The organism is Vibrio sp. Vb1026, assembly GCF_033338745.1.
GTDB lineage: Bacteria > Pseudomonadota > Gammaproteobacteria > Enterobacterales > Vibrionaceae > Vibrio > Vibrio alginolyticus.
Genome location: NZ_JAWOTH010000013.1, coordinates 1 through 57,671, shown reverse-complemented (window position 1 = coordinate 57,671; position 57,671 = coordinate 1). Strand labels below are relative to the sequence as shown.

The 57,671-nt window shown below is 44.1% G+C and carries 52 protein-coding genes and 4 pseudogenes (1 of these 56 running past the window's edge); 36 read left to right on the top strand and 20 right to left on the bottom strand.

The features are described from left to right. From R7E47_RS17685 to R7E47_RS17655, 7 genes are all read right to left on the bottom strand, one after another. Positions 1 to 407, bottom strand: the 5' end (the start) of a protein-coding gene (locus R7E47_RS17685; RefSeq protein ID WP_213891671.1) for a glycosyltransferase family 4 protein. The gene continues 664 nt to the left of window position 1, outside the view; the window shows 407 of its 1,071 coding nt (coding positions 1-407); its start codon is at positions 405 to 407; its stop codon lies off the left edge, out of view. Continuing rightward, positions 382 to 1,908, bottom strand: a complete 1,527-nt coding sequence (locus R7E47_RS17680; protein ID WP_085569876.1) for a sigma-54-dependent transcriptional regulator — start codon at positions 1,906 to 1,908, stop codon at positions 382 to 384. Before R7E47_RS17680 ends, R7E47_RS17685 begins: the two co-directional genes overlap by 26 nt. Before the next feature lie 308 nt (positions 1,909 to 2,216). Then, positions 2,217 to 2,597 carry an Hpt domain-containing protein gene (locus R7E47_RS17675; RefSeq protein ID WP_005377636.1) on the bottom strand — a complete coding sequence of 127 codons (381 nt, stop codon included), beginning with the start codon at positions 2,595 to 2,597 and terminating at the stop codon, positions 2,217 to 2,219. Between the two features lie 11 nt (positions 2,598 to 2,608). Further along, positions 2,609 to 3,295: an AAA family ATPase gene (locus R7E47_RS17670; RefSeq protein WP_238966531.1), complete on the bottom strand. Its 687-nt coding sequence runs from the start codon at positions 3,293 to 3,295 to the stop codon at positions 2,609 to 2,611. Then, positions 3,295 to 5,397 (bottom strand): SLBB domain-containing protein, encoded by a 2,103-nt coding sequence (locus tag R7E47_RS17665; protein ID WP_054574139.1) that lies wholly within the window; start codon positions 5,395 to 5,397, stop codon positions 3,295 to 3,297. Before R7E47_RS17665 ends, R7E47_RS17670 begins: the two co-directional genes overlap by 1 nt. After that, positions 5,394 to 6,260, bottom strand: a complete 867-nt coding sequence (locus tag R7E47_RS17660; protein WP_318084803.1) for an OmpA family protein — start codon at positions 6,258 to 6,260, stop codon at positions 5,394 to 5,396. The genes R7E47_RS17665 and R7E47_RS17660 overlap by 4 nt, the downstream gene beginning before the upstream one ends. Before the next feature lie 26 nt (positions 6,261 to 6,286). Then, on the bottom strand, positions 6,287 to 6,607 hold the full coding sequence (locus R7E47_RS17655; protein WP_017634929.1) for an STAS domain-containing protein: 321 nt from the start codon (positions 6,605 to 6,607) through the stop codon (positions 6,287 to 6,289). Positions 6,608 to 7,029: 422 nt separating this feature from the next. On the opposite strand from R7E47_RS17655, the gene R7E47_RS17650 reads away from it, so the two are divergent. Continuing rightward, positions 7,030 to 7,875: a DNA ligase gene (locus R7E47_RS17650; RefSeq protein WP_086046755.1), complete on the top strand. Its 846-nt coding sequence runs from the start codon at positions 7,030 to 7,032 to the stop codon at positions 7,873 to 7,875. 15 nt (positions 7,876 to 7,890) lie between these two features. Here R7E47_RS17650 and R7E47_RS17645 read toward each other — a convergent pair whose 3' ends face one another. Both R7E47_RS17645 and R7E47_RS17640 read right to left on the bottom strand, forming a co-directional pair. Then, entirely contained in the window at positions 7,891 to 8,889 is a 999-nt protein-coding gene (locus tag R7E47_RS17645) for a DUF3080 domain-containing protein (RefSeq protein WP_042522941.1), read from the bottom strand. A 134-nt stretch (positions 8,890 to 9,023) separates the two neighbouring features. After that, positions 9,024 to 10,394 carry an MATE family efflux transporter gene (locus R7E47_RS17640; protein WP_005377626.1) on the bottom strand — a complete coding sequence of 457 codons (1,371 nt, stop codon included), beginning with the start codon at positions 10,392 to 10,394 and terminating at the stop codon, positions 9,024 to 9,026. Positions 10,395 to 10,786: 392 nt separating this feature from the next. Here R7E47_RS17640 and R7E47_RS17635 point away from each other — a divergent pair, with 392 nt between their 5' ends. Beyond that, complete coding sequence (locus R7E47_RS17635; protein WP_225491401.1) at positions 10,787 to 11,398, top strand: riboflavin synthase subunit alpha; 612 nt, start codon at positions 10,787 to 10,789, stop codon at positions 11,396 to 11,398. A 75-nt stretch (positions 11,399 to 11,473) separates the two neighbouring features. On the opposite strand, the gene R7E47_RS17630 is transcribed toward R7E47_RS17635, so the two are convergent. Further along, positions 11,474 to 11,668 carry a CPXCG motif-containing cysteine-rich protein gene (locus tag R7E47_RS17630; RefSeq protein WP_017634925.1) on the bottom strand — a complete coding sequence of 65 codons (195 nt, stop codon included), beginning with the start codon at positions 11,666 to 11,668 and terminating at the stop codon, positions 11,474 to 11,476. A gap of 253 nt (positions 11,669 to 11,921) precedes the next feature. Then, on the bottom strand, positions 11,922 to 12,788 hold the full coding sequence (locus R7E47_RS17625) for a fructosamine kinase family protein (RefSeq protein ID WP_318084800.1): 867 nt from the start codon (positions 12,786 to 12,788) through the stop codon (positions 11,922 to 11,924). A gap of 224 nt (positions 12,789 to 13,012) precedes the next feature. Between R7E47_RS17625 and R7E47_RS17620 the strand changes: the two genes are divergently transcribed. The 3 genes from R7E47_RS17620 to R7E47_RS17610 all read left to right on the top strand — a co-directional run bounded on the left by R7E47_RS17620 (position 13,013) and on the right by R7E47_RS17610 (position 15,484). Beyond that, positions 13,013 to 13,987: a response regulator gene (locus R7E47_RS17620; RefSeq protein ID WP_318084798.1), complete on the top strand. Its 975-nt coding sequence runs from the start codon at positions 13,013 to 13,015 to the stop codon at positions 13,985 to 13,987. After that, entirely contained in the window at positions 13,987 to 14,949 is a 963-nt protein-coding gene (locus R7E47_RS17615; protein WP_017634922.1) for a GGDEF domain-containing protein, read from the top strand. Before R7E47_RS17620 ends, R7E47_RS17615 begins: the two co-directional genes overlap by 1 nt. A 190-nt stretch (positions 14,950 to 15,139) precedes the next feature. Then, positions 15,140 to 15,484, top strand: a complete 345-nt coding sequence (locus R7E47_RS17610; RefSeq protein WP_005377620.1) for a DUF3802 family protein — start codon at positions 15,140 to 15,142, stop codon at positions 15,482 to 15,484. Between the two features lie 44 nt (positions 15,485 to 15,528). Here R7E47_RS17610 and R7E47_RS17605 read toward each other — a convergent pair whose 3' ends face one another. Beyond that, positions 15,529 to 16,023 (bottom strand): NlpC/P60 family protein, encoded by a 495-nt coding sequence (locus tag R7E47_RS17605; protein ID WP_025998640.1) that lies wholly within the window; start codon positions 16,021 to 16,023, stop codon positions 15,529 to 15,531. Between the two features lie 134 nt (positions 16,024 to 16,157). Here R7E47_RS17605 and R7E47_RS17600 point away from each other — a divergent pair, with 134 nt between their 5' ends. The 5 genes from R7E47_RS17600 (at position 16,158) to R7E47_RS17580 (ending at position 20,052) form a co-directional block, all read left to right on the top strand. Beyond that, positions 16,158 to 18,176, top strand: coding sequence for a methyl-accepting chemotaxis protein (locus R7E47_RS17600; RefSeq protein WP_318084796.1), 2,019 nt, complete (start codon positions 16,158 to 16,160; stop codon positions 18,174 to 18,176). Between the two features lie 207 nt (positions 18,177 to 18,383). Next, the gene (locus R7E47_RS17595; RefSeq protein WP_054574143.1) at positions 18,384 to 18,803 is read left to right on the top strand and encodes an NUDIX domain-containing protein; all 420 of its coding nucleotides are present in this window, start codon (positions 18,384 to 18,386) and stop codon (positions 18,801 to 18,803) included. Continuing rightward, positions 18,793 to 19,206, top strand: a complete 414-nt coding sequence (locus tag R7E47_RS17590) for an NUDIX hydrolase (RefSeq protein ID WP_053307087.1) — start codon at positions 18,793 to 18,795, stop codon at positions 19,204 to 19,206. Before R7E47_RS17595 ends, R7E47_RS17590 begins: the two co-directional genes overlap by 11 nt. A 198-nt stretch (positions 19,207 to 19,404) precedes the next feature. Further along, positions 19,405 to 19,785 (top strand): hypothetical protein, encoded by a 381-nt coding sequence (locus R7E47_RS17585; RefSeq protein ID WP_053307088.1) that lies wholly within the window; start codon positions 19,405 to 19,407, stop codon positions 19,783 to 19,785. Positions 19,786 to 19,833: 48 nt separating this feature from the next. Continuing rightward, a complete protein-coding gene (locus tag R7E47_RS17580) occupies positions 19,834 to 20,052 on the top strand; it encodes a hypothetical protein (RefSeq protein ID WP_005389537.1) in 219 nt (72 codons plus the stop codon). A 103-nt stretch (positions 20,053 to 20,155) separates the two neighbouring features. On the opposite strand, the gene R7E47_RS17575 is transcribed toward R7E47_RS17580, so the two are convergent. After that, positions 20,156 to 20,971 (bottom strand): sterol desaturase family protein, encoded by an 816-nt coding sequence (locus tag R7E47_RS17575; protein ID WP_031777247.1) that lies wholly within the window; start codon positions 20,969 to 20,971, stop codon positions 20,156 to 20,158. A gap of 140 nt (positions 20,972 to 21,111) precedes the next feature. Between R7E47_RS17575 and R7E47_RS17570 the strand changes: the two genes are divergently transcribed. Continuing rightward, on the top strand, positions 21,112 to 21,861 hold the full coding sequence (locus R7E47_RS17570) for a tRNA-uridine aminocarboxypropyltransferase (protein WP_021033873.1): 750 nt from the start codon (positions 21,112 to 21,114) through the stop codon (positions 21,859 to 21,861). A gap of 174 nt (positions 21,862 to 22,035) precedes the next feature. Beyond that, the gene (nagK, locus tag R7E47_RS17565; protein WP_005377586.1) at positions 22,036 to 22,944 is read left to right on the top strand and encodes an N-acetylglucosamine kinase; all 909 of its coding nucleotides are present in this window, start codon (positions 22,036 to 22,038) and stop codon (positions 22,942 to 22,944) included. Between the two features lie 236 nt (positions 22,945 to 23,180). Here the strand turns inward: nagK and R7E47_RS17560 are convergent, their stop codons facing one another. From R7E47_RS17560 to R7E47_RS17535, 6 genes are all read right to left on the bottom strand, one after another. Further along, a complete protein-coding gene (locus R7E47_RS17560) occupies positions 23,181 to 23,447 on the bottom strand; it encodes a DUF2960 domain-containing protein (RefSeq protein ID WP_005377584.1) in 267 nt (88 codons plus the stop codon). Positions 23,448 to 23,523: 76 nt separating this feature from the next. After that, on the bottom strand, positions 23,524 to 25,302 hold the full coding sequence (locus R7E47_RS17555; protein ID WP_318084795.1) for a bifunctional molybdopterin-guanine dinucleotide biosynthesis adaptor protein MobB/molybdopterin molybdotransferase MoeA: 1,779 nt from the start codon (positions 25,300 to 25,302) through the stop codon (positions 23,524 to 23,526). Continuing rightward, the gene (gene mobA, locus R7E47_RS17550) at positions 25,299 to 25,886 is read right to left on the bottom strand and encodes a molybdenum cofactor guanylyltransferase MobA (protein ID WP_005389527.1); all 588 of its coding nucleotides are present in this window, start codon (positions 25,884 to 25,886) and stop codon (positions 25,299 to 25,301) included. The genes R7E47_RS17555 and mobA overlap by 4 nt, the downstream gene beginning before the upstream one ends. Then, on the bottom strand, positions 25,864 to 26,583 hold the full coding sequence (locus R7E47_RS17545; protein ID WP_017820675.1) for an energy-coupling factor ABC transporter ATP-binding protein: 720 nt from the start codon (positions 26,581 to 26,583) through the stop codon (positions 25,864 to 25,866). The genes mobA and R7E47_RS17545 overlap by 23 nt, the downstream gene beginning before the upstream one ends. 50 nt (positions 26,584 to 26,633) lie before the next feature. Then, complete coding sequence (locus R7E47_RS17540; RefSeq protein ID WP_005389524.1) at positions 26,634 to 27,332, bottom strand: ABC transporter permease; 699 nt, start codon at positions 27,330 to 27,332, stop codon at positions 26,634 to 26,636. 6 nt (positions 27,333 to 27,338) lie between these two features. Next, positions 27,339 to 28,157, bottom strand: coding sequence for a substrate-binding domain-containing protein (locus tag R7E47_RS17535; protein WP_005389522.1), 819 nt, complete (start codon positions 28,155 to 28,157; stop codon positions 27,339 to 27,341). 334 nt (positions 28,158 to 28,491) lie between these two features. Between R7E47_RS17535 and R7E47_RS17530 the strand changes: the two genes are divergently transcribed. The 3 genes from R7E47_RS17530 to R7E47_RS17520 all read left to right on the top strand — a co-directional run bounded on the left by R7E47_RS17530 (position 28,492) and on the right by R7E47_RS17520 (position 33,781). Continuing rightward, on the top strand, positions 28,492 to 29,943 hold the full coding sequence (locus R7E47_RS17530; protein ID WP_193837375.1) for a sigma-54-dependent transcriptional regulator: 1,452 nt from the start codon (positions 28,492 to 28,494) through the stop codon (positions 29,941 to 29,943). Continuing rightward, the gene (locus R7E47_RS17525; RefSeq protein WP_193837374.1) at positions 29,933 to 31,972 is read left to right on the top strand and encodes a cache domain-containing protein; all 2,040 of its coding nucleotides are present in this window, start codon (positions 29,933 to 29,935) and stop codon (positions 31,970 to 31,972) included. The genes R7E47_RS17530 and R7E47_RS17525 overlap by 11 nt, the downstream gene beginning before the upstream one ends. A gap of 216 nt (positions 31,973 to 32,188) precedes the next feature. Beyond that, on the top strand, positions 32,189 to 33,781 hold the full coding sequence (locus R7E47_RS17520; RefSeq protein WP_025766654.1) for an ABC-F family ATPase: 1,593 nt from the start codon (positions 32,189 to 32,191) through the stop codon (positions 33,779 to 33,781). Positions 33,782 to 34,021: 240 nt separating this feature from the next. Here R7E47_RS17520 and R7E47_RS17515 read toward each other — a convergent pair whose 3' ends face one another. Further along, positions 34,022 to 34,846, bottom strand: coding sequence for a formate dehydrogenase accessory sulfurtransferase FdhD (locus R7E47_RS17515; RefSeq protein WP_017820681.1), 825 nt, complete (start codon positions 34,844 to 34,846; stop codon positions 34,022 to 34,024). A 323-nt stretch (positions 34,847 to 35,169) separates the two neighbouring features. Between R7E47_RS17515 and R7E47_RS17510 the strand changes: the two genes are divergently transcribed. From R7E47_RS17510 to R7E47_RS17415, 21 genes and pseudogenes are all read left to right on the top strand, one after another. Then, positions 35,170 to 35,634 carry a DUF3305 domain-containing protein gene (locus R7E47_RS17510; protein WP_262645518.1) on the top strand — a complete coding sequence of 155 codons (465 nt, stop codon included), beginning with the start codon at positions 35,170 to 35,172 and terminating at the stop codon, positions 35,632 to 35,634. Further along, positions 35,624 to 36,253, top strand: a complete 630-nt coding sequence (locus R7E47_RS17505) for a DUF3306 domain-containing protein (protein WP_053307092.1) — start codon at positions 35,624 to 35,626, stop codon at positions 36,251 to 36,253. Before R7E47_RS17510 ends, R7E47_RS17505 begins: the two co-directional genes overlap by 11 nt. A 308-nt stretch (positions 36,254 to 36,561) precedes the next feature. Next, on the top strand, positions 36,562 to 38,223 hold the full coding sequence (locus tag R7E47_RS17500; RefSeq protein ID WP_318084791.1) for a 4Fe-4S dicluster domain-containing protein: 1,662 nt from the start codon (positions 36,562 to 36,564) through the stop codon (positions 38,221 to 38,223). 9 nt (positions 38,224 to 38,232) lie between these two features. After that, a complete protein-coding gene (locus R7E47_RS17495; protein WP_031816374.1) occupies positions 38,233 to 38,859 on the top strand; it encodes a molecular chaperone in 627 nt (208 codons plus the stop codon). Positions 38,860 to 38,932: 73 nt separating this feature from the next. After that, positions 38,933 to 39,133 carry a twin-arginine translocation signal domain-containing protein gene (locus R7E47_RS17490; RefSeq protein WP_005396171.1) on the top strand — a complete coding sequence of 67 codons (201 nt, stop codon included), beginning with the start codon at positions 38,933 to 38,935 and terminating at the stop codon, positions 39,131 to 39,133. Positions 39,134 to 39,143: 10 nt separating this feature from the next. After that, positions 39,144 to 41,999 (top strand): formate dehydrogenase subunit alpha, encoded by a 2,856-nt coding sequence (locus R7E47_RS17485; RefSeq protein ID WP_318084788.1) that lies wholly within the window; start codon positions 39,144 to 39,146, stop codon positions 41,997 to 41,999. An 11-nt stretch (positions 42,000 to 42,010) separates the two neighbouring features. Continuing rightward, on the top strand, positions 42,011 to 42,619 hold the full coding sequence (gene fdh3B, locus R7E47_RS17480) for a formate dehydrogenase FDH3 subunit beta (protein WP_005427693.1): 609 nt from the start codon (positions 42,011 to 42,013) through the stop codon (positions 42,617 to 42,619). Positions 42,620 to 42,632: 13 nt separating this feature from the next. Then, a complete protein-coding gene (locus R7E47_RS17475) occupies positions 42,633 to 43,685 on the top strand; it encodes a formate dehydrogenase subunit gamma (RefSeq protein WP_050917979.1) in 1,053 nt (350 codons plus the stop codon). Further along, the gene (locus R7E47_RS17470) at positions 43,669 to 44,085 is read left to right on the top strand and encodes a hypothetical protein (RefSeq protein WP_318084752.1); all 417 of its coding nucleotides are present in this window, start codon (positions 43,669 to 43,671) and stop codon (positions 44,083 to 44,085) included. Before R7E47_RS17475 ends, R7E47_RS17470 begins: the two co-directional genes overlap by 17 nt. Before the next feature lie 423 nt (positions 44,086 to 44,508). After that, positions 44,509 to 48,906: an RHS repeat-associated core domain-containing protein gene (locus R7E47_RS17465; RefSeq protein WP_318084750.1), complete on the top strand. Its 4,398-nt coding sequence runs from the start codon at positions 44,509 to 44,511 to the stop codon at positions 48,904 to 48,906. Further along, a complete protein-coding gene (locus R7E47_RS17460; protein ID WP_053350543.1) occupies positions 48,899 to 49,801 on the top strand; it encodes an immunity 49 family protein in 903 nt (300 codons plus the stop codon). The genes R7E47_RS17465 and R7E47_RS17460 overlap by 8 nt, the downstream gene beginning before the upstream one ends. A gap of 66 nt (positions 49,802 to 49,867) precedes the next feature. Then, positions 49,868 to 50,902 (top strand): annotated as a pseudogene (locus tag R7E47_RS17455) (type IV secretion protein Rhs); the annotation flags it as partial. A 1-nt stretch (position 50,903) separates the two neighbouring features. Further along, a complete protein-coding gene (locus R7E47_RS17450) occupies positions 50,904 to 51,791 on the top strand; it encodes an immunity 49 family protein (protein WP_318084747.1) in 888 nt (295 codons plus the stop codon). Between the two features lie 177 nt (positions 51,792 to 51,968). After that, positions 51,969 to 52,334: an immunity 49 family protein gene (locus tag R7E47_RS17445; protein WP_318084848.1), complete on the top strand. Its 366-nt coding sequence runs from the start codon at positions 51,969 to 51,971 to the stop codon at positions 52,332 to 52,334. 28 nt (positions 52,335 to 52,362) lie between these two features. Beyond that, positions 52,363 to 52,823, top strand: a pseudogene (locus R7E47_RS25515) (type IV secretion protein Rhs); the annotation flags it as partial. Between the two features lies 1 nt (position 52,824). Further along, complete coding sequence (locus R7E47_RS17440) at positions 52,825 to 53,715, top strand: immunity 49 family protein (RefSeq protein WP_033905285.1); 891 nt, start codon at positions 52,825 to 52,827, stop codon at positions 53,713 to 53,715. A 175-nt stretch (positions 53,716 to 53,890) separates the two neighbouring features. Further along, positions 53,891 to 54,349, top strand: a pseudogene (locus R7E47_RS17435) (type IV secretion protein Rhs); the annotation flags it as partial. A 67-nt stretch (positions 54,350 to 54,416) separates the two neighbouring features. Further along, positions 54,417 to 55,298, top strand: a complete 882-nt coding sequence (locus R7E47_RS17430; protein WP_033905287.1) for an immunity 49 family protein — start codon at positions 54,417 to 54,419, stop codon at positions 55,296 to 55,298. A gap of 168 nt (positions 55,299 to 55,466) precedes the next feature. After that, complete coding sequence (locus R7E47_RS17425) at positions 55,467 to 56,369, top strand: immunity 49 family protein (protein ID WP_033905290.1); 903 nt, start codon at positions 55,467 to 55,469, stop codon at positions 56,367 to 56,369. A gap of 63 nt (positions 56,370 to 56,432) precedes the next feature. Continuing rightward, positions 56,433 to 56,646: pseudogene (locus tag R7E47_RS17420) on the top strand (hypothetical protein); the annotation flags it as partial. Between the two features lie 196 nt (positions 56,647 to 56,842). Further along, on the top strand, positions 56,843 to 57,061 hold the full coding sequence (locus R7E47_RS17415; RefSeq protein WP_033905291.1) for a hypothetical protein: 219 nt from the start codon (positions 56,843 to 56,845) through the stop codon (positions 57,059 to 57,061). Positions 57,062 to 57,671: the final 610 nt, after the last annotated feature.

Here is a 57,671-nt window from a genome sequence, read left to right as displayed (position 1 = left end):
GACGATTCACCAGCATGATAAGTTGAAATCAAACGAGGAAACGTACGGGTGAGCAGTTTGGCGCAGCGCGACAAAATCGACGCTTTATAACCATGGGAGTGAACCACTGAGGGTTGGTGATTGGCGACGGCGCTTGTTAGGTGTTTAATTTTTAAAGCTTTATTGGGCTCGCCAGACAAATAGTTTAAGTAACTCACAGGGATCGCGGCTTCTTTTGCCTTCTGTACAATCTGAGCAGCTGGTGAATACTCAGTGGTTAGCACAACTCGAGCTTTGTGTCCAAAGGCTATTAATCCCCGAGCTAGCTCGATAACGTGACTTTCAATGCCACCGAATAGACGGCTATCAAGCAAGATCCAAATTTCACCAATGGCAGGTTTATCAAGATTGTTCGAGATTAATTTCATCCGCTTCCCACGCTTGTTTTTTTCGGTAAACCGTAGATGGGCTTAACTCCAGCATGACAGCGGCGTTGAGGACGTTGCCATCACAGTACGCAATTGCGTTTTGAATTGCTTCACGCTCTACTTGCCACATAGGGCGAATGGTTCCATCAGAGTTAAAGTACGGTGAGGTAGCAGCAGAGGACGGTGTACCAGGCAGCTCCGCTGCGGTAATCGACGGTTCGACCGCAGAAGGTGAAGGTTCCTCAGTATAAACAGGTGGTGGTGTGATTGGTGCAATGTTTGCTGACTCTTGAGCAACATGCGCAGGTGTCGTTGTTTTCGTAACTTTTGACTTTTTAGTGAGTTGAGCGGGTAGGTGGCTCACCGTGACTTTTTCGTCGTTATTAAGCACCACAATGTTACGTATGATGTTTTGTAGTTGCCTTACATTACCCGGCCATTCGTAATGCTTGATGATATGTTGAGCTTCACTGTCGATTGTTGAGAATTTCTTTTTGTCCTGTTTGGCGTAAGTGGTCAAGAAGTGCTTGGCAAGCGTGACGATGTCACTTCCTCGTTCACGTAATGGGGGCATATCGATAGGTATAACGTGCACACGGTAGTATAAGTCTTCACGAAAACGACCTTCTTCTACTTCTGTTAATGGATCTCGGTTAGTGGCACAAATGATTCTCACATCCACTTTCATTTCTCGAGTGCCACCAAGAGGGGTGTAAGTGCCCGTTTGTAGAAAGCGGAGCAACTTCTTTTGCATCTCAAGTTCCATTTCACACAGCTCATCAAGAAAAAGCGTGCCACCATGTGCCAGCGTCGCCGCACCTTTTCGATCTGTTGTTGCTCCAGTAAAGGCCCCTTTAACGTGACCAAAAATCTCACTTTCCATCAAATCTCGTGGAATAGCCCCACAGTTAATTGCAATAAAAGGCTTGTCTTTACGGTCACTCTGGCGGTGGACAGCTTCAGCACAAACTTCTTTACCTGTGCCGCTTTCTCCCACAATAAACACACTGGCAGAAGTTGGCGCAACAGCATCAATGGTCTTGTATACCGCCTGCATCGGGAGGCTTGAACCGATGAATCCGTGATAGTTGTGGCGATCAAACTTGGACTGAATATTTTCCACCAAATCTTCCAATTTGGCGCGTTTAAGGTGCAATGCAACTGACGTTTTTAGGCGATCAGCGTTTATGGGCTTTTCTAAGAAATCTTCCGCACCTTTTTGAATTAGATTAACGGCTAAGTCGACGCTGCCGTGTGCCGTAGCAATAATAACGGACGTAGGAATGTCATTCTGGTTGATCCAATCCAGCACGTCTTCGCCAGACATGTCGGGCAGTTTCAAATCGAGAATGATGAGCTGAGGTTTGCTTCTTTCAATAAATTGAATCGCTTCGCGACCTGTCTCGACATGAAAAATGTCATAAGGTTCGTCTTTCACATACTGCTTATAAAGTATGGCTAGTGAAGTAGAGTCCTCTACCAGTAATACCCTTGGTCTCATAGTCCCATCCCAACGTAGTTTGTTTCATTTTTTATGATTTTTGTCAGCACTACTATTTGGCATTATGAGTGGTTTATAGCTCTCTAGTGCTGAAAATTCTCAATTTGAGAAAAGCGTTATTTAAGTATTAGCACAAGGTAGGAAATTTGCGAAAAATCCATACTTTTTAATTGATTAAGTTATGCCCAAATAATTTCAAGGTGTGTGGCTTGGCGAGGATGACTGAATTTGGAGCCTAAATTTCTGAGATGATGTCGGCATCGCGCTTTATCAAACGCGATGCTTCGCTAGGGAGTAAGACACTGATACTACTCAAACCCTTGAGCTTTTCGCTTTTCTAACGCATCAAACGATTCATTGGCGAGTTGAGGAAGTGTTTCACAAAGCTCCAATGCTTTTGGTATTTTTCCTTCGACACAGTACTTCTCAATCATTCTTGCTTGTCTTGAAAGCGTTCGATTGCCTAGAGCGAGAGCAGAACTGCCCAGTGTGTGAACCTCGAACTCCAATGTTTGAAGGTCTTTTGTGCTTAATGCTTGCTCTATTTTCTCCATGCGATCGCGTGACTCTTCGACATAGTGATCAATCAAGGTAGGGATGATTTCGGCGCACGTATCTTTGATCATTTGCTGAAGAATATGCTCATCCACTAATTCTTGCTCGATAGTCAATGTGTTATTTATCGTCATAATAGCGCTCCCTATAACATAAACAGTTCGCTTTTTTTAATTTGCTGAGACAGTTTTTCTTTCCACTTTTTTGGTAAGAAACGCAGCTTGGAAACTTGGCGGATTAACTCATCTTTCAGGCTTGGTGTGTGCTTCATGTTCAATACAGAACCAATCAAGTTCGCATCGCTAGCATCAAGTAGCTTTTTGGCTTGCTCGAGCTGGGTTGCAGTCGTAGAGCCATAATGCGCTACTAACAAAGTAGCATCACATACGCCAGCAATCACTTGAGGCGCAATATTGCTTCGGTTGACACTAAGAAGTGGTGATGTATCTATCACGACGCGCTCGTACTGCGTTAACCATTGTGCAATGTTTCGTTTCAGCGTTGTTGGGTCTCGGTACGCTAACTGAGTGCTGGCGAGAGACGGAGCAGGGAGGCCGACTAAAGTTTGATGTGTATTCTCTCGTGTGATCAAATGGCCAACCTTCTCGTCATCATCAAATTCGTGAACAGTGTGATAAGCGGGTTTGAATAAGTTAAGGTCTACATACAAAGTATTGTGGCCTGCTAAAACCAGACGCTCTGCTAGAGATGAAGCCACGGAAGTGACACCATCTTCAGATTTACAACCCACAACACAAATCGTTTTGTGGCCTTTCTGTTCGCTCTGAAGATAAATTTGCTCAACCTCAGCGTGAGTTGCAGGAATAGTCATTACAACGCTCCTATTAACACGATGGTTGTTGTGATTTGTAAAATATCTCTTAATCCGGCCCTCGCTTTTTCAACAAAGCTTTCGTCTTTATGGGGAATGTAAATCGTGTCGCCTGCGCGAATGACTGGCAGCTCATAAATGTTGGCTGTTTTACTAAAGTTAACCAAATCAAATGTTCGGGCTTGGCCTTGGCAGCAAGACATATTGACCACACTGATCTTTTCAAGGTAGGCATTATCAGTTGGTCCTCCTGCTTCCGCTAACAGATCAAGCACAGTCATGTTGTCATTGAATACGTATCGCCCTGGGTCTCTTACTTCACCTAATACGCGTACCGTGGACTCTTTTGAACGATCTAACCAGTTTTTGTTTTTTTCTGGAATGTAAATGGTATCACCAGGACGAACGTGGGGCAGAATTGACTCATCGCCTGTTTCAAAGTACATCGATAAATTCAATTTACTCACTTTGGCATAACCTAGGCCTCGGTGTGTGACACGGATGTTGTGAATATCTGCATCCATTGTCGGTCCATCGGCGGCAGACAAAATATCCAGAAAATGCATATCTTCAGTGAAACGATAGCGCCCAGGTGCATTGATTTGCCCGAAAACGTATATCGATGCGTCAGAGCTTTGGCTTACCCATTGCGATTTATTATCGGATGGGTCGTCAGGCAATGCATGTACCCTTACGACTGTACCAGCGGAAACTTGAGGTAGGCTTGATGTTGGTGAGCCATCCAGAATGTATTGGTCTAAGTCAAATTGTGTCATTTGACCGTTATTGGCGACTTCAATTTTGGTGGTATCAGCTCGTCGAGTTGGGCCTCCAACGTGTGCAAGCAGATCAATCAAATCCATTTCGTCTGACCACTCGATGCGTCCAGGGCGAACAACTTCTCCCATCACTGCGACCGCTCGACTAGGTGCTACTTTTAACCAAGACTTCTCATTGAAATCGGTTTTCTCCGGTACGAAAATCGCGTCTCCTGATCCAACATTTGGTGGTCTGGCTGAAGATAGTCCTTCTGTATGCGCGGTAAGATCGAATTTGATGACTTTGCCATCGGCTTTTATAACGCGAATTTGGCGAGATTCTGCGTAGCGAGTGGGCCCGCCAGCGTTGGCGAGGATATCCATGAAGCTAGCGCCTTGCTTGCCTTCGTATGCCCCAGGATGGGCGACTTCACCCATCACGTAAACCACATTTGCACCTGCTTTGATTTCTTCTTCCTGTTTTGGGACAAAGATGGTGGCACCTGGCAGGATCTCCGGCAGTAGGCTTTGGTCTCCAGTATCAAGGTACTTTTTCAGGTTAAACATGGTTGGGTTATTGTTTGTTATCACGCGAATTTGCTCAACACTGGCATATCGTGTCACGCCGCCAGCTCGCATTACGACATCAACTAGCGTGGTGTTTGGCTTGTATGAGAACGAGCCAGGTGCGTTGACTTCACCAAAGACTTTGATTGCACGAGCGGAATCTGCGCTGTCACCTGAATTCGCGAGTTTTGCTGCATCAAACTCTTGCTCAATATTCCCTACGAGTGGGGAAGCGGGGACAAATAAGACATCCAGTGATTCTAGTTTTGGCAGTTGGCTATTGTCACCCGTATCAAGGAAGCGTTTGTAGTCAAATTCAATGTTTTTATTTCCACGTTTCACGATCATTTTATCAAGCTGAGCCCCAGCGCGCAGGCCGCCAGCTTCGTACACAAACATTTGAATGTTGGACCCAGAAGGTAAGGTATATTCACCGGGTTTGACCACGTAGCCTTGAACGGACACTAACAACTGTTGCTGTTTAATAAAAACTCGAGCGTTGTTAACGTCACGATACACGGTCTTTAGCCTGTCGATAATCACGTCTTGGAGTTGTTGTTCATTGTAGCCGGCCACTAACACAGGGCCGACTTCTGGTAAATTAATTCGTCCACGACGATCAACCTGAAACCCTTGGTTTAACGACGCCTCTCCAGGTAAGTTAATCTGTATTAAATCACCGACCTTAACAGTATTGCTCTCATCCGCTATGGAAGAAGGTACCCACGCGACCAGACACAACAACATTAAGAGGATAAATGGTTTCATCGTGTTCATAGCACGCCTCCTGCCGTTGGGTTGCGGTTTATTGAGGTATCGCTATCTGAATTAGGGCTAATAACCTCGATGCTTACTCGACGATTAGTTAAACGCACGGCGGATGTTTCACCTTCATAGAGTGGCAGGTTGTCTCCGACAGATTTGGTAGTGACTCTCTCTGAAGTGATACCAAATACGGTTAGGTAACGCTTTACTTGTTCCGCACGCGCTTGAGCAAGTTTCTGGTTGTAATCGGGTGTTCCAGTTGCATCCGCATGCCCCGTTACTACAAGAGATAGGTTGGGGTGGTCACGTAAAATGTAGGCTGCTTCTGCCAAATGTCCCATGTACTTCGGGTTGATTTCTGCTGAATCGACAGCAAACTGGTTGTCGATATTAAGTAGTGCATAGATATCCGAGACTATGTTTAGGTCGCTACGTAGTGCTTCAATATCATCGGGCGGTGTGCAAGTTGTTTGGCTCAGTACGTAGTCGAGTTGTTGTTCGAGCTGGTTTAAGCGTCGACGCTGAATCACAAGGTCGTTGGCAGCGTCGAGTAAAAGCCCACCTTCTAACTCGCGCGCAATTCTATTTTGTTTTTCAAGGGCCTGAACAACTGCCGCAGGAAAACACCAGCGCGCGCCCTCTTGGATTAGTGCGTCTAGATGTAACTTGGTCAATTGCCAATCAAACCTTAACCCATGTTCTGGACCTAAAGGCTCGTCAGGCATTACTGGGGAAAACTGATAATTCTCGATCGAGATATCTTGATAGCTTTCCGCCAAGCCACCTTTCCCGTGTTCTGGGTAGTCAAACGACGAACAACCAAACATGCCGACAACAAGACCGCTTACTGCATATCGTCGTAAAAGATTTACCATGCCAACCTCCGTTTAAACCGGTATTTTTAGTGTCCTTTTGAGTTAACGGGAATGGCATGGTTGATACGAAGCAAGCTCATGATTTCTAAAGGTTGGCCTGATACGTTTTCAATACTCATGCTTCTTTCACGTTCAACTAGACGCTTATATAAGTAAACAATGGCACCAATCCCTGAAGAATCAAGAAATTGGACGTGCTGTAGGTTAATTTCGACTTCTTTGTGATGATTGTTGTGAATTACTTCATCAATGTGATGTTGTGCTTGTCGACAGCCGCTTGCGTCTAAGTCACCAAAAAACTCAATGGCTAACTTGTCTTGATTGATTTCTAGTTTGCGTAATTCCATGACTCTGTCTCCGTTTGTTTTTCTAATTGGATATAGAGCAGGTAACGTGCCAATTTTAAACTATTTAAAAATCAAAAGTTTAAGCGCTGTTGATGATATTGTTCAATTTGAGAAAGGACTGATTCTCAAATTGAGAATCAAAAATGCACAGAGAAATGGTTTGCTTATAAGAGGTGTTGAACCTAAAGAAGTCATTAGAGCGGGGGATCTCGTCATGATTAGATTCCAACTCGATTGACGAACCATCCGCCTTAAGTGAATAACGTGTAACGACTAAATGCAAAACCTGTCTAAAGTTTATGATTATCTTTGCAAATTATTACTAATGTTGATTGTTATGAGTCGAAGAATAACTAGTAATAAATAGGTCATCGAGAGGACTTACGTTTCAATAAAGGCGATTTTTTGTACAAGGTCTTCTTATGCCATTAAAAATGACATTAATTGCGCTGGCTGTTATGGCAGCGTCTTCACAGCTTCAAGCGGATACTTCTCTCGCACCACCAGTTTCTCTTGCACAAAGCTATCAGGATGGTATTGATGTGTCTGAATATTGGTATAGCGAAAAACTTGATGGTGTTCGCGCTTATTGGACTGGGCAACATCTCGTGACGAGAAATGGTAATCGAATCTACGCCCCAGACTGGTTTACAGGACCTTTGCCTGATTATCCGTTGGACGGTGAACTTTGGGCTGGGAGAGGTAACTTCCATCTTGTTCAGCAAACGGTATTAGATAAAACTCCTGTTGAGTCTGCTTGGCGACACATCGACTTTATGATCTTTGATATGCCATATTCCGCTGGTGATTATCGGAAGCGTTATTACAACATCAAAGATTTAGTGCTTGAAGTCGACCAGCCTCATATCAAATATGTCGAGCACCGAGCCATTCAAAATGAAGCTCATCTGTTCACACAGTTGGATAAAATTTCAATATCCGACGGTGAAGGGGTGATGTTGCGGAAGGTATCAAGCCGCTATCAGGCTGGACGCGGTAGTGATTTGCTTAAACTAAAACGATACGCAGATGATGAAGCGTTAGTTGTGGGTTATAAGCCAGGAACAGGGCGCTTATTAGGTATGATGGGAGCAATGTTAGTTCGCTTACCAAATGGCATTGAGTTTTACATCGGTAGCGGATTTACCGATGAAGTACGTCGCCAGCCTCCGAAAATTGGTTCAACCATTACATTTAGATATAACGGTTTTACACATACTGGTAAACCACGTTTTGCTCGATTCTTGCGTGAAAGGTTGAAGGAATAGAACGCCCTGCACTTACTAGTTGCCAACGGTTACGCCACATCGTTTGAAGAGACCCTGCCAAAACTGAACGTGGTTTAGGGTTTCTTGCCTAAATGTCCTATGTGCCTCAATGATGCCATACTGGTGACCATGGAGTTGCATACGGTTCTCCACCAAAGTGGCACCATCATTAAGTTGTTGATAGGTACTGTCTAAATAAGCCAAATAAGGTTGCACTTCTTCAACGTAAATGGATTGAAAGACATTTCTTAAGTAGCGGAACTGGGTGGTGTCTCTGTTCGGCCCGCACAATACGTTGCTCTGGTTCTGCTCAAGTAGCTGAGTTGTTGCTTTTAACCAAAGGGATGTGTTTACCATTGAATAGTAAAGTCGTCCGAGTAAACGAGATTTCTCTAACTCTTCTTGATATTGAGTAACTTCCACATCGGGTAGACGTGAGACCGCGCGGTGGGGTAAATCATACATTTCGCTGAAAATACGATAGACATCGTTAATGCGTGCAATATCATTCGTCGTATTTTGAGATAGCCAATCAGAGGCAGTTAGTTGCTTTTGCATGGCATCACTTACGAGTAGTAAGTTGTCGAGATGAATGTCTAAATGCTGCCACTTGGTTGAGTAAAGCTCTGTCAATGTCGCGCGTTCTTCATCGCTAAGTGGAAATTCGGATAAACATCGATTTATGACTCTTAAAAGGGCAGTTTGATAATCAAAATCATGAAAGGCATCCTGCACCTTTCCAAGTTGTGAGTTTTTCTCGGCAAGTAAATTAAAGAGTCCGCATTGTCGTAATTGATAGCTCTCTAGCAGGCCAATAGATAGCCTTGGCAATGGCTCGAACAAAACGCGTTTCGCAGGAATCGTTACCGTAGACTGTAATTCTATTGGAATAGCAGGAACGTCCAATACATTGGCTACACGTTGATGATACTTATCAAACATGGCGTTCTCTGGATTGAACCAGTTATCACAACCATTAAGAATCAAGATTAAGAACAATAAAATAGACCGCACAAATATCCTTTTTTATAACTTCGTATCCGTTGTCTAGAGAGCAAAATCAACCACTTCGCAATCTTGTTATAAGTATACTCAACCGTGTAATTATTCGATCAAAAAAGCCAGCGGATGCTGGCTTTTTTTACTTTTTATTGAACTGAAAAGTTCAATTGCACTTCTGGCTCTTGGCGATGCATCCAACGCATTCTGACGCCTAACATAAAGGCCGCAGAAGATAGGCCGATGATAAAACCAAGCCAGAAGCCTTGTGCTCCCATTGGCTCGACAATCCAGTCTGTACGGCCAAGGACGTAACCAATTGGCAGCCCAAGAATCCAATAAGCAATAAAAGTACGGTTGAAGATGGCTCGCATGTCTTTATAGCCGCGTAATGCACCAGCTGCGATCACTTGAACCGCATCCGTACATTGATAAACAGCGGCAAACACGAGCAGGTGCATCGCTAGAGTGATTACCTCTGGGTTGCTAGTGTAAAGCTCGGCGATCCACTCACGAGACAAGACGGTTAAAATCGCTGTGAGAACGGACAAAGCTAGACCAACCATAATGCCGACTCGTGACGCTACGCGCGCGCCATCGACGTTTTCTTCACCAAGTCGATGGCCGACACGAATGCTTACTGCTGCACCAATACTCATTGGTAGCATAAATACCAACGAGGAGAAGTTAATCGCGACTTGATGCGCTGCCACAATGATAGGACCCAGTGGTGAAACGAGCAGTGCAACAACAGCAAACAGTGTCACTTCAAAAAACAGCGCTGCTGCAACAGGAAAGCCGAGCTTGAATAGACGAACTTGCGCTTTCCATTGTGGGCGGTGCCATTCTCCAAATAGGTTAATGCTTTTCAATCGCTCTGATGTCATCACATACAGCAATAGCATGGCAAACATGACCCAGTAAACAATCGTGGTTGCTACACCACAGCCAACACCGCCTAATTCAGGTGCACCAAACTTGCCGTACACGAAAATCCAGTTTAGAGGAATGTTGAGCAGCAAACCGATAAAGCCAATCACCATTGCCGGCTTCGTCAATGACATACCATCCGTAAAGCTTCTAAGCGTTTGGAAAAGTAAAAAAGCGGGTACTGCTAATATAACGGCATGAATGTATCCCACCGTTTTTTCAGCCATCAGTGCTTCAACATCCATCAGCCCGAGAATAAACTGGGTTTGAAGCAGGACTGCAATTATCGGCACACTGATCAGCAATGCCAAAACGACGCCTTGCTGAATTTCAAACGGGATTTTCACTCGACGACCAGAGCCATTTAACTGTGCGACAACAGGGACCAATGCCATTAATAAACCCACCCCAAACAAAATGGATGGTAGCCAAATACTTGAAGCGACAGAAACCGCAGCCATGTCGGTGGCGCTAACGCCGCCAGCCATTACGGTATCAACAAACCCCATACCAGTTTGAGCGACAGATGCGATCAATACCGGGGTCGCCAATTTGATAAGACTTGATGCTTCTTCTTTATAGCGATGCACGAAAAATACTCCAGAGCGGAACAATAAGTTGAAAGAATGAGAGTACTCGAGGGCAAAAGATGTGGTGAACGGATCTGATGGTTGATTTTAGTCACGATAAGGTGAAAAAATGCCTCGGAGAAACTCCGCGCAAATGATAAACAATTGTATGTTTATATTCCATAGCTAGGTAGCTAATAGTCGATAACACTGACTGGACGCTCTCCACGCTAAGGATACGCTTTTACTGAGAACAGCAGCGAATCATGGTAATGTTGAAGCATGCATGAGAACAAACCAGTGTTCATTAAGCCATGGCTTTATCGTCTGCGGTCTTTATTTCCGACCTGTAGCGCAGTGTTTAGGGCTTAGTCTTCGACTACAGTTGGTATTAAATCAATAGGTAAAAAGAAATGTTTACAGGAATAGTTCAGGGTACGGCGAAGGTCGTTAAAATTGATAAAAAAGAACGCTTTCAAACGCACGTTGTCGAGTTAAGCGATGAACTTTGTAAAGGGTTAGAAATTGGTGCATCCGTTGCACACAACGGATGTTGTCTAACTGTGACTAAGATCGAAGGCAACCTTATCAGTTTTGATTTAATGCAAGCGACATTGGCTCTTACTAATTTAGGTCGGCTGCTGGAAGGGGATAGCGTAAACATTGAGCGCGCGGCTAAGTTTGGTGACGAAATAGGCGGGCATAGCATGTCTGGTCATATTAGTTTGACGGCAGATATTGTCGATATCATCGATACGCCCAATAACCGCACGATTTGGTTTCAACTGCCGCAAGAATCAATGAAATATGTATTAGCGAAAGGTTACATTGGTTTAGATGGCTGCTCGCTAACTATTGGTGAAGTTGAAGCGTGTCGTTTTTCGGTACACCTAATTCCAGAAACCTTGCAGCGAACGCTTTTCGGAGTGAGACAAGTAGGGGAGCGTGTTAATATTGAGTTTGATCCTCAGACTCAAGCAATTGTTGATACTGTTGAGCGCGTTCTTGCAGCAAAACAGCTTTAGAATGAGAAAAAGGAGCCTAGTGCTCCTTTTTCATTTAAGCGTTTTTATATTTCTGATGTTCACATGCTCGAGCTGCTATTCGTAATTGTCATCGATAAATAGTTCGACCTTATCTTGTAACTCATCCACTCGCATATTTAGGTGGATAGCGTGGCAACAAGCTGGGCAATCATCATAAAACTCTTGGTCACCATTACTTGCATCCAATGTAATGCCGATAGAGTGTCCGCAATGCGGGCACTTTACATACCTTTCGGTATAATTTTTCATACAACAACTCCTAATCTCGCAGGGCTTTTAAACACACTATTCATCAAGGAAGCACAGCCCTTTACTTACTTTGCCTACAAGGAAAATAGGCACAATCCAAAGTTAAGTCTCCTTTGATATTAGGTCGAGTTGTTGCTAATTGAGTCGAAATAAGTACAAAACTTGACCCCAAACTCAACCTTGAGCTTAGGGTGATTTTCTGTAGTGATGTGCCTCGAGATTTTACATCTTGAAATATGCAGTGGCTTCCAAATTAATAAGAAATGATTTTATTAATAACCAGTTGAGCCTGTTCCAAGTAATGGCCGCCAAACAAATTACAATGGTTGAGAACATGGTAAAGGTTATAGATATCTTTACGTTCCTCATAGCTTGAAGAAAGTGGCATAACCGATTCGTAGCCTTGATAAAATTCTGGTTGAAATCCACCAAAAAGCTCTGTCATCGCAATATCACACTCCCTGTCCCCCCAATAGCACGCAGGATCGTAACAGATAGGACCGAATGCAGTGAGTGCCGCATTTCCATTCCATAAATCGCCATGCAACAAAGAAGGTTCCGGAGCATGGTTTGCTAGCCGCTGTTTTACGACGTCGATAAAGTCATCGATATCAACCAAGGTGACGCCTTTTTCTTTAAGGAGCTGTAATTGCCAACCTATGCGTTGCTCAGCAAAGAATACACACCATTTCTTGTGCCATTTGTTGGGCTGTAGAGTCGAACCGAGATAGTTGTCGGTATCAAAACCAAACTCTTTTTGCTCGCCCCACTGGTGTAGGTGAGCTAATTGCTGCCCAAATTTAAAGCTGTTGTGACCATCTTCTAATGGTTTCGTTGGAAGGTAGTTAAGAATTAGGAATGAGGCATTTTTGGTTTTACCGACCAATACCACCTCAGGTACAAATAGGGTGGATGTTTCACGCAAAAGATGCAGGCTTTCAGCTTCTACCTCAAATTTCGACAAAAACTCGCGATCGTTAATTTTCACAAAATAACGTTGCTCGCCATCATTGATCATGTAGCTTTCACTGATATCCCCACCAGACAGCCTTACTTTTTCCGTGATCTGGTAATCGAACAATAAAGTATCAGAAAGCTGTTGCGATATTGCTTGCCACATACAAAACCTCGCGAATCTATTTGACCACCAATAGTTTAGGATAAATAGCAGGGAGTTGGCGCTATGTTGAGCATACTTAGTAAAGAAACCTTCCTCTTAGTGTAGTCAATTTGTATAAATGTGAATCAAATCGCTTATAAGCCTCTGATTTGTTGGCTTAGCATATGGAGATGAACGTTTACAACAGGTATTATGATTTTTTTGACGTTAGTTCCATTGGTGGCATGAAAATACTGATATGTGATGACTCAGCTGTTGCAAGAAAGCTTATTGCGCGTTCTATCGTACAAGATACATCATTGCATCTTATTGAAGCGCAAGATGGTTATGAGGCGCTTAATATTCTTGCTGAGCAAAATATCGATATTTTGTTTCTCGATTTAACGATGCCCATAATGGATGGTTTTGAGGTCCTCGAATCATTACCTGTTAGTCAGTACCCGACCAAAATCGTCATTATTTCTGGAGATGTTCAACAAGAGGCAAAACAGCGCTGTCTCGATCTTGGTGCTCAAACTTTTATCGCTAAGCCTCTGACAGAAGAGCAGGTGCTCCCACTATACGAACAATTAGGGCTGCATTATGCGTTCAAACCTAGTCATTCGGTTGATTCTAAAAACCAGGGTTGCGAAGAGCTTTCCTTACTAGCCAAATTCCGTGAAATTGCGAACATTGCCCTTGGTAAAGGGGCTGCGATTATGGCTGACCATTTACATGAGTTCATCCAACTTCCTGTTCCTCATGTTGGACCTTTGTCCTACGGCGAGCTTCATATGACACTGGTTGATGTGGTTGGGCGTGACAGTTCCGTTGCGGTAGCGCAGAGGTTTGTCGGTGGCGGTATTCACGGGGAGGCACTGGTGTGCTTACGTGGTAGGGATATCAATCAGATTGGGGAAAAATTAGGTTACCTCCTTGAGTTTACGCCTCATAATGAAATCATCTTGAATATCTCTAACCTACTGGTTTCGTCATTTCTCACGTCGTTAGGCGATCAACTCGACAAGCAGTTCTCACTTCGTCAGCCAGGCATTGTGGATACCTTAACACCTTATTGTGAAGAGCAAGGCGAGTTGGGTGAGCTCTTTACTATCGAATACACCTACATGGCAGAAGCGCTCGATTTCGAGTGCGAGGTACTGTTTTTAATTGATAAGCCATCCGTAGAAATTATCTATGAAATCATGGAGCTAATCTAATGTCCGATATCACGCTGGACATAGCAGACTTTCATTGGGTCACACAAATTCTCGATACGATGGATTCAGGGCTTATTGTTTTGGATCAAGAGTATAAAGTATGTGTGTGGAACAGTTTTATGCAGTCATACAGTGGCGTTCTATCACAAGAAATTCTTGGTGAATGTTTATTTGAGCATTTTGAAGAGCTGCCAAGAACTTGGCTAGAAACCAAGATAAAAGCAGCCGCCGATCTGGAAACTCGTTCTTTTTCTAGCTGGGAAAACCGACCGTACCTTTTTAAGTTCAACAATTTTTCTCCGGTTTCAAACAGCAGTGATTTTATGTATCAAGATATCGTGATCACGCCGTTAATTGGGCTCTCAGGAGAGGTCAGCCACATAGCGATTCAAGTCAATGATGTTTCTGAAACTGCGAGAAATCGCATTCATTTGAAAGAAACAAATCAACATTTGTCGGAAATCAGTCGCAAAGATGGTTTAACAGGTTTATTTAATCGCGCTTATTGGGAGCAATCATTGAAAGATGAGTTTGCTCACTTAAAAGTTATCGACGGACCATGCTCATTAGTAATATTCGATATCGACCACTTTAAGAAGGTGAATGATACTTATGGTCACCCGACAGGGGACGAAGTCATTCGTCGAACCTCTGCATTGTTGAGAAAAACAGCAAGGAGCAGTGATATCTGCGGTCGTTTTGGTGGTGAAGAGTTTACGGTACTACTTCCTCACACAAACCAGGAGCAAGCTTGCTATTTCGCAGAGCGTTTGCGCAAAAGAATTGAGCAAGAGATCGTGAAAGTGGAAGATTTTTTGATTAATTACACGATAAGTATTGGTGTTTGCGAGTATAAGCCTTATTTTGAAACTCACACTCAATGGTTAAAGAGTGCCGATGCTGCGCTGTATCGTGCAAAAGAAAATGGTCGTAACCAAACCTGTTTGCATGAAAATGGCTGAAATATAAAAAGGTTTGAAGAAACCCTGTATCCGAATTCAGTGAAGCAAAGCTCAATTGTTTGAAAATCATCCAGTTGGTTCGTGAATGTTTGTTAATATGAAATAAGTTAATGAAATTTTCTCGGCATGTCTTACTATTGAAACTATTCTGCTTTCAGCTTCGAAGGCTTGCAATAAACGGAGAAAAACAGTGGTTTTAGAAACCGATGGATATCTCGCTCTTATCGAGCACTTGTCTCTAAATCTAGATATTTTTACGACCGAAATTGGCGACACTGGATCCGAAAGCATCGAAGATGTTGTCACCGATATGGTGGCTTCAAACATCATGGCGATTTTTGAGCAAAATCCAGAACTTCACTCGAGCGTACGCTTCAAATTGTTGAAAGAGGCTGATGCAGTTGTTGAAGATCTTGGTGAGATATTGGCTGGGGTATGGCATAAAAAAGCGACCAATGAACAGATCACGTTCCTTGATGAATACATCGCTCTGGTCAAAAATCTGTTCGATAATGCTGTTGCGACTTACGACTGATATTGTTTTAACTTACAGCAATGTCCGGTTAAGAGTAAGAAGAGTTACATTGTAACTCTTCTTATTTGCCAAAACTTAGATGCCCAGTATGGGTTGTCGATTCTTGAAATAATCACACCTCTAGACGTCGATGCATGCATGAACTGCTTGTTACCCAAGTAAATTCCGACATGATAAGTTGTACGTCTTGTTTTAAAAAACACTAGATCCCCTTGCTTGGCATCCGTCCAACTTAACTCCACACCTTGCTTTGATTGCTGCTTCGTTGTCCTTGGTAACGAGAGCTGATAAGCCTCAATAAACGCTTTTTGTACAAATGCTGAGCAATCAATTCCAGATTTCTGTGTCCCGCCTAAGCGATAAGGCGTGCCGTGCCACTCTGTGTAAAAGTCGAACAAGTCAGGGTTGTCCGACAATAGCTGATTTGTAGGTGTTGTCACCTGTGCTTGCTCACTAGGCTCAGGCCCAGAAGAGCAGGCGCTTAGTAGCACACTGATTATCAAAGGAAAATATACTCGACGCAAATCACCACCTGTCATCTCTATGACTCACAACTGAAATATTAGTGTCATAACCAATCCATAGTATGGGCTGCAAATCACGGTTTTGTCTCACAAATGTGACGGAATCACTGCAGAACCGATTCAACCTTAAGAAAGAATAAAAATTGATTATGGCAAAGCGAAAACGCTCACGCACATCACTTTCACTGATTCAGGCTGTCAGTGCAACATTTTTAACTATCATTGCTCTTGTTATAGCCCTTTCTGTCTCAAGTTTCAAAGGAATGGAACAGGTAGGGGAACAATTTGAAGACTTGTCGCAAAAAGCATTACCAATCGCGATGGCAAACGCAAAGTTAACCAGGAATGTATTGGAGATGGTTAAGCTACTCAACCATGGTATGCAGATTACTGAGCCGAAAGAGTTGCCTCTCATAAAAGAGCAAATCGACTCTCTTGCAACTCAAAGCACAACTTTGGTTGTGAAAGCGTCTGGTGTAGCTCAGCAACTCTCGGAGGAGTTAGACACCAAACTAGCGCGTTTACATAACATCACGCAGTCCATTTTGTTGAAGCAATCTTCGGTGATACAAATTCAAATGGATATTGATGCCGCTGTTGGTGGTTTTCGCTATGGGCTTAGCTCTATCGGCCCGGAAATGAATCGAATCAGTTCGTTCCTTAGTGCTGATAATCCTGAGTCGAGCGATGCCGCTAACCGTTTCATTGCTTCTGCAAGCTCAATGGAAAGTACGTTCTTAGTCATGATGATGCACTCAGAATTAAACAAAGCCGAAAAAGAATACCGAGAAATGCGAAATCGCATAGCAGGTATTAAACTCGCCTATGAAGACTTCCAATCTTTTCATCCTGAAGTAAGTGAATATGCAAGCTTAACCGCACCATATGAGATGGTGAAACAAGGCTTTAGTGAAAAGGGCGTGCTGCGTTTGATCCTCGCCAAACTAGAACAAGGGGAATTGCAACGTTCAGAGTTTAAACAGGCTTCGATGCTTGCGGATGAAACCATGCGGTTACTTGATCAAATCTCCCAAACCGCTGGTCAGTTGATCGATGAAAAAGAGCAGGTGGTCAACGAGACCATTGAATCGGTGAGCGTTGTGCTCGTGTTTGCGGCGTGTGTGATTTCTTTTATTATTCTGGTTACTTGGTTTAGTCTCAAGTCATGGACAAACCGAGGGTTAAGGAATGTACTAACGCGTCTTTCAGCACTTACCGAACATGATTTTCGTGACAAGGCAGAAGAAGTCGGCCCTTATGAGCTGAAAGAAGTAGCACGAAAGTTGAATCAAGTAATCGATTCCACACACGACTCCATTCAAACGGTGACGCGCAATTGTGAAACGCTTTATCAGACAGCAGAAGTAAGTCACAGTGCAGCCGAACAAACAAGTGATGGGTTGGCAACACAAAATGAAGCGTTGTCTAGTATGATCACGACCATAACGCAGCTTGAAGCCTCTATTCGTGAAATAGCAATGGTGACAAATGCATCTTCACAGGACTCGCTCCTTGCAACCCAGCACACTGAAAAAGGGGTTCAAGTCGTGGAACAAAACCGCGAACGTTTGGAGTCATTAGAAAGCTCTTTGGATGTAAATGAACAGTCAATGTTAGAGCTAGACCAGCGTGTAAAACAGATTCGTGAAATGGTCGATATGATCAGTGGGATCGCGGACAACACCAACTTACTTGCTCTCAACGCAGCAATAGAGGCTGCCCGTGCTGGTGAGCAAGGGCGTGGATTTGCGGTTGTCGCTGATGAAGTTCGCAAACTTGCAAGTGATACCTCTCAACAAACTACGAACATCCGAGAAATGATGAGCGAGCTTATTACTGCCGCAGAGCGTTCGCGCCAAGCAGTTAATGATTCAAGAGAAGAAATGACCCACGCGCTAAAGTCCAGCAATGAAGTGAAATCGACATTCTCTGATATCAACCTCGCGGTTAAGTACATTCAAGAACGTGTTGAGCAAATCTCAGTTGCTACAGAAGAACAAGAACGAGCGACGGCAGATGTATCTCAATCCATCACACATATTTCTGATCTTGGCGAACGCACAAAGCTGCAGCTTGAGTCTATGGTTGAGAGTTCTGAGCAAGTGGCGGAAATTGCTGGGCACCAGCAAGCAATGCTGCACAAGTATGAGCTTCATCAGACTAAGTAAATGAGATGTTTCCACCGACTAAAAGCAGAACCTCGGTTCTGCTTTTTTGTTACGGCTACTCATTTAATGGCTCCTATTTGCATTGCAAAAGTGAGTTACATCTCATCTCGTTCATTTCTAAAGGGTTTAGTTATCACAACGTGATGTTAATGCTTTGTTCGAGGGACTCGTTGACTAGAATGTCGCCAGAATTCAAAGGAATGAATCATGCAGTTATCACAAAGAGCCAGCCTCATACTAGTTAATCATCACCAAGAACTTTTGCTTATCCATCGCGTTCGAAACGACAGACAGTATTGGGTTTTCCCTGGAGGCAGTGTTGAAGCAGGTGAGGAACCTGTTGAAGCTGCTAAAAGAGAAGCGCGGGAAGAAACCTCAATAGAACTTGGTTCGGTTAAGAAAGTTTTGGAACTCGAAAATCAAGGTCGCTTAGAAACCTATTTTCTTTCTTATGTAGGGAACTTAAAAGTGAAACTAGGGAGTGGGCCAGAGCAAATCAGAAAATCAGATGTTAATCAGTACCATTTGAAGTGGGTGCGTGTAGAGCAACTTCACTCGATTTCTTTATATCCAGAGAAAGCTAAAGCCTTTTGCTTGAACCATAAGGAGTGGTTTTGTGATCGATAAAGTTTGCCCCGTCGTTCTACGTAATCAAAATCAAGAGATCCTACTTTTTAAACATCCGTTGGCGGGTGTTCAGCTCGTCAAGGGCACTGTTGAAGTGTTTGATGAAAGTTACATCATAGCGGCCAAGCGGGAGCTCGCTGAGGAGTCTGGTATCACACATGTTCGTTCCGCACGATATTTATGCTCATGGGACAGTGGCTTTCAAAATCAAGTATGGCATTTTGTTTTGTGTGAGTGTGCTGACCTCGCTAATTCATGGCTGTTTCATACGCAAGACGATGGTGGACATGATTTCGCGTTCTTCTGGCACGATGTCGAGAGCGGCCTTCCCGCGAATGCACATACTGTGTTTCAGCGCGGGCTGGAAAAGGTACGAGAGTTGATAAACCAAGGCGTGATTTAAAGGAGGATTCTGTCGTTGCATTGGCGGATTTGGGACAATGACAAAGCAAACACTATGCTAAATAAAGAAGGTAGAGCAGCCGTTACTGTTCTCATCGTGTTGATAATGGCACTGTCGATCTCAAAAATGGCGATGGGATTACAAATGTTTAAGTGACTTCTATATGCTTTGCTCATTCATTCAGATAAGGAAACGGTAATGGATAAATTCGTCGTGTTTCTCTTATGCCTTTTTATGACAGTTGGCGGAGTGGTTCATCTTTATGACAACATTGTTGGTGGCTTTTTACCTTACGATTTTGCGCCACGCTGGTTGAATATGTATTGGAGCTCGTTGGGGCTGTTAGACTTATTAGCAGCGTATCTATTGGTCAAGCATCGCCGCTCTGGCCTAGTCGTTATGTTATTGATTCTTATAACCAATGTTATCTTTAGTTCCCACGCTCACTATACATTAGAAATATTAGATAACAACGTCGCCCTACAAATGAAGACACTGTTTTTAGGGTTCTCATTTGGGGTATCTATCTGGTTATGGAATGCGCGAAAACATAGTCAATCGCGCCAAATATTTCGTTAATTATTATTTTCACAACACTCGATTAAGGATTGTAAACAGGGACTCGTTATGAACGATTTTAAAGACTTGGCCAGTTTTGCTGGTTTCAGCGTACTGACAGGTTTGAGCTTTGCCACCACTTTCTTCAGCCTTGCTTTTCTATACAGCTCAATAGAGGCACAGCAAGTAATGAACACCAATGCTTTGGCATGTGCAGTGCTTGGTGTTGTTGGTTTATTTGTTGGTATTACTCAGTTAAACAAAAAGCGTCAGCTAGCAGAAAACTAATCTGTTCTTACACATCATGAGGATGAAGTAGTGTTTAACAGGGGTTTAGGCTTGGTCTATTCGTTTTGTTGACATACTTCATCCAACAATATTTTTTCAACCATTACTTCTTCTCTTTATTGTAGCGAAAGGGCTGCGTTAACAGCTTATCTAATCTTTGCTCTTCTTCGTCTCTAATTTCCGGCACACCAATAACAACATCTTCATGACCCAACTTAGGCTGAGCTCGGTATGTCCCAAAAAAGCGGTCCCAAACTGAAAGGAAAAAACCAAAGTTTGAGTGGGTCTCTTTTACTATCACTGAATGGTGCACGCGATGCATGTCTGGTGTAACGATGACGTTTCGCAGTTTTTGGTCCATAGATAAAGCCAGTTTTGCATTACTGTGATTAAACATCGCGCTCGCATTAAGCACAATTTCAAATACCACAATTCCGATAGGTGAAACACCTAAGATAAACACGGCTGCAATTTTTACTCCCATTGAAATGATTATTTCGAAGGGATGAAAGCGTGCGCCTGTGGTGACGTCTATGTCGAGATCGGCGTGATGCATTCGGTGAATCTTCCACAGCGGTTTTACATGATGAAAGACAACATGCTGAGCGTAAATGACGAAATCAAGCAAAATGACGGTTAGAAAAATATTTAACCAAGCGGGGAGGGACAGAATATTCAGCAGCCCCCATTGTTGCTCCTGAGCTATGACCGCAGCTTGAAAGGCGGCGATAGGCATGATTAAAGCAATAACTAGGCTGTTAAAAGCAACCAATGACAAGTTATTGACCCAGCGAAACCTGCGCGAAGCGGTCAGTGTTTTTCTAGGCAATTTGTTCTCCCAAATGGCACAAAGCAATAATACGCCAAGGAAAAAGCCTAATCTGAGCCATGAGGGTTCTTGAAATGTCGTTTCTGTCACTGTCATTCCCTTATTTATTTCTTTATCTATGACCGAGATAAGAGTGAAATTATTTCAACACACTGCTGATGGGCTTATCTTGAGGCGAAACCATAATATCAGTAGAATCGCGCTCTACTTTTTACTTGGCATTACTTACCATGAGAATTCACGCTTTCCACCGTTTATATCAGTACCGACAATCTATCTCAACCAAGCCTTTCAACGCGCGTGGATGTAAAGTGGTTCGTTGCCAATATTGCCAGGTTTCTGAGCAACACTGTTTGTGCGACCTTCAGCCAAACATCAAGGCCAATATTGCATGTATGTTGATTGTTTCTGAAAACGAAGTGTTTAAGCCAAGTAATACCGGTCGTCTAATCGCTGATACGATTCAAGAGACTTACGTGTATCAATGGAACCGAACAGAACCGTCTGAAGAGATGCTAGCGCTACTACAGGATGACAGTTACCAACCGGTGATTGTATTTCCTGCAGACTATGTGGATGATCCCTCTCGTTTAATTGAAGATCTAGAGCCAGGGCGATTGGTAAAAGAAGATGTCGAGAACAAAAAATGGTTGCTGATCTTTATTGATGGTAGCTGGCGTGAGGCACGAAAGATATTCCGTCGTTCTGATTTTCTTAAATCTTTGCCTGTGCTTTCCATTGAGCCGGAATCTCTGTCTGAATACATCATGCGCCGCTCCGAGAATGAGCAGCATCTTTCAACCGCCGAAGTCGCGACATTAGTTTTAAAACAAGCTGGTGAGCCGAAAGCTGCGGAATGCCTTCAACTGTGGTTTGAAGCCTTCAGAGAAACTTACATGCTGAGCAAGACTCGAGTCAAAAACGACCCTAACCAGCCACACTTGAAACGTTTCAAAGAGTGGATGAAAACCGAGAGCTGACTCTAAGGAATGAGCTTTTGTTGATGGTATGTTGTTCAACTGGCTTCGGTGAGGGGATAAATCTGCATTCGGTCACGGTTTGCAGGCGTACAGATATGGATAATGCCATCAGTTTATACTTTTGACTCTAGCCATTTTGAGAGTCGTTTGAAGCATTTTTTAGGAGAGAAATACATGTATTACGGCTTTGATGTCGGTGGCACTAAAATTGAATTTGGTGCATTTAACGAGAAGCTTGAGCGTGTAGCGACGGAACGTGTACCTACACCAACAGACAACTACGAGCTGCTGGTTGATACCATTGCGGAATTGGTGAATAAATACGATACAGAGTTTGGCTGCGAAGGTACGATTGGTCTTGGCCTACCAGGTATGGAAGACGCCGATGATGCAACGGTACTAACAGTTAACGTTCCTGCGGCAAAAGGCAAACCACTTCGTGCTGATCTAGAAGCTAAAATCGGTCGCAGCGTAAAAATTGAAAACGATGCAAACTGTTTCGCGCTTTCTGAAGCCTGGGACGAAGATCTTCAAGATGAACCATCTGTACTAGGTTTGATCCTTGGTACTGGTTTTGGTGGCGGCTTTATCTACGAAGGCAAAGTATTCTCTGGCCGCAACCACGTAGCGGGTGAGGTGGGTCACACACGTCTTCCTATCGACGCATGGTTCCACCTAGGCGAAAACGCACCATTACTGGGTTGTGGCTGTGGCAACAAAGGCTGTTTAGATAGTTACCTATCTGGTCGTGGTTTCGAGCTTCTTTACGCGCATTACTACGGCGAAGAGAAGAAAGCGATCGACATTATTAAAGCGCACGCAGAGGGTGAAGAGAAAGCAGTAGAGCACGTCGAGCGCTTTATGGAGCTGCTAGCGATCTGCTTTGCAAACCTGTTTACTGCAACAGACCCACACACCGTTGTACTTGGTGGCGGCTTATCTAACTTCGAATTGATTTACGAAGAGATGCCAAAACGCATCCCTAAACACTTATTGTCTGTGGCTAAGTGTCCTAAGATCATCAAAGCAAAACACGGTGATTCAGGTGGTGTACGCGGCGCTGCGTTCTTAAACATCAAGTAATGACTTAAACCTTACTCGGTATAAAGTAAGAAGAAATTTAAAGCCCCGTTTAGACTTTCAAGGTTAAACGGGGCTTTTACTTATATACCGAAGTAACTTATATACCGAAGTAACTTGTATACCCAAGTAACTCATATACCTAAGTAATTTCGGTATGCTCGGGTATGGATCATGAACAAAAGTAGCATGCATAAAAAACTCACGACGAATCGTGAGTTTTCTGTTTGCAGCTAAGCTTATTTGTTCTTTTTGCCTACGCCCAGGTTTTCTTTTTGAGCTAGGGTGATTTTGCTAAAGCCTAATTTTCTGAAGTAGTTGTCGCGGTAGTTTCGCACCGCTTTAGTGTCAGACACTGCTTCGATTTGTTGCTCCATCTTTAGGAACTCAGTGATATCGATACCTTCGGCTTCTGCAACTGCTTCTTGAATGTTGCGGTGTTGCTGGTATGAGAACGTCAGTTCTTTGTCTTGGTCTTTGTAAGTGTAAAGAATGGTGCGAGCCATAGCTGTCTCTCTGAAAAGGTTTCTGTATATTAAACAAAAAGGCCAGACTCGCTGACCTTTGAATTTCTAGTTTGAGCTAGATTCTGCCTTGAAGTGGGATAATTGTCACGCTTTCTCCCGCTTTTACTGTATCAATAGCTGGGGAGATTTCGATCAAACAGTTTGCCTCACTCATTGAGCGTAAAATACCAGAGCCTTGCTTGCCTGTTGTACGAACGGTTAAACGGCCAGTTGCATCCAGTTCATAGACGCCACGGCTAAACTCGGTACGACCTTGGCGAGAGCGAAGGTTTTCAGTCGCGATGGCATTCACTTTCAGAGGCTTCCAGCCTTGTTCGCCTTGCATCTTACGCAGTGCAGGCTCAACAAAGTTGATGAATGAAACCATCACGGCAACAGGGTTGCCCGGCAGACCAAAGAACGGCTTGTTGTTGATTTGACCAAACGCTAATGGACGTCCCGGACGCATGTTGATTCGCCAAAAATCGATTTGACCAAGTTTATCCAAGGCAAGTTTGATGTAATCCGCATCACCAACGGATACGCCACCAGAAGTCATAACCACGTCCGCTTGCGCCGATGCGTTTTCCAATGCTTCAATCATTAACTGTTCGTTGTCTTCCAGAATACCGAAGTCTAAGATCTCGCAGCCGAGCTTTTCAAGCATACCCATGATGGTAAAACGGTTGGAATCGTAGATAGAATTCGCTTTTTGCTCTGTTCCCGGCGCTTGTACTTCGTCACCGATGGAGAACACGGCAACTTTCAATTTTCGGAATACATTCGCTTCACCAAAGCCAAGCGAAGCGATCATGCCCATTTCTGGAGAGGCGAGGCGAGTGCCTGCGGTAAAGACGTCACTGCCGATAGCGAGATCTTCACCTGCTTGACGAACGTTTTGGCCTGCTTTGATATTCGCACCGTTAAAAGTGACCTTGTCACCTTCTTGAATGGCTTGCTCACGCATGACCACTGTATCGCCGTTACGTGGTGTTGGTGCGCCAGTCATGATCTTAACTGCTTGACCAACTTCCAGAGGCTGATCGTAAGCATGGCCCGCCATCACTTCAGCAACCACTTGGTAGCTATCACGGTCAACATCATCACTACGGATGGCATAACCGTCCATCGCGGAGTTGGTGTATTGCGGCACATTTACTGGTGAAACGATATGTTCCGCAAGAACGCGGCCATAGGCGTTTTCAATCTTGCATGCTTCTATTTCCGAAACCGTGTTCACCAAAGAAAGGATTTTCTCTTGGCCTTGAACCACAGAAAGGAAAGCAGGAGAAAGTGTGTCGCAACATGCGGCTTCTTTCTCTTTGTTTTTTGGCGCTTTCGCTTCTTGAACGTATTGAAGAACAAATTGAGCGATGGCATCCAAATCATTGATGTTCATTTGAGGGAGCTCAGAATCTAACTCCGCACTGTCGGAAGCGATAGCAATGATGTTTTCATCGTTTGGATAAAGCCAAGGTTTACCCACTTCTTCACGATGCAATTCAATTTTAGGAAACGCGATGTTTTTGCAGCCTTCGACCAAAACCACATCAAGCATGTCTTCATCAAAACGTGTTAATAGGTATTCAAACTCCGCTTCGGCTTCTGGCGTTTCTGTCATTAACGCAAAACGGTTGCGAGAAGCAATCAGCATTTGAGATGCGCCAGCTTTGCGTAAACGGTAGCTGTCTTTACCCGGCTTATCGACATCGAAGTTGTGGTGCGCATGTTTTAGCATGCCAATGCGTAAACCTGCTTCGGTCAGCTTTGGCAATAGGGCTTCAAGTAGCGTGGTTTTGCCTGTGCCTGAATAAGCTGCAAAACCAAGAATAGGAATGTTTAGCGTGTGTTTCATGATTCTAATTGTCCAAATTGCGCCAGTTCTTCCGGAGTGTTCAAGTTGACGAAACAGTTTGGTGAGTCGCTAAAGTCAACGTAACTGGTGTTGCACTCTTTGTAGAGCAGAATGATTTTGCGGTCGCCACGTTCTAAAAACGCGGTGAGTTTTGGCAGTACGCGCTTGTGGTAGAGCGTAAAAACAGGTTGCTGATGGTCACCATCATGCGCGACCAAAATATCGCTGTCTTCTTTGACGGCCTGGCAGAAACGCTCGACAAGGTCGGTGTTAATTTGTGGACTATCGCAAGGTACAAATCCGACCCAGTCGGTTTCAGAATGCATCAAACCCGCGTGAATACCGCCCATAGGCCCAGGGAAATCTTTGAATTGATCACTAAATACGAAACCAAATTTGCTGTACGCATCTTGGTTTCGGTTGGCATTAATTAAAATGCGTGGAGTTTGTGGAGATAAACGTTCAATAACGTGCTCGATGAGTGGCTTCTGATTTAACTCAATCAGACCTTTATCTTTTCCACCCATACGGCTGGCTTGGCCACCAGCCAAAATGACCCAACTAGTTTGTGTTGGTTGAAGCATATGCATTCTCTTGGGATGTTTCTTTTGGTATGACATACAACAGAGGAGACTCTATCAAAGTCTTGTCTTTAATCCACCACTGTTTTTTACATAAGTCGGTCAGTGCGTTGGCCTGATGGCTTGTCACCACGATACTGGAACCACGATCCAAAAGATCTTTCGCCATCACTACCAATCGTTCAATGGATTCTTGGTCTAAAGACGCACTTGGCTCATCCATCAATAAAATCGACGGTTTTAAAATCCAAGCCCTTGCCATGGCAACGCGCTGTTTTTCACCGCCGGACAACACGGAAATATGTTCGTCCGCTAAGGTTTCTAAACCTACCATGCGCAGCGCGTGAATAACTTGAGCTCGCTTATCTTTTTGCGTGTCTTGTTGATATTTCACTCCATAGACTACGTTTTCATATACAGTGCCGTCAAAAAGGTAAGGGGATTGATGGAGATAAATCACATCGACACGACCATTGCGACACGTCAGTCTTTTCAGCCACGTATCTTTTGGCGCAACAACATCGCCAGTAGAGGGTTTGAGCAAGCCAGCAAGGATTTTGAGTAGGGTAGTTTTGCCCACACCATTGTCACCCTTGAGATAAATGGCATCATTTGGGCCGATGGCTAACTCAGGGATGTGGAAAAGCACACGCTCTTTAAAGCGCATGGATAACTGTTCGGCGGTGATTTTTATAGTCATAATTCGCCTCGACATGGGGTTAATGGTGAGTCGTTTGTTTGCTTCATGTTCTATGTTCTGAGGTAGCCTTTGCCTCTCATGCTTGATAAGAAGAAGTTTAGAGCCAACGCTAAAGATAGTAATACAATTCCTAATGCAACTCCTTGCGCAAAAGCACCTTTACTGCTTTCCATTGCGATAGCCGTGGGAATATTTCGCGTCACGCCCATAATGTTCCCACCAACCATCATTGAGCAGCCCACCTCGGTCACGATACGTGAAAACCCTGCAATGATAGCCGCAAGTAGAGGAAAGCGGGTTTCCCAAATCATCGTAGCTGCCAAGCGCGGAATGGAGACACCCAGCGTGATGGCAGTTTCCACTGCACGACGGTCGCTAGATTGTAATGCACCATGCATCATCGATACCAAAACAGGGAAGCAGATCACCATTTGGCCGAAGATCATTGCCTTCTGAGTGAACAGCATTTGCCAGTCTCCCCAAGGGCCAGCACGCGACAGCAACATGTACAGCAACAGGCCAATCACCACGGTAGGGACCGCTTGCAGCGTATTTACGATCGACAACAAAAACCATTTACCGCGAAAGTCGGTATACGCCAGTACAAAGGACATCAAAATAGCCGGCAATACCACTAGGGATATTGCCGTGATAGAAACACTAAAGGAGACCGCAACGATCTCCCATAGGTCTGCATCAAAATTCACCAGTAAGCGAAGCGCTTCCAGTGTTGTATCAGCAAGATTCATATTGCGTTATTTGCTCTCAGCATTCGCAACAAACAGTTGTTTACCGTTTAGGCGGAAACCATTGATAAGTTCCTGTCCGCGAGGGTTTACCAACCAATCACTGAATGCCTTCGCACCTTGGTAGTTGATCGTTGGGTAACGCTCAGGGTTAACAAGAATAACTTGGTACGGGTTAAACAGTTTTTCATCGCCTTGGAACAGAATTTCTAGATCCAATTTGTTTTGGTAAGCCAGCCATGTGCCGCGATCCGTCATGGTGTAGCCTTGCATTTCAGACGCCATGTTTAGAGTTGGGCCCATACCTTGACCTACGCTACGGTAGCCACCAAAGTTCGGTTCGATTTTAGTTTGAGCCCAGAAGCCCATTTCTTTTTTGTGCGTACCAGAATCATCGCCGCGAGAGATGAACGTTGCGTTTTTGTTTGCGATCTCTTTGAATACATCTAACACGCCTTCGTCATTTTTGATTGTTGCTGGGTCAGCTTTCGGGCCTACAATCACAAAGTCGTTGTACATTAGCTTGCGAGGTAAAACGCCGTAGCCTTTCTCAACAAATGCGCCTTCAGCTTTTGGTGCATGTGTCATCACCAAATCTACGTCACCGTTTTCGCCCATTTTTAAGGCTTTACCCGTACCTGCAGCAATAACATCGACTTTGTAGCCCGTGTCTTTTTCAAATTGTGGAAGCAGGTAATCAAGTAAACCTGAATGGTAAGTACTGGTTGTGGTTGCAAGGCGAACGTGTTCTCCGTCTTGAGCAGAAAACGCAGAGTAACTTACAAGCGTGATTGACGTTGCAGCCAGAGTTAGCGCAATTTTTTTCATTTTTATGTGTTCCTTTCCAATGATTCTTTGGAATCTCTCCAGGTTTTAGGGAGAAGCCTTTTTGGACGAGAGCGATTAGCGTAATACGCAAGTTGTCTCAGGGTGTTGGAATAAGCAAACATCAACATCCTTAGATCACTTAAATGCGCTCCGTATCCACCTTATAGCAAACAAGATGCCAACCTTTTACAAGCTTAAAGTGCTTGGTTTATGCACTAAATCATGGGGTTATTTGCATAAAAGTTTGCGTTGGTACAAAATGTCGCACTTTTTGTAGGGTATCTCTGTTTAAACTTGGTACACTCTGTCCCATCGAAATCCATCTGGGGTAAATATGTCTACTCAATCCCATCTTAGTACAAACCAACAATATAGCGCCTTTTCCGTACTGGTCGTCGATGATGAATTAGGCATGCAAGCCATCTTGAAAAAGGCATTGAGTAAGCTTTTTTCACATGTCGATACAGCTGGTAGCATCGAAGAAGCAGAACAACTGCGTAATTCTCGACATTATGATCTGATCTTACTGGATATTAATCTGCCAGGGCGTTCTGGAATTGAGTGGGAAGAAGCGTTTGAAGATGATGACAAACGTGCCGATGTGATTTTTATGACGGGTTATGCGGATTTAGAAATTGCCATTCGAGCGCTACAGCTCGGTGCTTCCGACTTTATCCTCAAACCATTCAACCTTGAGCAGATGTTAAAAGCGGTCAGTCGCTGTATGGATCGCCGTTTGAACGAACGCATGCAGTACGCCATGACACGCGATTACCAACGTCACAATACCTCAGAGATCATCGGCGGCTCAGAAAAAACGCGTCTGCTTAAGCAACTTATTAACCAATTTGCACCATCACGCGCTTCTGTTTTGGTGGAAGGTGAGTCGGGTACGGGGAAAGAACTAGTTGCACGAGGTATCCACCAGGCGAGTGGGCGAACGGGCCCGTTTGTGCCAATCAACTGCGGCGCGATTGCACCTGAGCTTTTAGAGAGTGAGTTGTTTGGTCATACATCGGGCGCGTTTACCGGTGCAAAAAAATCGCGTGAAGGTTTGTTCCGTGTTGCTAACGGTGGCACCTTATTTCTTGACGAAATCGGGGAGATGCCACTTGCAATGCAGGCATCATTATTACGTGTGTTAGAGCAGCGTACGATTCGCCCTGTCGGTTCAGAAAGAGAGATCAGTATTGATGTCCGTATCGTAGCGGCAACCAACCGAAACCTGCAAGAAGAGGTCAATCAAGGTAATTTCCGCAGTGACCTCTATTACCGTTTAAACGTTCTGAAAATTGAAGTGTGTCCGCTGCGAGAGCGCAAAACCGACTTATTTGAGTTGGTGCCATTTTTCAGCAACATGCTGACGCGCGAGCTCGGTATGCCTGCGCCCAAATGGGCGCACGAGGACATGGAAGCCATGAGTGAGTACGATTGGCCGGGAAACATTCGTGAGCTGAAAAACTTGATTGAGCGTTGTATCTTGCTTGGCAAACCACCTGCACACTATTGGCGAGAGCTGAATGGCGGGCATTCACTGCCTAATGTATCGATTACTGTTTCTCACTCTGCTGAGTTACCAACCTTTAGAGAAGGCAAAGAATTTACTGGCGAAGGCTATCCAAACAGCTGGACGTTAAAAGAAGTCGAGAAAGCACATATTAAACAAGTCGTTAACTTGCATGAAGGCAATAAGTCTGCTGCTGCTCGTGACTTGGGCGTAGCTCGCAAGACCTTAGAACGTAAATACAAAGAATGGGATTCTGAGGATGAGGAATATGCCGACTAACGGCCCACAGTACAAAGGATTGTCAAAATGGACGCACCGTTTTAAAACCATGGTGCGTTATCGCTTGTTATTCTTAACCTCTGCGCCGATTTTCCTCACATTGTTAGCTCTGATCGGCATTACCATTTATTGGTCTATTCATTACACGTGGCAAAATGCGCTGCTTGATGTCTCGGAGCGTCTTGGTGTTGCAAATAACAGCGTAACGTTGTTACAGCAAAAGCAAGCCAATTACGTGCGGGCGTTTGCCGATTCGTACGATTTCCGTATTCGCATTAATCAAGGAACGCCACAAGGTGACCTGCAAAAGTGGGTCACAGAGCAGAAGAAAAGATATGCTTTAGATTTTCTCTCTTTCCAACGCGTTAATTCCATGGAAAACAAATTCCGCTTTATGGATCTCACCAAGCGCGAATCGTTTTTTGATGTACTCAATAAAGAAGAACTCGAACGCCTCGATCCTGAACTCGCCAAACGAGCTGAAGTGCCTATTCTTGCTGATGGTGACAGGGAAGTGCGTGGGTTAGTCAGTCGAACCGTGATTCCGGTATACAGCCAAGCGAACGATTTGATCGGCTTTCTTGATGGTGGTTTGCTCCTTAACAACAGCACAGTGCTGGTGGATCAAATCCGCGATCTCATTTACTTAAGTGATAATGACCGCCTTCGCCCTGTGGGTACGTTGACGGTATTTCTCGATGATTTGCGTGTGAGCACCAACGTTCCTCTAGACAGCGATCATAGACTAGGGCGCGCCATAGGCACTCGCGTGAGCGCAGAAGTGTATAACCAAGTACTTTCGAAGGGTGAACAGTGGGTTGACCGAGCATATGTGTATGACGCTTGGTATATTACGGCGTATCAACCGATCAAAGACCAATACGACAACGTCATTGGTATGCTTTATACCGGTTACCTAATGTGGCCATTCGTTAAAGCCTACATGACGAACATTGCCGAAATCAGCTTGATTACGGTTATGTTATTGCTGGTTTCCGGCGTGATGGTATATCGCGGTTCTTATGATCTGTTTCGACCGATCGAACGCATTCATAAAGTGGTGAAGCAGGTCCAACAAGGTAAAGAAAAACGGATTGGCCCGTTAGGATTAGATGCCGATCATGAACTTGCGCAGTTAGCCAGACAGTTTGATGATATGTTAGACGCGCTAGAAGAGCGCAAAATTGAACTGAAAAACTCCGCAGCTCAACTTGAATGCAAAGTTCAAGAGCGTACGGCAAGCCTGAGAGAAAAAACCCAAGATCTTGAACTGCATATTCAATTGCTCAACCAAACCCGCGACAAACTCGTTGTTCATGAAAAACTGGCAGCATTGGGAGAACTCACCGCGGGGATTGCTCACGAAATTAATAACCCAACCGCCGTGATTCTTGGCAACGTAGAATTGATCCATTTTGAATTGGGTGACGATGCAAGTCGAGTACAAGAGGAGATTGATGCGATTCACGCGCAAATTGATCGTATCCGCAATATCACGCGCAGTTTATTGCAATACAGTCGCCAAGGCGGTGTTCAAGATGAAATCACTTGGCAACATGTCAATCCTATCATTGATGAAAGCATCACCTTGGTTAAAACTGGCACCAAGAAACGCGACGTTGAGTTTGTGACTGACCTACAAGCGCATACGTCCGTTGAGATAAACCGTCACCACTTGCTACAAATCTTAGTTAATTTGCAAATGAACGCCATTCACGCAATGAGCGGTAAAGGAACTTTAACAGTAGTCAGTGAAGACTGGATTGAAGAGGGCGAAGTGAAAGGAGCCGCGATTCATGTTATCGATGAGGGCTGCGGTATTAAACCAGAAAACTTGAGTCGAATCTTCTCGCCATTTTACACAACTAAACGAGAAGGCACAGGGTTAGGGCTATCGGTCTCCCAAAGTATTCTCAGCCAAACGGGTGGTGAGTTAAAAGCAGAGTCTGAATGGGGAAAAGGCAGTAAATTCAGTATTTATTTACCTAAAAAAGCCGAACTGATCCTAGAGGTGACGAACATCGCTTAGTCACTTTTTTGAAGTATTAATGGAAAAAGAGCCACTGACGATAGTGGCTCTTTTTTGTATTTAATGACGCATTTATGTTTACGCTTTTGCTTCTTAGAAACCTTACAATGATTTCACTTGGAGTGAATTAATAAAAACAACACTTGCAGTATGTAGCATGAACAAGTACCGTTGCCCGGTTTTTCTAAATACACCCCAATTGCTAAGGTAAAGGTTTTGATCTCCACAGCGAATATTACTCAACAATTCGGCGCTAAGCCGCTATTCGAAAACATTTCAGTTAAGTTCGGCGAAGGCAATCGCTATGGCTTAATTGGAGCTAACGGTTGTGGTAAATCAACCTTTATGAAGATCCTCAGCGGCGAGCTTGAGCAAACCAGTGGTAACGTAAGCTACGATCCAAACGAGCGCGTTGCAAAACTGAACCAGGACCAGTTCGCTTACGAAGAATTTACTGTAATCGATACCGTTATCATGGGTCATAAAGAGCTATGGGAAGTGAAGAAAGAGCGTGACCGCATCTACTCACTTGCTGAAATGAGCGAAGAAGACGGCATGAAAGTGGCTGACTTAGAAGTTCAGTTTGCTGAAATGGACGGCTACATGGCAGAAGCCAAAGCGGGCGAGCTTCTTCTTGCTGTAGGTATCCCAATGGAGCAACACTTCGGTCTAATGAGTGAAGTAGCACCAGGCTGGAAACTTCGTGTGCTTCTAGCGCAGGTTCTATTCGCAGACCCAGATGTGATGCTTCTTGACGAACCTACCAACAACTTGGACATGGACACAATCCGTTGGTTGGAAGATACGCTAAACGCGCGTAACTGCACAATGATCATCATTTCGCACGACCGTCACTTCCTAAACTCAGTATGTACACACATGGCTGACTTGGACTACGGTGAGCTACGCGTTTACCCTGGTAACTACGACGAGTACATGACGGCGGCTTCTCAAGCTCGCGAACGTCTACTAAACGACAACGCGAAGAAGAAAGCACAAATCGCTGAGCTACAAACTTTCGTTGCGCGTTTCTCTGCAAACGCCTCGAAAGCAAAACAAGCGACATCTCGTGCGAAGCAAATTGACAAGATCAAACTGGACGAAGTGAAAGCGTCTAGCCGTCAAAACCCATTCATTCGTTTTGAACAGTCTAAAGAGCTGTTCCGTAACGCTCTGATTGTAGAAAACCTGAGCCAAGGTTTTGAAGAGGACTTGTTCTCAGACTTCAATGCAATTTTTGAAGTGGGAGAGCGCGTTGCTATCATCGGTGAAAATGGTGTGGGTAAAACAACACTTCTAAACACGCTTGCTGGTGTACTTGAACCGCGTGCTGGTGAGTTCAAATGGTCTGAAAATGCAAACATCGGTTACTACGCGCAAGACCACGCGCATGACTTTGCAGAAGATATGAATCTAACGGATTGGATGGGTCAATGGCGTCAAGAAGGTGATGACGAGCAAGTCGTTCGTGGTTTCCTTGGTCGTATGCTGTTTGGTCAAGATGACATTAAGAAGTCAGTAAAAGTACTGTCTGGTGGTGAGCAAGGTCGTATGCTGCTTGGTAAGCTAATGATGCACAAGCCAAACATGCTGCTAATGGACGAACCAACCAACCACATGGACATGGAATCAATTGAATCTTTGAACACTGCGCTTGAGCAATACAAAGGCACGTTGTTCTTCGTATCTCACGACCGTGTATTCGTAGACTCACTAGCAACGCGTATTATCGAAATCCGCGATGGTAAAATCACAGACTTTAAAGGCACTTACTCTGAGTTCCTAAAATCTCGTGGTGTTGACGCGTAATTACTCGCAAAGCGTTTAAAAAGCAAAAGCCTCGCTATTTAGCGAGGCTTTTTTGATATTTGGCCTTAATCCTTAAACTGACCTGTTATATACGCATAGAGCCCGACCACGCCAAAGGTAATAATCATAGAAAGCATGATACCGCTGGGCGTAAGCAGAAAATTCCACAATTGGTCATTATTCATAGTCCACATCCTCTGTGAATCCGCATTATTGGTTTTAGTTTACACTGAAAAGGTGTTATTGGTTGCCTTTTACATCAAATTCAACCTTGTCGGCTCCTGTAAACACTTGGAAGCGCAAACCTTTCGCACGCGCAATGGTTGTAATACCAAATTGCTTCGCTAGATCTAACCCCATTTGAGTAACGCCAGAGCGAGAAAGCAGAACAGGAATGCCCATTTGAGCCACTTTAATCACCATCTCTGATGTAAGGCGACCAGTTGTGTAGAAAATTTTATCTTCACCTGTTTCTTCTTTGAGCCACATCTCACCTGCAAGTGTATCCACTGCGTTGTGACGGCCGACATCTTCCACAAATGATAACACCTCATTACCTTTGCAAACCGCACAGCCGTGTACTGCGCCCGCTTTTTTGTAGGTGTCGTTGTAATGGGTTAACGCTTCCAGCGCAGAATAAATTTCTGACTGCTTAAGAGGAACTTGAGGCACTTGATAATTTTCAAGCTGCTTCATCACGTTGCCATACATAGTGCCTTGGCCACAACCTGAGGTGACGGTTTTCTTTTTCAGGGCGCCTTCTAAGTGCTCAGTGTTTTCTTTAGTAATCACCGCTGCGGAATGCGTTTCCCAGTCAATAATAACGGATTCAATCGCGGCTGGATCGGACAGGAAGCTTTGGTTTTTTAAATAACCCAGTACTAGTGCTTCTGGACGCGAACCTAGCGTCATGAGCGTGACCACTTCTTTCCAGTTCAGCATGACCGTAAGAGGACGCTCGCAAGCGATTTGCTTCGTGAGCTTTTCGCCGTACTCGTCGTACACATCGACTTCAATGGTTTGCAGGGGATTTTCACTGGTTTTAATAATATTTGGTTTCAGCACAGTCGTGTCCTAGTGATTAAGAGCGTTAGGTTGCTACGCATTTTAGCTTTTTAAGTGGCTAGCAAATCTCATTCCAAAATAGCGGTTCCCACAGAAATTGCGAGGTTTTATGTCAACAATGCATTAAAACTGCGAGTTCGCAGTAATGACACATCAATACATTTGAGTTTCGTCTAGTTTGGTACTTATAGCCTGAGGGAGTATATAGACTAAGTTATATCAGCTTGGCGCGTTTATTGCTTCGAAGACAATAAAAATGGTCGAAAACGGGGGCAAAATGTCCTGTGTGTTTTCAGACCAAAAATAGAAAGACTGGGTGAGTTATGTCGGATAAGAAAGATTTCGAAAAAAATTACGAAAAGACTAAGGATACATGGCCAATCGGCGTAGAGCTTGTTGAGCACGAGATCAGTACAGGGATTTGGGTGACAACCCAATGGCAGTTGACAGGATTTGCGCTGAATCCGACGGAAGAGACTCCAGATGTTTGTCCGTTGCAATTACATAAAGACGAGCGTACAGACTACCGTTTTAACTTAAGCTCTCAGCAACCTAAACTCTTTTTAGTGATGGATAACGTCGAGTCTGGTGAAAAACCAGCGATACAGTTACTGACGGCTTCACAATCTGTTGCGGCGCAATATATGGATGGTGATAACCTTGTACTATCTAACGATATGCCGTTAGCCGTTCAGGCTTGGATGGAAGCCTTTATTGGTCGTCACGGTGAGTTGTTAGAAGTAAGACGCAAGAAACGCAAAGGAGCAGGCAGAGCAAATGGCAACTAGTTTTTTAAGCCGTTGGTCGAAACGTAAACTAGAAGAATCTTCCCAACATGATGAAGAGATCACGCCGATAGCAGAGACGGCGCAATCCGAAGATAGTGTCACAGCGCTTTCAAACGCTGACGAAAGCTCAGATGCTTTGAACGTCAATGAGGATAGTCAGGCTCCAGACATTACCGCGAGTGTAGAGACTGAAAAAACCGAAGAAATGTCTGTGGCGCAACTGCTGGTTTCTGAAGCCTCAGAAAGCGTCAAGAAAGCTGCGCTGCGCAAAATGTTCTTGTCCGAAGAATTTAACGTGCGTGACGGCCTAGACGATTACGATGATGATTACAGTAACTTAAAGTCACTTTCTCAAGACGTCGCTGAGACGCTGCGTGATTGGGTTAAAGACAAAGTGGAAGACGAACCAGACGCTGAAACTGCGCAAGGGTCTGAGCTTAACGTTAACGATATCGCATCTGGGGTAGTTGAAGACGCAGAGTCAAACACCGACAAAAGTGGCCAAATTACTCAATATGAAAATGAACTGTATATAAATACAGTTCCTGGCGAAAGTGATACTTTTGCTGAAGAATCACAGCCTAACGAGGTGAGACAAAATATACCACACAAAGAATAGGTACATTTTGACTAAACACTCAATGAGCCGGCTGAGACAAAATGTCTCAACCGGTTTTTTTATCCCTACTATTTGTCAGTAAAAGTGATAACCTATTGATTTTTAGTTGATATTTTATTGGCATGACACTTGCTATCTGTTGCTCAATACCAATCTGGTTGAAGTTAGTACGGACGCACTGCGTAGTATTCATCGCCTATAGATGGCGGAATAAGAATGCTCATTGATAAGTTAATCAGCAGAATCTCCGGCGCTAACTACACTAAGAGATGGAAAAGACTATCCATGTTCATAAATGGAATTGAGCAATGCTGAAACAATTATTAGAACAAGCAACTTCCAATAACGGTAAAGCGAGGCTGTACGCTTTCGAAAATACCGTAGAGTTGACCAATCTTATTCCACCAACCGTAAGCTATGAAAGCGGTGGTAATACTTTGATTGTGGGCCCAACAGCAATCATCGAAAGTGCGGCAGCGCAATTGTCGCAAATGAACAGCCTAACGCTGCTTTCTACCGATGGCGAAAAGGGCACAAATCCCGAGCTTTATTACGCCAATTCGGTTCAGGTTTCAGGGTTCTTAGGTACGTTTGAAGTTCTGATTGAAAATCATGGTTCGACCAACAATCTTGCCAAGGTCGCGATCAATAGCGATTGTTTCGATATCGTACTCGATCTTTGCCTTAACAGCTGCATGTCGGAAGAAGTCCCAGTACCGGGCTACTACCCAGTAGGTCGTGGCTATCCGAAACTGGCTGAAGCGTTGGAAGAGATTCCAACCTTAATGGGGACGTTCGATAAACCGAAATTCTTCCGTTTAGATACCGATTTATGTGCACACAGCTCTCGTGGCGTAAAAGGTTGCGAACGGTGTGTGGATGCTTGTCCGGCAGGGGCACTATCGAGTGAAGGCAGCGACAAAACGGGCCATCGCATCGAGATCAACCCATACCTATGTCAAGGCGTGGGTACTTGTGCTACAGCGTGTCCGACAGAAGCGATTCATTACGCACTGCCAAACCCTGAAGATACGCAAAAGTTTATTGAACGTACGCTCGCCAACTATGAGCAAGCGGGTGGTTTAGATCCTATCGTATTGATTTGTAGTTCTCGCCACGAGAGCTACAACGTGATGGCACTAAAAGCACTGCCAGATAATGTGATTCCAATTGTGGTGGAAGAACTGCCTTCGGTTGGTATTGATACTTGGTTCGCCGCGCTTGTGAATGGTGCTACTCAGGTGCTGTTTGCGGCTTCACGTTTTATGCCTCAAACCATTATTCGTGTGCTTAATAGCGAAGTAGGTATTGCTCAAGAGCTGCTCGGTCAGCTTGGTATCGCCAAAGAAACCATCGACATTCTGTATCTAGAGTCACTACGTGAAGGTGCTCCGACACTTTGTACCGAGTCTTTTGATTTGGCATTAGGAGACTTGCAAGGCAACAAACGTCAGCGTCTATTTACGGCGTTGGATGCGTTGTCAGCATCACGTATTCCAGTTGAGAACATTGTTGAGCTTCCAGCGAACGCACCTTACGGCACTGTTTCTTGTGAAAGCAAAGATTGTACGTTGTGCATGAGCTGTGTGGCGGTGTGTCCAACACGTGCATTGCATACGGACGGCCAATCTCCGTCGCTTAAATTCGTCGAGCAAGACTGCATTCAATGTGGGCTGTGCGAGAAAGCGTGTCCAGAGAAAGTGCTGACGCTTACTCCTCGTATGAACTGGGTGAAAGAAGAACGCCAGAAAGCGGTTGTGATTCATGAAGAAAAGGCAGCCGAGTGCATTCGTTGTCACAAGCCTTTTGCTCCGCAATCGATGATCGACATGCTGCAAAACAAGCTTCGTGGTCATTCTCATTTCTCTGATGAAGCCGCCATTAATCGTATCGCCATGTGTGAGGACTGTCGTGTGATCGACATGTTTGAGTCGATGGCTGCTGATCCAATGAATCAATTGAAATACTAGGAGCTCGCAGTGGATACACAACAAGAACAAACACTGAGAACAGACATTTATCTCGTTCTATCCACACTTTTTCGTAGTGCGCCAAGTGATGAAATGCTGGCGTTCCTGAAATCGCTAGAAATTGAACCGTCTGAGAGCGCGATGCAAAAAGCTTGGCTCGCACTGCAACAAGCCTCGAACGAAGCGCAACGAGAAGCGTTAGAAGAAGAATATCAAGATCTGTTTATTGGCATTGGACGTGGTGAAGTTGTGCCATTCGGGTCTTGGCATCGTACGGGCTCGATGATGGAAAAACCGTTAGCGGAAATTCGTCGCGATTTGGAACTTTTAGGCATCGAACGGGAAGAGAACGTGAAAGAGCCTGAAGACCATATTTCTGCACTGTGCGAAGTGATGGCAATGCTGACGGGTGAAGAGGAAGAACTTCAACAAGCGGTGTTTAACAAACACATCGCGCCTTGGTTCCAATCTTTTACGCGCCAACTAGAGAACGCAGAAAGCGTGAACTTCTACAAGCCAGCTGCGCAGCTTTGCGATGCATTTTTAACGTTAGAGCAAGTGCGCTTTAGCGTGAACACCAAAAGCAGTAAGAGCAAATTAAAAATTGATGTGAAAAACGTCACTGATTACGAGTAATCGAGCAGTACTTGGTCATATCGATAGAGAGGCATGAGTCTCCAAAGATCTACCGTAAGGTAAGGAAGCAATGATGAAAGATAATAAAGAAATAAACACAAGCCGTAGGGATCTCCTAAAAGGCTTCACAACCGCTGCCGTTGCTGGTGCTGTTGTTGCGGGAACCACGAAAGTGGCCGTTGCTTCAGAAACGGTTGAGCCTTCTGAAAAAGACGTGAAGAAAAAAGGGTATCGTGAAACTCAACACATTCGCGATTACTACGACACACTTTAGGAGATAACGGATGAAACTTGTCAAACGCTCCGACAGTGTGAGCAAAGAAACGAACCAGCTTGGCGTATCTCGTCGTGCATTCATGAAAAACACTTCGCTTGCCGCTGGTGGCGCAGTGGTTGGTGCTAGTCTATTCGCACCGGGAATGATGAAAAAGGCGCAAGCAAAATCAGTCGATCCAGAAGCGAAAACAGAAGTAAAACGTACTATCTGTTCTCACTGTTCAGTGGGTTGTGGTATTTACGCAGAAGTTCAAAATGGTGTTTGGACTGGTCAAGAGCCTGCATTCGACCACCCATTTAACGCCGGTGGACACTGTGCAAAAGGCGCAGCACTGCGTGAACATGGCCACGGTGAGCGCCGTCTTAAATACCCAATGAAGCTTGAAAACGGTAAGTGGAAAAAGCTTTCTTGGGATCAAGCGATCGAAGAAATCGGTAACAAGGTGATGGACATCCGCAAAGAGTCTGGCCCTGATTCGGTTTACTTCTTGGGAAGCGCAAAGCACAGCAACGAACAAGCGTACTTGTTCCGCAAAATGGCATCACTTTGGGGCACTAACAACGTTGACCACCAAGCGCGTATTTGTCACTCAACAACCGTGGCGGGTGTAGCGAACACTTGGGGTTACGGTGCGATGACCAACTCTTTCAATGACATGCACAACTGTAAGTCGATGCTGTTCATTGGTTCAAACCCAGCTGAAGCACACCCAGTAGCGATGCAGCACATTCTGATCGCGAAAGAGAAGAACAACTGTAAGATCGTCGTAGCGGATCCTCGTCGTACACGTACGGCAGCAAAATCGGATCACTATGTCTCACTTCGTCCTGGTTCTGACGTAGCATTCATTTGGGGTGTGTTGTGGCAAATCTTCGAAAACCAATGGGAAGATAAAGAGTTCATCCGTCAACGTGTATTCGGTATGGATGAAATCCGTGCTGAAGTAGCGAAGTGGACGCCAGCAGAAGTTGAGCGTGTAACAGGCGTAAGCGAAGAAGACGTTTACCAAACAGCAAAACTGCTTTCTGAAAATCGCCCAGGCTGTATTGTTTGGTGTATGGGTGGTACTCAGCATACTACTGGTAACAACAACACACGTGCTTACTGTGTGCTTGAGCTAGCGCTTGGTAACATTGGTAAATCAGGCGGCGGCGCAAACATCTTCCGTGGTCACGATAACGTACAAGGCGCGACCGACCTAGGCGTACTTTCTGACACGCTACCGGGCTACTACGGCCTTTCTGAAGGTGCTTGGCGTCACTGGTCAAAAGTGTGGGAAATCGATTACGAATGGATTAAAGGTCGTTTCGATGACAATGCTTACGGTGGTCAAAAACCAATGAACAGTGCAGGTATTCCTGTATCTCGTTGGGTGGATGGCGTACTGGAAAACAAAGACAACATTCGTCAACGCGAAAACATCCGTGCAATGTTCTACTGGGGTCACGCAGTGAACTCTCAAACACGTGGTGTTGAGATGAAAAAAGCGATGCAGAAGTTGGACATGATGGTGATTGTGGACCCATACCCAACTGTTGCTGCGGTAATGAACGACCGTACCGACGGCGTTTACCTGCTTCCTGCAACAACGCAGTTTGAAACATACGGCAGTGTTACCGCTTCTAACCGCTCTCTACAATGGCGTGATCAGGTGATTGAACCTTTGTTCGAATCAAAACCTGACCATGAAATCATGTACTTGCTTTCGAAGAAACTGGGCTATTCCGATCTTCTGTTCAAAAACATCCGTGTTGAAAACAACCAGCCGGTGATTGAAGACCTAACGCGTGAATTCAACAAAGGCATGTGGACGATTGGTTACACAGGCCAAAGCCCAGAGCGTTTGAAAGCGCACCAACAAAACTGGCATACGTTCCACAAAACCACATTGGAAGCGGAAGGTGGCCCTGTCAACGGTGAAACCTACGGTCTACCTTGGCCATGTTGGGGTACACCAGAAATGAAACACCCAGGCACGCACATTCTGTACGATACGTCTAAGACGGTTGCAGAAGGTGGCGGTAACTTCCGTACGCGCTTTGGTGTGGAATTTGAAGGCAAGAGCCTACTTGCTGAAGACAGTTACTCGAAAGGCTGTGAGATCAAAGACGGTTACCCAGAGTTCACTGACAAGTTATTGAAACAACTTGGTTGGTGGGACGATCTAACTGCTGAAGAGAAAGTGGCAGCAGAGGGTAAAAACTGGAAGACTGACCTTTCTGGCGGTATTCAGCGTGTCGCGATAAAGCACGGTTGTATTCCATTTGGTAACGCGAAAGCGCGTGCGATTGTTTGGACGTTCCCAGACCGTGTGCCACTGCATCGTGAACCACTTTACACACCACGTCGTGACCTTGTAACGGATTACCCAACTTGGGAAGACAAAGATGCCATCTTCCGTGTACCTACGTTGTATAAATCCATTCAAGAACAAGACAAATCGGGCGAGTACCCAATCGTTCTGACTTCTGGCCGTCTGGTTGAATACGAAGGTGGTGGTGAAGAGACGCGTTCAAACCCTTGGCTTGCCGAGCTTCAACAAGAAATGTTTGTTGAAGTGAACCCGAAAGACGCGAACGATCTTGGCTTCAGAGATGGTGATGATGTTTGGGTTGAAGGTGCAGAGAAGGGACGAATCAAGGTGAAAGCAATGGTAACGCGTCGTGTGAAACCTGGTTTGGCGTTCATTCCGTTCCACTTTGGCGGTAAGTTCGAAGGTGAAGACCTACGTCCTAAATACCCAGAAGGTACACAGCCTTACGTTGTTGGTGAAGCAGCCAACACGGCAACCACTTACGGTTACGACCCTGTTACTTTGATGCAGGAAACTAAAGTAACCCTATGTAACATTCGTAAAGCGTAAGGAGTCTGACAATGGCACGAATGAAATTCCTATGTGACACCAAACGCTGTATCGAGTGTAACGGCTGTGTCACTGCATGTAAGAACGAAAACGATGATGCGCTTGAGTGGGGTATTCAACGTCGTCGCGTGGTAACACTGAACGACGGTGAACCAGGTGAAAACTCAATCTCTGTTGCTTGTATGCACTGTACAGATGCGCCTTGTATGGCAGTTTGTCCAGCTGACTGTTTCGAGCACACAGAAGACGGCATCGTTCTTCACAACAAAGATCTTTGTATCGGTTGTGGTTACTGTCTGTTTGCTTGTCCATTCGGTGCGCCTCAGTTCCCGAAACAAGCGTCATTCGGTGAACGTGGCAAAATGGACAAATGTACTTTCTGTGCAGGTGGTCCAAACACAGAACCAGGTTCTCTAGAAGAGCGTGAGAAGTACGGTGCGAACCGTATTGCTGAAGGTAAGCTACCTATGTGTGCGTCACTATGTTCAACAAAAGCACTGCTAGCGGGTGATGCAGAGAAAGTTTCTGACATCTTCCGTCAACGTGTGGTTGAGCGCGGTGCGAAAAACGCAGGTTGGACAGACGGTAACGATCTTTCTTACGACGCAACCAAAAGCTAAGTAGGAGAGACACATGTTAAATACTCTTAAACGTGCGTCTCTTGTAATGCTGTCAATGATGACAGCATTACTGCTGACCTTCGCGATGCCAGCGTCTGCGCAAGAAGACACTTCTCCAGTGGTACAACAGGAGATGACACAACTTGCAGGTGCAGACTTCTGGCGTCAGGTCAAAGAGGGGCAAGAAGGCTATACCACGTCGAAATCAGCAGAACACGGTGTGCTGATCAGTACTCCGGGTGAGACTTGGTACATTCTTAAAGAGAAATGGATGTCTCCTGCGGGTGCTGTCGCGATTTTCGGCAGTATCGCAATGGTTATCATGGCTTACGTATTCGTTGGCCCTCTGATGCTAAGCAAGCCACGTACTGGCAAGAAGATGAAACGCTGGTCTCGACTAGACCGTGCACTACACTGGAGCATGGCGTTTACCTTCTTAACGTTGGCATTCAGTGGTTTGATGCTGGTTTACGGTAAGCACTTCTTAAAACCGTACGTACCCACTGAGTTCTGGGGCTTCATCGTCATGTTGGCGAAGCAGTACCATAACTACATGGGTCCGCTGTTCTTCATCTTGCTGATGTTTGTTCTGCTGAAATGGTGGCGCAAATCTATCCCTAACATGACAGACATCCGTTGGTTCATGAAAATGGGCGGCATGGTTGGTAAACATAAAGGTACGCACCCATCGGCTGGTTTCTCGAACGGTGGTGAAAAGGCGATCTACTGGTTGTTGATCTTCTTCGGTGCTATCGCTGCAGTGAGTGGCTTAATTCTGGATTTCCCAATTTTCGGCCAAACTCGTCGCGATATGGAATTGTCTAACCTTGTTCACGCGATTTCGGCACTGATTCTAATCTGTGGCTTTATCTTCCACATCTACATCGGTCTATTCGGTATGGAAGGTGCACTAGAAGGCATGGTTACCGGTGAAGTTGATGAGACATGGGCGAAAGAGCACCACGATCTTTGGTATGAAGAAGTGAAATCCAAAGAGGCGATGGGCGAAACAGACACAGCACAAACGGAAGTAAAAGGAGCGAAGACGAATGAACAAACCTCGTAACGGGATTTGGGTTGCGTACATCCTGAGTTGTTTGACCCCGTTTACGTTCTTGATCTCAGGCGTTGTCGCAATCATTTACGCTGGGTACCGTTTGGATAAAGGCGAAGACAGCGACGTAGTGAACTCACATTACTACGGCTTGATTCGTACTTTCTTCCTATACCTAACGTTCTTTGTTGTACTTATCGTTACGGTAGCAACATCAAACGGTGTATTGATTGGTGTGAGTGACTACTGGATGCATAGTACGTTGCTAGACTCTGTTGCGTACTTTATCCCTTGGATTGGTATGCTGTTTGCTGCATTAGCCATCTTGGTGTGGTTTATGCGAATGTTTCAAGGGATGCAGCAACTGCTCAATAACCAACCACACAGACCATCGACAGGTCCAAACCTTTAATCAGTATTCTTTAAGCAAAACCGCCGTAATAGGCGGTTTTTTTGTTGCTGTTTTGTCTCAAATATGAAGCACTTAGTCGCAGTGGTGATACTTGATGCAACTTATTGAGTGAATTTACGTAACTGGGCAGAAAATCATAGTTAAGTAAGAAACATGTAAAAAAATCGCGTCACGATGAGACATTAGTCTCACTCACGCTATTGTTCATTTACTCAGGATTCATCGTCCCGTTAAAGTACGCTGCGCTCAGAAATTCAAAGAGTTGCATACGTGAAAATTGCCATCAATACATTCAGTCTACGCATACAGAGGAATCTCTATCGGAGGATGTTTGATTAAGGCATCTTGCTCTCACAAATAAAAAGAGCGAAACGAGCATTAAATGATGCGGCAAGGTAAGAAAAGGACAAACACGTTACGGCTATGATCCCTCAATTCGTCATTCCTATCACGAATCGCTTTGGCGAAAGTTATCACTTCTCTGGTCAGTTACTTACTAGCGGCGAACCTAAAACATTCGTGACCAAACAAGAGGCAATAGAGTTTCTTGAGAGCTTTGGTGAGCTTGACCTTCGCTCTGTCGAGGACTTGTTCTATGCGATTGGTCAATTCAAGCCAAACATACCTGACGGTGAGCTTACTTCCCAACACTATAATTCAACGTTTGCCAATGCTTTGGTGAACGGTGATTTGCATGTCGCTCGAATTGTACCTACCGGCGAAAACTACGCACTCTCGTCAGCGGTTACGCCTCCACCGACTCAAAATACCGTCAATGCAAAACCATCGAAGGGAAAGGGGAAGTCGAATAAAAAGAGTGGCAGAAGTGCCGCATCCGCCAAGCCTCAGCAACAAAGCAGCGAAAAACATGAGAAAGCCGGTGATCCTGTATCACTTGTGACGGGTGAAGAAATTCTCGAACTCTATGATATCGAGCTACAACAAGGTACTACTTGGCAGCGTACTTACCGCTCTTCGCAGTCGGATGTAAATCATGGAATGGGCTTTGGTTGGCGACATGCATTTCAGTTTGAATTACGCGAAAAGACGAACGAGAAAGACAATGTTATCGCTTGGGAGTTTGTTGACGATAAGGCCGATATCACAGAATTTGAGCCAGTAGATATTGGAGCAACAAGTTATCAAATATACGCTGGTGCGAGCTGTTATTTCCTGAGCTCAACAACTCGGATTGTAACGCTCGCGAATGGGCATCAATATCGATTTGAACAGAAAGATGATCGTTGGGTTGTTAAACAAGTCAGAAATGGCACGTTTTCAACGTTTCAACTGCAGTATTCTCGAAACCATCGATTGATCGAGATTGCATACAACAAGCGTCCGGTTCTTGAATGTCAATATGATAAGCAAGGACGCCTTGTAGAACTGCTAAATGCAAAGTCCCAAAAAGTTCTGACAACTTATACCTATGATGAGCACGATGATTTGGTCAGTGCAACTAATCATTTAGGCTTAAAGGAACAGTATCAATACCGCGGGCATTTAATTGTTAAACGTGTACGACCAACTGGCTTTACTCATTATTTTGAATGGGATGGCGAAGGTGCAAAAGCGAAATGCATCAGAAACGTTGGGGACGCAGGAATTTATGACTATCGCTTCCATTATCAAGGAAATCACTCTTCTTATTCTGACTCGTTAGATCATCAATGGTCTTTCTTGCATGACGAGCAGGGTAACTTACTCGAGAAAATAAGCCCCACAGGTAAAACTTGGCGATGGCAATATGATGAATTAGGGCGAAAAGCGCAAGCTATCTATCCTGATCAGTCAACGGTCAATTATCAATATAATCAGCATGGTCAATTAGTTTCTAAGTTTCATTCCTCTGGCAAAGAAATTCAATATGGTTATGACGGCTTAGGTAAGTTAGTTAAAACGGTTTCGCCAGATGGGGATATCGAGAAGGCTTACTACAATAGCCTCGGTCAAAGAGTTTGGGATACCGACCAGTTTGGCTGTGTCACGGAATATGATTACGATAAACACGGGCAAGTCGTCAAAAAAGAGTCTGAAGATGGTAAGAAAAGTCAGTGGTGGTGGGATGAACAACAAAGACTTATCGCGAATGAAATAGACGGTACATTACTTCGTTATAGCTACAATGAAGAAGATTTAGTGAATGGCGTTGCTTATCCCGATGGGTGTATTGCTCAACTCGCTTATGATCAATTTGGCAGGCGTACATCAGTTCGTTATTTTAACGACGAAGACAAAGTCGGTTATAGCGAAGAATATTCTTACGATGAGCACAGCCGTGTTGCTCAGATTCGAACGCCAGCAGGCATTACCTCATATCAATGGGGAGCACTCGCGCAACAAGAAGCAGTCATCTTTCCCGATGGCAGCCATATTTCTTACGAATACGATCAACAACGTAACCTGACTAAATTAGTTCGGAGTGACGGCTTAGAGTTCGAATTCCTGTATGACGATGAAGGCCAGCTGTCAGGAACTGTCGGGTTTGATAATCTACAAAGCCAATTTGATTATGACGATATGGGGCGGATCCATCGTAAGCAAGTCGCCGATAGGACGGTGCTGTATCGCTATGACGCTGCGGGTTATCTCAAGCACGTCAAAGCAGGAAATGGTAGCAGTATTGTAGAGAACCACTTCAATTATACGCTTGGTGGGCGACTTACTTTCGCATCCAATCGCCATCACACATTGCAATACCAATACTCTTCATTCGGGCATTTAACAAAGCGCATTCAAGGCCAGTTTGAGATAGCGCAGGAGTTTAACAGAGTTGGCCAACGCGTATCTCAGGTACTGCCAGATAATACGGAGCTGAACTTCTCTTATGATCGATATGGGCGTTTTTCAGCGATTCGGTTTGGAAACCTAGATTTACCTCAAATCAAATTTCATTACGATGAAATGGGACGAGTTTCCCAAATTGAAACGGCATATTTTAATGAGCGCATCATTTATGATGGTGTTGGTCGTTTGGTTGAACAGCATTGGCCAGATAGAGAGAAAAAGTACGTTTACAATGCGCAAAACCGTATTTCATCAATCATTGATAATACGGCAGGAGCAACACACTATCAGTACGATGCCTTAGGGCAACTTAAACGAGTCAATGCTTCCGGAGATGTGACTAAATTTGAATACGATAGTTTTGGCAATCCTACTTTGCCATCTTCAGAGGTATTCGTTGATCGTATTGAAGTACACGATGGTGTCCGGTTCAAATATGACGCGCAAGGAAACCAGACAAAACGTGAGGGGCAAGGACATGTTCAGACTCGCGTATTTGATGCGTTAAATCAGCTCATTGAAGTTCACACCGACGATGGCATCAGTCAATATGAATATGATGCATTAGGGCGCAGGACGAAGAAAATTACACAACAAGGCGTTACGGAGTTCCTGTGGGAAGGTGAACGTTTAATTGGTGAACGCTCTTCAGGTGCTTTCCGTTGGTACCTATATCAACCAGAAACCTACACGCCAGTGGCACTGCTAGAAAATGACGTTATTTATTGGTACCAGTGCGATCAAGTTGGTAAACCAGAGCGACTAATCGATTGCGAGGGGAATGTTGTATGGAGTGCCAGCTACGATGCTAACGGCTTTGCTCATGTACATATTGAAAATGTAGCAAATCCACTGCGTTTTCAAGGACAGTACTTCGATCAAGAAACCAACTTACATTACAACCTCGCTCGGTATTACGATCCTAAACTAGGACGTTTTATCCAACAAGATCCGATATCTATTGCTGGTGGTATTAATCATTACCAATATGCAGTCAACCCTATCCAGTGGATTGATCCAACAGGTTTCCTTTGTGAAGAAGGGCTAAAACGCTTGGGTCAAATGTTGGCAGAGTATCAGGCGCAAAGCGATGTCCCCCAAGAGGTTTGCGATCAGATTTTAGAGGCAGCAAAAGAATCATCCGTCGGAGAAGATGGCGTTCGCTCGCAAGTCAAAATCCGAAAACCCAAAGGTAAAAATCATATTCGATATGAATACGATTTAGACCATATTGATTGCGAAAGAAACGAGATTACTTTTTATCGTCATATCAATCATTCAGATGGCAGCCGACACGAAGTGCAGTATGTTGTTGGGATTGAGGAGTTTGTCAATGCTCACGTGTTTGATTCAGAGAAGGTCGGTGGCGATAAGACCTGCACCATCTTCACCGAGGACCTAGTGCTGAATAAAGCGGATTACAAGGATAACTCAGAATTCGAATTCAATAATAAGGATGAGGATGAGAAATACAAACTTTCTGAAGAATACAAACAAAAGGTTGATGAGTGTTTAGCAGAACGTCAAAAGGCAATGGATGCGCGTAGCGGCGAAGAAGGGCATAACGCCCAAATTGCTAAAATTAACCAGCAGTCAGCAAAAATTGGTGAGTTGGTCGCGGATGACTTTGTTCGGAATATACGCCCTAATGCTAAGTTGATCCATCCCAAAGACCTTGCAACTTCGGGATCGAAACCAGGTGATTTCGATATGGTGTACCTCTCAGATGATCCTGAAGAAATCATCATCGTCGAGGCTAAGGGTGGCAGCAGCCCGCTCGGCAGTCGTAAAATTGGAAATATGGCATATCAGCAAGGGACAACTGAATATACAGCAGCAATTATTGGTGAGATGTCTAAGCAAGAACAAGGTACAACGGAAAAGATTGCTGCAAATCACATCAAATCCGCTATCAAAGATGATATTCCGATTCGTTATATTCATACACAAGCAGAAATATCTTCAGATGGTAAAGTCTCGAAAATTAAAGCGAAAGAATTTGATATAGACATGGGAGAATTTGGAAATGTTTGATGCCAAGGAATTAAAAAAGATTGAGCGATTGGCTCATATTAGTCTAACTCAAGCGGCAATAGATGCTTACAGAGAAGAAGTAAAAGAGAACTTAGATAAACGAAAAAGGCGCATTGCGATAAAAAGAGAAAACTTGGTTTATTTGAGTGATGATGTGTCTGAGCAAATTCGCCTGTATACATGGCTACCTCCATTAAATGATGATGAGAGAACCGGCACACTATGTCTATATGAAGCATCATTAATGCGTGCATTTTATCATCAGCTCGCCATGAGACCTGACGAGCCTCAAAGTATTCAATTACCTGGATACCCGGAAGTAACCTGGAAAGGTGAAGGTATTTTAAAAACGGGGTGTTTACACCCTAACCGATGGCTTGATGCTTATTTCACTTCGGTGATCGTGCGTGACAGGCCAAGTATGGACGTATTGGCGAGCTTTCCGATTTCTCTGATGAAACAAAGTTCTACGAAGGCTGGTGAGCTTTCTTACATGCTGGTGGATGTGATTCAGTCATTCCACAACCGCACATCGGATTACCCCGATAAGCTAGTCGCAGCAATGGACGCTGCAGTTGCTCAGGGTGATGACTGGGCATTAGAAATCGCCATGGGCATTTTAGAAACCTTTGCCGCCCTGACAACCGATATTGATTATGACTTTGAAGAGGTACTCATTAAGAACCTGCAGTTCCAGGAGCAATATCAAATGCGCTTGGATGCTCCTAAAAAATTGATTTCAATCGAAACCTTCATCTCTTTCCCTCTGCTTGGCATGGCTTGTATGTGGTACGACAAAGGTAACTGTTTATCTGTTGAAACCGGTTGGCTTCCTCCTTATCTCGTTGAAGGGCGTTGGCTAGAAGATGTAAAAGTAGGGAAGATCACACGATAAATTATCATTTATATAGAAATTCAGTATATAAGCCACCTTTCACGAGGTGGCTTATATGTTTACCGATATTCAATCAACCCCATCCAGTGGATTGACCCAACAGGTTTTCTTTGTGAAGAAGGGCTAAAACGCTTGCAGAAAATGCTGGCTGAGTATCAGGCGCAAAACAACGTTCCCCAAGAGGTTTGCGATCAGATTTTAGAAGCAGCAAAAGAGTCATCTGTCGGAGAAGATGGCGTTCGTTCGCAAGTCAAAATCCGAAAACCCAAAGGTAAAAACAATATTCGATATGAATACGATTTAGACCATATTCATTGTGAGAGAAACGAGATTACTTTTTATCGTCATATCAATCATTCAGATGGCAGCAGACACGAAGTGCAGTATGTTGTTGGGATTGAGGAATTTGTAAATGCGCATGTTTTTGACTCAGAGAAAGTTGGCGAGGAAGAAGGTTGCACGATCTTCACTGAAGATCTTGTGCTGAATAAAGCAGAGTATAAAGAAAACTCAGAACTCAATATGAGTGATTATGAGCTAACAGAAAAAAACAAAGCAAAAATTGATGAATGCTTGAAAGAGCGTCAAGAGGCAATGGACGCTCGAACTGGCGAAGAGGGATATAACGCTCAAATTGGCAATATTAACCAACAGTCTGCAAAAATTGGTGAGTTAGCCGCGGATGACTTTGTCCGGAGTAAACGTCCTAATGCTAAGCTGCTTCATCCCAAAGATATTGGAACCTCAATTTCGAAGCCGGGCGACTTTGATATGGTTTACGAGGTGGAAGAGCCACCACCAGGTGAAATTATCATTGTTGAGGCCAAAGGGGGGAGCAGTCCTTTGGGTAGTAGAAAAATTGGAAATATGGCATATCAGCAAGGGACAACGGAATACACTGCAGAAATCACCAACCTAATGTCTGAAAAAAAGGAAGGGACGACTGAAAAAATAACAGCAAGAAAAATTCAACATGCAGCTTCGTTCGGTATACCTATTCGATATATACATACTCAAGCAAACATCCCTGAAGGTGGGAATGTCTCAGATGTAAAAGTAGAAGTGTCAGAATTTAAAATTGATTCCAAAGGACTAAGTTAAAATGCAAAGTAAAGTTGTAGAACGCAAAGCAAACCCTGAGTTGAGTGAAAGTGGAGTTTCTTCTGAGAAAGAATTTATCAATAAGATACTAGATCAGCGAAAAGAGGGTCTTAAATTCAGGCGGGAAAACCTGGTCAGTCTTGGTGATTTCGCCATTGACCAGGTTCGCTGGTATACCTGGTTTCAAACCTCGCATGAAGACGAACAAATTTGTACATTACGTCTTTACGAAACTTCTCTAATGGGCGCTTGTTATCATCGACTTGCTATGAATCCCAATGATGAATTAACTATCAAGATTCTCGACTATCCTGAAGTAAAGTGGGACGGGGAAGGCATTTTAAAAACGGGGTGCATAAATCTTAATAGATGGCTTGATATGTATTTCATATCGACAATTGTGCGTGACAGGCCAAGTATGGACATATTGGCGAACTTTCCAATTTCTTTGATGAGGCAGAGCTCTACCAAAGCGGGTGAGCTGTCTTATATGCTAGTAGACGTCATTCAGTCGTTCCACAACCGCACACCGGATTATCCTGATAAGCTGGTTGCAGCAATGGACGCAGCGGTAGCTCAAGGGGATAACTGGGCGTTGGAAATTGCGATGGGGATCCTAGAAACCTTCGCAGCGCTCACTACTAACATTGGTTATGATTTTGAGGAAGTGCTCGTTAAAAACCTACAGTTTCAAGAGAAATATCATCTTCGAGAATTAGGACCAGATAGAATAGGGATCCGCACGTTTATTAATTTCCCTCTGCTTGGCATGGCTTGCATGTGGTACGACAAAGGCAACCGTCTATCTGTTGAAACTGGTTGGCTTCCTCACTATCTCATCGAAGGACGTTGGTTAGAAGATGTAAAAGCAGGGAAGATCATTCGATAAACTCCTTTAGCAAATCAATATATAAGCCATCTCTCATGGGGTGGCATTACCAATATGCAGTCCACCATATCCAGTGGGTTGACCCAACAGGTTTGGGGCAGCCAATGCTGACATAGTATAAAAAAGTCTGAACTCAATACGAGTGATTATGAGCTAACAGAAAGAAACAAAGCAAAAATTGATGAATGCTTGAAAGAGCGTCAAGAGGCAATGGACGCAGCGGTAGCCCAAGGGGATAACTGGGCGTTGGAAATTGCGATGGGGATCCTAGAAACCTTCGCGGCGCTCACTACCGACATTGGTTATGACTTTGAGGAAATGCTCGTTAAAAACCTACAGTTCCAAGAGAAATACCAAATGAGGCTTGATAAGCCAGAGGACTTGATTTCTATAGAAACTTTCATATCCTTCCCTCTTCTTGGCATGGCCTGTATGTGGTACGACAAAGGCAACCGTTTATCTATTAAAACCGGTTGGCTTCCTCCTTATCTCGTCGAGGGGCGTTGGCTAGAAGATGTAAAAGCAGGGAAGATCACTAGATAAACTCCTTTAGTTAGCAATTCAGTATAATAACTTTCAAATCGCCAAGATTAATCGGCAATCTGCAGAAATTGGTGAGTTGGCCGCAAATGACGTTGTCCGGAGTAAGCGTCCTAATGCTAAGCTGCTTTATCCCAAAGATATTGGAACCTCAATTTCGAAGCCGGGCGACTTTGATATGGTTTACGATGTGGAAGAGTCTCCACCAGGTGAAATTATCATTGTTGAGGCTAAAGGGGGTAGCAGCCCGCTGGGTAGCAGAAAAATTGGAAATATGGCATATCGAATACACTGCAGAAATCACCAACCTAATGTCTGAAAAAAGGAAGGGACGACTGAAAAATAACAGCAAGACAAATCCAAGATGCAGCTTTATCCGGCATACCTATTCGATATATACATACTCAAGCAAGCATTCAAGAGAACGGGGATGCATCGGATGTAAAACTAAAAGTGGCAGAGTTTAAAATTAATTCTAAAGGGCTAATTTAAAATGCAAAGTAAAGTTGTAGAACGCAAAGCAAACCCTGAGTTGAGTGAAAGTGGGGTTTCTTCTGAGAAAGAATTTATCAATAAAATATTAGATAAAAGAAAAGAAGGCCTTAAAATCCGGCGGGAAAACCTGGTCAGTCTTGGTGATTTCGCCATTGACCAGGTTCGCTGGTATACCTGGTTTCAAACCTCGCATGAAGACGAACAAATTTGTACATTACGTCTTTACGAAACTTCTCTAATGGGCGCTTGTTATCATCGACTTGCTAGGAATCCCAATGGTGAATTAACTATAAAGATTCTCGACTATCCTGAAGTAAAGTGGGACGGGGAAGGTATTTTAAAAACGGGGTGCATAAATCCTAATAGATGGATTGATATGTATTTCATATCGACAGTTGTGCGTGACAGGCTAAGTTTAGACGTATTGGCGAACTTTCCGATTTCTTTGATGAGACAGAGCTCTACCAAAGCGGGTGAGCTGTCTTATATGCTAGTAGACGTCATTCAGTCGTTCCACAATCGCACATCGGATTATCCTGATAAGCTGGTTGCAGCAATGGACGCAGCGGTAGCTCAAGGGGATAACTGGGCGTTGGAAATTGCGATGGGGGTCCTAGAAACCTTCGCAGCGCTCACTACTAATATTGGTTATGATTTTGAGGAAGTGCTCGTTAAAAACCTACATTTCCAAGAGAAATACCAAATGAGGCTCGATAAGCCAGAGGACTTGATTTCTATAGAAACTTTCATATCTTTCCCTCTTCTTGGCATGGCCTGTATGTGGTACGACAAAGGCAACCGTTTGTCAGTTGAAACTGGTTGGCTTCCAGCTTATCTCGTCGAAGGACGTTGGCTAGAAGATGTAAAAGCAGGGAAGATCATTCGATAAACTCCTTTAGCAAATCAATATACAAGCCATCTCTCATGGGGTGGCTTTTACGTTTGAGGTGGGGAGCTTGTTGTTTGTTGAACGCTCCATCATTGGTGGCATTACCAATATGCAGTCCACCATATCCAGTGGATTGACCCAACAGGTTTGGGGCAGCCAATACTGGCATAGTATAAAAAAGTCTGAACTCAATACGAGTGATTATGAGCTAACAGAAAGAAACAAAGCAAAAATTGATGAATGCTTGAAAGAGCGTCAAGAGGCAATGGACGCTCGAGCTAGCAAAGAGGGATATCACGCTCAAATTGGTAATATTAACCAGCAGTCTGCAAAAATTGGTGAGTTGGTCGCGGATGACTTTATTCGGAATATACGCCCTAATGCTAAGTTGAGCCATCCCAAAGACCTTGCAACTTAGGGATCGAAACCAGGTTATTTCAATATGGTGTACCTCTCAGATGATACTGAAGAAATCATCATCGTCGAGGCTAAGGGTGGCAGCAGGCCGCTCGGCAGTCGTAAAATTGGCAATGAAGCATATCAGCAAGGGACAAGCAAATATGCGGCGGAAATCGTTAAATTAATGTCTGAACAAAAAGCTGGTACAACAGAAATTGATGCTTCAGATGGCGTATCTAAAGTGAATGTAAAAGAGTTTGATATTAGCCTCGAAGAATTAGGTTAAGGGAAGTAAAGTTAGTATGAAAAAGATAAATAGAAAAGCAGCCTACGAGTTGAATACTGAGGAACTTAATTACTATACAAAACAAATAGAAAAAAACTTAGAGAAAAGAAAACATCGTATCACAATAAAGCGCGAAAACTTGATATATCTAACAGACGGGGTTTGGGAGCAAGTTAGGTTATATACTTTGTTTCCAGTGTCTGAACTAAATGACCGAATAGGAACGCTGCGTCTATTTGAAGCCTCGATAATGCAAGCTAGCTATCATCGACTAGCTCAAAAACCTGAAAGCCCTTTGACGGTTAAGGTACCTGATCATCCTGAAATAACTTGGAAAGGCGAAGGTATTTTAAAAACAGGTTTCATTTGTCCTTCAATGTGGCTAGATGCGTATTTTACCTCTGTCATCGTTCGTGATAAACCTAGCTTGGACGTATTGGCGAACTTTCCGATTTCTTTGATGAGACAGAGCTCTACCAAAGCGGGTGAGCTGTCTTATATGCTAGTAGACGTCATTCAGTCGTTCCACAATCGCACATCGGGTTATCCTGATAAGCTGGTTGCAGCAATGGACGCAGCGGTAACTCAAGGGGATAACTGGGCGTCGGAAATTGCGATGGGGATCCTAGAAACCTTCGCAGCGCTCACTACTAACATTGGTTATGACTTTGAGGAAGTGCTAGTCAAAAACTTACAATTCCAAGAAAAATATCATCTTCGAGAATTAGGATCAGATAGGATAGGCATCCGCACTTTTATTAACTTCCCACTGCTTGGCATGGCTTGTATGTGGTACGACAAAGGCAACCGTTTATCTGTCGAAACTGGTTGGCTTCCTCCCTATCTCGTCGAAGGGTGTTGGTTAGAGGATGTAAAAGCCGGAAATATAATTCGCTAAGCTTTAAAGGGAGCTAGGTCATCATTTCTGACGTTTTGTTGCGTTATACTTGGCATTATGTGTCCTTTTTAAAGATACCTAAGCCCTTTTACTCGAATAGCTTGAAGCGCTCAGACGTAGTAGTAGAAGTAGTAGAGTTTAAAATTGATTCAAAAGGATTAAGTCAAAATGCAAAGTAAAGAATCGATCAAGATTGTAGAGCGCAAAGCAAATCCTGAACTTGACACACAAGCCATTGTGAGTAAAAAAAATTTTATAAACCGGGTTTTAGATAACAGAAAAGAAGGTCTTAAGGTCAGGCGAGAAAACTTGGTTAGTCTTGGTGATTTTGCCATCGACCAGGCTCGCTGGTATACCTGGTTTCAAACTACGCATGAAGACGAACAAATTTGTACATTACGTCTTTACGAAACTTCTTTAATGGGAGCCTGTTATCATCAACTTGCTATGAATCCCAATGAAGAATTAAGTATCCAGATACTCGGCTATCCAGAAGTGACATGGGATGGTGAAGGTATTTTTAAAACAGGCTTTATTTGTCCTTCAATGTGGCTTGATGCTTATTTTACTTCGGTGATTGTGCGTGATAAACCTAGCATGGATGTATTGGCGAACTTTCCGGTTTCTTTGATGAGACAGAGCTCTACCAAAGCGGGTGAGCTGTCTTATATGCTAGTAGATGTCATTCAGTCGTTCCATAACCGCACGTCGGACTACCCTGATAAACTGGTGGCCGCGATGGACGCGGCAGTTTCTCAGGGTGATGATTGGGCATTAGAAATCGCCATGGGTATTTTGGAAACTTTTGCGGCCCTGACAACTGACATCGGTTATGACTTTGAAGAAGTACTCATTAAGAACCTACAGTTCCAAGAGCAATACCAAATGAGGCTCGATAAGCCAGAGGGCTTAATTTCTATAGAAACCTTCATATCTTTCCCTCTGCTTGGTATGGCATGTATGTGGTATGACAAAGGCAACCGTCTATCTATTGAAACCAGTTGGCTTCCTCCTTATCTCGTCGAAGGACATTGGTTAGAAGATGTAAAAGCAGGGAAGATCACTCGATAAATCCTTTAGTTAGCAATTCAGTAAATAATCCACCTTTCACGAGGTGGATTATATGTTTACCGATATTCAATCAACTCCATCTAGTGGATTGACTCAACAGGTTTCCTCTGTGAAAAACGCTTACAGCAAATGTTGGCAGAGTATCAGGCACAAAATAACTTTCCCCCAAGAGGTTTGCGATCAGATTTTAGAGGCAGCAAAAGAGTCATCCGTCGGAGAAGATGGCGTTCTCTCGCAAGTCAAAATCCGAAAGCCAAAAGGTAAAAAACATATCAGAAGCTCTAGTCAAAATTCCAGTCAATGAATTAATAAAACTAACGGTATCTCGCCCTTTTTGGGGGCATTAAGCGTTGGATGGGAGCCTACGAGCGATTTTTACCCAGCAGTCGGTGAAGGTGGAGTTAATCAATTTCTAGGAGAAACTAAAAGTTGGGACGATAGCTAGGTTATCCCATTACAAAGTTGAGGATAAAATGAATTTTGAAGATGATCTTGTGACTATACTCATAAATTTCAGAGATAACATTATTAATGATATGGCTCTTAAAAAGTGGGTTACTAATAATGAGTGCGATTTAAAAGCCTTGCTAGGAAAGTCAGGGCTTACTTTGAAAATAAATAATGGTGATAGAAAGGCAGTTACGTCTGTAATTGCTCAATATAGTGGCTCGGAAAAAACTTATTTTATATAAGGAGGGCCCCTTCAAAGGCTTGACCGACGTTGAGTGCTGTGAAACAGCAATTGCTATGGCAGTTTCTAATGGAATTCTAAAAAAGTGCCTCAACCTCATTGGTTTCAGCCGTCCACTAAAGAGATCGGGGCCGCCGAGTTTTACGAATCTATAGGCAGTAAATCTGTTTGGAATCTGGTAATCCCAGAGCGAGCATCTAGAGGGTACTGGAAAAAATAGGTTAGATCTCTATTTTTGGCGTTCATGTTTCGTGACACATGGCATTTTATGGCTAAGACTCAACGGTATGTCACTTAACTAGGAGTTGTCCCCTAAAAAATAATGGCGTGTTTTCTTACAACCAGGAGACTACGGTATGGCCTACCTTGTAGAAGAACCCAAAACCCAGGGAAATTATTCTCGTAGACGTTAAGAGGTATTAGCCCACTAGACAGCCGTAAGGTTGGAAATATGGCATATCAGCAAGGGACAACTGAATATGCAACTGCAATTACTGATCTAATGGCTCAAAAGGACAAAGATACAACCGAATAGAAAGCGGCCAGAAGTATAAAAAGCATTGAGAAAAAAAACTCCTGTTAGATATATTCACACCGCAGCGGCTATTTCT

What these genes read in the sequence shown, in the direction of transcription:
- R7E47_RS17680 (WP_085569876.1), bottom strand. Translation starts at nt 1,908, where the DNA reads ATGAGACCAAGGGTATTACTGGTAGAGGACTCTACTTCACTAGCCATA.
- R7E47_RS17675 (WP_005377636.1), bottom strand. Translation starts at nt 2,597, where the DNA reads ATGACGATAAATAACACATTGACTATCGAGCAAGAATTAGTGGATGAG.
- R7E47_RS17670 (WP_238966531.1), bottom strand. Translation starts at nt 3,295, where the DNA reads ATGACTATTCCTGCAACTCACGCTGAGGTTGAGCAAATTTATCTTCAG.
- R7E47_RS17665 (WP_054574139.1), bottom strand. Translation starts at nt 5,397, where the DNA reads ATGAACACGATGAAACCATTTATCCTCTTAATGTTGTTGTGTCTGGTC.
- R7E47_RS17660 (WP_318084803.1), bottom strand. Translation starts at nt 6,260, where the DNA reads ATGGTAAATCTTTTACGACGATATGCAGTAAGCGGTCTTGTTGTCGGC.
- R7E47_RS17655 (WP_017634929.1), bottom strand. Translation starts at nt 6,607, where the DNA reads ATGGAATTACGCAAACTAGAAATCAATCAAGACAAGTTAGCCATTGAG.
- R7E47_RS17650 (WP_086046755.1), top strand. Translation starts at nt 7,030, where the DNA reads ATGCCATTAAAAATGACATTAATTGCGCTGGCTGTTATGGCAGCGTCT.
- R7E47_RS17635 (WP_225491401.1), top strand. Translation starts at nt 10,787, where the DNA reads ATGTTTACAGGAATAGTTCAGGGTACGGCGAAGGTCGTTAAAATTGAT.
- R7E47_RS17630 (WP_017634925.1), bottom strand. Translation starts at nt 11,668, where the DNA reads ATGAAAAATTATACCGAAAGGTATGTAAAGTGCCCGCATTGCGGACAC.
- R7E47_RS17625 (WP_318084800.1), bottom strand. Translation starts at nt 12,788, where the DNA reads ATGTGGCAAGCAATATCGCAACAGCTTTCTGATACTTTATTGTTCGAT.
- R7E47_RS17620 (WP_318084798.1), top strand. Translation starts at nt 13,013, where the DNA reads ATGAAAATACTGATATGTGATGACTCAGCTGTTGCAAGAAAGCTTATT.
- R7E47_RS17615 (WP_017634922.1), top strand. Translation starts at nt 13,987, where the DNA reads ATGTCCGATATCACGCTGGACATAGCAGACTTTCATTGGGTCACACAA.
- R7E47_RS17605 (WP_025998640.1), bottom strand. Translation starts at nt 16,023, where the DNA reads ATGACAGGTGGTGATTTGCGTCGAGTATATTTTCCTTTGATAATCAGT.
- R7E47_RS17600 (WP_318084796.1), top strand. Translation starts at nt 16,158, where the DNA reads ATGGCAAAGCGAAAACGCTCACGCACATCACTTTCACTGATTCAGGCT.
- R7E47_RS17595 (WP_054574143.1), top strand. Translation starts at nt 18,384, where the DNA reads ATGCAGTTATCACAAAGAGCCAGCCTCATACTAGTTAATCATCACCAA.
- R7E47_RS17585 (WP_053307088.1), top strand. Translation starts at nt 19,405, where the DNA reads ATGGATAAATTCGTCGTGTTTCTCTTATGCCTTTTTATGACAGTTGGC.
- R7E47_RS17580 (WP_005389537.1), top strand. Translation starts at nt 19,834, where the DNA reads ATGAACGATTTTAAAGACTTGGCCAGTTTTGCTGGTTTCAGCGTACTG.
- R7E47_RS17570 (WP_021033873.1), top strand. Translation starts at nt 21,112, where the DNA reads ATGAGAATTCACGCTTTCCACCGTTTATATCAGTACCGACAATCTATC.
- nagK (WP_005377586.1), top strand. Translation starts at nt 22,036, where the DNA reads ATGTATTACGGCTTTGATGTCGGTGGCACTAAAATTGAATTTGGTGCA.
- R7E47_RS17560 (WP_005377584.1), bottom strand. Translation starts at nt 23,447, where the DNA reads ATGGCTCGCACCATTCTTTACACTTACAAAGACCAAGACAAAGAACTG.
- R7E47_RS17555 (WP_318084795.1), bottom strand. Translation starts at nt 25,302, where the DNA reads ATGAAACACACGCTAAACATTCCTATTCTTGGTTTTGCAGCTTATTCA.
- mobA (WP_005389527.1), bottom strand. Translation starts at nt 25,886, where the DNA reads ATGCTTCAACCAACACAAACTAGTTGGGTCATTTTGGCTGGTGGCCAA.
- R7E47_RS17545 (WP_017820675.1), bottom strand. Translation starts at nt 26,583, where the DNA reads ATGACTATAAAAATCACCGCCGAACAGTTATCCATGCGCTTTAAAGAG.
- R7E47_RS17540 (WP_005389524.1), bottom strand. Translation starts at nt 27,332, where the DNA reads ATGAATCTTGCTGATACAACACTGGAAGCGCTTCGCTTACTGGTGAAT.
- R7E47_RS17535 (WP_005389522.1), bottom strand. Translation starts at nt 28,157, where the DNA reads ATGAAAAAAATTGCGCTAACTCTGGCTGCAACGTCAATCACGCTTGTA.
- R7E47_RS17530 (WP_193837375.1), top strand. Translation starts at nt 28,492, where the DNA reads ATGTCTACTCAATCCCATCTTAGTACAAACCAACAATATAGCGCCTTT.
- R7E47_RS17525 (WP_193837374.1), top strand. Translation starts at nt 29,933, where the DNA reads ATGCCGACTAACGGCCCACAGTACAAAGGATTGTCAAAATGGACGCAC.
- R7E47_RS17510 (WP_262645518.1), top strand. Translation starts at nt 35,170, where the DNA reads ATGTCGGATAAGAAAGATTTCGAAAAAAATTACGAAAAGACTAAGGAT.
- R7E47_RS17505 (WP_053307092.1), top strand. Translation starts at nt 35,624, where the DNA reads ATGGCAACTAGTTTTTTAAGCCGTTGGTCGAAACGTAAACTAGAAGAA.
- R7E47_RS17500 (WP_318084791.1), top strand. Translation starts at nt 36,562, where the DNA reads ATGCTGAAACAATTATTAGAACAAGCAACTTCCAATAACGGTAAAGCG.
- R7E47_RS17490 (WP_005396171.1), top strand. Translation starts at nt 38,933, where the DNA reads ATGAAAGATAATAAAGAAATAAACACAAGCCGTAGGGATCTCCTAAAA.
- R7E47_RS17485 (WP_318084788.1), top strand. Translation starts at nt 39,144, where the DNA reads ATGAAACTTGTCAAACGCTCCGACAGTGTGAGCAAAGAAACGAACCAG.
- fdh3B (WP_005427693.1), top strand. Translation starts at nt 42,011, where the DNA reads ATGGCACGAATGAAATTCCTATGTGACACCAAACGCTGTATCGAGTGT.
- R7E47_RS17475 (WP_050917979.1), top strand. Translation starts at nt 42,633, where the DNA reads ATGTTAAATACTCTTAAACGTGCGTCTCTTGTAATGCTGTCAATGATG.
- R7E47_RS17470 (WP_318084752.1), top strand. Translation starts at nt 43,669, where the DNA reads ATGAACAAACCTCGTAACGGGATTTGGGTTGCGTACATCCTGAGTTGT.
- R7E47_RS17465 (WP_318084750.1), top strand. Translation starts at nt 44,509, where the DNA reads ATGATCCCTCAATTCGTCATTCCTATCACGAATCGCTTTGGCGAAAGT.
- R7E47_RS17460 (WP_053350543.1), top strand. Translation starts at nt 48,899, where the DNA reads ATGTTTGATGCCAAGGAATTAAAAAAGATTGAGCGATTGGCTCATATT.
- R7E47_RS17450 (WP_318084747.1), top strand. Translation starts at nt 50,904, where the DNA reads ATGCAAAGTAAAGTTGTAGAACGCAAAGCAAACCCTGAGTTGAGTGAA.
- R7E47_RS17440 (WP_033905285.1), top strand. Translation starts at nt 52,825, where the DNA reads ATGCAAAGTAAAGTTGTAGAACGCAAAGCAAACCCTGAGTTGAGTGAA.
- R7E47_RS17430 (WP_033905287.1), top strand. Translation starts at nt 54,417, where the DNA reads ATGAAAAAGATAAATAGAAAAGCAGCCTACGAGTTGAATACTGAGGAA.
- R7E47_RS17425 (WP_033905290.1), top strand. Translation starts at nt 55,467, where the DNA reads ATGCAAAGTAAAGAATCGATCAAGATTGTAGAGCGCAAAGCAAATCCT.
- R7E47_RS17415 (WP_033905291.1), top strand. Translation starts at nt 56,843, where the DNA reads ATGAATTTTGAAGATGATCTTGTGACTATACTCATAAATTTCAGAGAT.